A 56,156-nucleotide genomic window follows, 5' to 3' on the forward strand; every position below is an offset into this window, starting at 1 on the left:
GCGTCGAGCGGGCCGAACGGCTCGTCCATCAGCAGGATCTTCGGATCGCGGATCAAGACCTGCGCCAGCGCGACGCGCTTGCGCTGGCCGCCCGACAGCATATGCGGATAGCGGCCCGCGAAGGCGCCGAGCCCGACCGAGGTCAGCCATTGCTGCGCGCGCGCGAGCGCATCTGCGCGCGGCGTACCCCGGATCTCGAGCCCGATCGCGACATTGTCGATCGCGGTCTTCCACGGGAATAGCGCATCGGCCTGGAACAGGTAACCCGCGTCGCGGTTGAGGCCGGCGAGCGGCTTGTCGAAAATCCGCGCCGATCCGGCCGCCGGTTTCAACAGCCCCGCGGTGACGTTGAGCAGCGTCGACTTTCCGCATCCGGTCGGGCCGACAATGGCGACGAACTCGCCATGATCAACCGAAAGATTGGCCTGCTCGACCGCGGTATAGACGCGTCCATCCGCCAACCGAAACGCCACCGTCGCACCGTCAAGCGCGACCGCCGTCGGCTCCGTCATCCCCACGCATTCCTCCCGAACATCAGGCAAATGGCTTAGCGGTTCGCTCGGGCAAGTTCAACGTAGGAAGATGGCGCATGCTGCGGTCACGCCGTTTTCAGACAGGCCGGGTTGCGCATTGCGCAACCGGGGTTGCGCATTGCGCCGACATCGTCGAGGCTGCGGGCCAACGCGCTGGAAGGAGACAATCATGCGGATCGCAGTGGTGGGCGCCGGAGGCGTCGGCGGCGGTTTTGGAGCGGCGCTGGCGCATGCCGGCGCGGACGTCACCTTTATCGCGCGCGGCACGCACCTCGCCGCCATGCGCCGCGAAGGTTTGAAGGTTCAGGGCGGCCGCGGCGAAACCCACCTCGTCCCGACCCAGGCGACCGACGACCCCGCAAGCGTCGGTCCGGTCGATATCGTGCTGTTCTGCGTCAAGCTGTGGGACGTCGAGAGTGCCGGCGAGCACATCAAGCCGATGGTCGGTCCCGACACCGCGGTGATCCCGCTGCAGAACGGCATCGATGCACCCGACCGGCTGATCCCGATCCTGGGCCGCAACGCCGTGATGGGCGGCGTGGCGCAGATCTCTGCCTCGATCATCAAGCCCGGCGTGATCAACCAGGTCGGCACCTTCATGCGCATGATCTTCGGCGAACTCGACGGCCGCATCACGCCGCGCGGCAGGGCGCTGCTCGAGCTCTGCCTGAAAGCCGGCTTCGACGCCACGCTGAGCGATCAGATCAACACCGAGCTCTGGATGAAATTCGTCGGCCTCGCCACCAATGCCGGCATGACCGCCGTCACGCGCCAGCCGATCGGCAGGCTGCGCGACGATCCCGACCTGCGCCCGTACTTCGTGTCAGCCTGCGAGGAGATCATCGCCATCGCGCACGCCAGCAGCATCAAGCTGCCACCGGACCCGCTGACGAAGGTGCTCGACTTCATCGGCCATGCGCCGCCGGCGATGAAAGCGTCGATGGCGCTCGATCTCGAGCGCGGCAACCGGCTCGAACTGCCCTGGCTGAACGGCAAGGTGGTCGAGCTCGGCCGCAAGCTCGGCGTGCCGACCCCGACGCACGACTTCCTCTATGCAGTGCTGAAACCCTATGCGATGGGCGCCCCGATATAAGTCACCTGGATTTCATCTTTGGCCAGCGAAACAGCCGTATGTCCTGATCCGACAACGGTGTAGGCTCCCCGCGCGGTCAAGCGTTTGGCTTGCCGAGAGCTGCAGATAAAGCGGAGGCATGCCGAACTCTCCGCTTGCGACAGTTGGCAGCCTATTCCATCGGCAACCATTGTTTTCGACTCCGAAATGACAGCGGCATTGAACGCGCGCACAGCTGCGACGCTATTCACGTAAACATTGATCATTGGGAGAATTATCGTGAAAACAGGATACACAGTTGCCTTGTCCATGCTGGCCGGCATCGCGGTCGGCGCCATCGCGATCCAAGGACTTCACGCGCAATCCACACCAAAGGCCTACGTCGTCACGGAGGTGGAGGTGCTCGATCAAGACGCACAGAATGCCTATCTCCCGAAAGTCACGGAGGTCATCAAGTCGTCCGGCGGAACGTTCTTGGCGCGAGGCGGAACCACTGTCGCGTTCGAGGGCGAGGCGCCCAAGCGTGTGACGATCGCCGTCTATGACAGCCTCGCCAAGGCGCAAGCTTCGCGCAGCTCGCCGGCTTGGTCAGCACTGCGCGCAGAGCGAAACAAAGCGATCAAAGCCCGATCCTACGTCACCGAGGGCCTGCCCAACTGACTTCCAACGGCGAAACGCCTCTCGGGAGGCTGCTCACCTCGGCAGCCTCCCTGGCCGGCCCGGCCTAGCGGCGCCGGCGTCAACCGGAACGCGCGTGCATCGTTGCGGGCGGCGCGCCGTCCTGAAAGCCCGGCAAGACCGATATCTGCCGGTCGACCTCGCGCGCCACCCCGGAGTATTCCAGGAGCTTCTGTTCGTGAGTTAGGTGCATCTGGACCGTAGAGGCAGCCCAAGTCCCATCAGGACAACGGCCCAGCTCAGGCATGTTGCGGCGGGGCAAGCGTGGCGACCTGATCGGGATGCACCGTGATGGCCGTGCCGCCATGTCCATCGCTCGCGGCGACGAAGGTGGAAGCCATGTAGTTTCCGAGCAAGGCGATGCTGGCGGCGTGGACGCCGTCCGAGACGGAGAGCGATCCGCCCGCGGCGTTGCCGGCAAAGCCCACGGTTTGCCCAGCCGCAAAATCGATATTGGCGAAATCGATCGCGTCGGCTCCCGTCATGCCGGCGACGGTGCCGGAGAAGCCGGCGGGGTCATCGAGCTTCAATGTCCCGGAGCTTGAGGCAAAGGAGATTTGCGCCGAGCTCGCCGACGCAAGCTCGAGGGTCTGTCCGGCTGGAATGATCGAGGGATCGCTGATCGTGAAGGCGCTGGACCAAGCGCCCCAGACGGTCCCGTCATTGGCTTTGATCCAGAGCGTGTCGGTCCCCGACCCAACGTGATACGCAAGCTGGGAGAGCTGCGAGGCCGCGACGACGTTGTCCTGATTTGCTCCGAGCGCAACACCGTTCAGCGTGAAGTAGCCGTTGCCGCCTCCGCTGTTCCAGACATCATACGATGTCGCGGAACTGCTGAACGGATCCGAATAGGTGAAGAGCGAAGACACCGAGAACGTCTGGCCTTGAACGGACAGCGTGCTTGAATTGGTCGGGGTCACCACCGGACCCGTGTCCACCGGCGCAGTCACGGTGAAAGCACTTGACCATGATCCCCAGACGGTGCCGTCGTTCGCGCGGACCCACAGCGTGTCCGCGCCCGAGCCGGATTGATAGCTCAGCGACGCCAGCTGGGCTGCCGTGACGTAGTTGTGCTGGTTCGGTGCAAGTGCCACCCCGCTCAAGACAAAGTGGCCGCCACCTGTGCCCGTGTCCCAAACGTCATATTGGGTCGCAGCACTGTTGAACGGATCACTGTAGGTGAACAGCGACGAAGCCGCATAGCTCTGGCCGTGGGGCGCAACGATGTTCGACACCGTCTCAACGGGTCCGCTGTCGAGGGGAGCATTGACGGTGAAGGCGTTCGACCAGGCCCCCCACACCGTGCCGTCATTGGCGCGGATCCAGAGCGTGTCGATACCGGAGCCCGATTGATAGCTCAGCGACGCCAGCTGGGCGGCCGTGATGTAATTGTCCTGATTGGCCGGCAGCGCCACGCCGTTCAGGAGGAAGCTCCCGCCAACAGTGCCGCTATCCCAGACATCGTACTCGGTCGCGGCGCTGTTGAACGGATCGCTATAGGTGAACAGCGACGAAGCCGTATAGCTCTGGCCGTGGGGCGCAACGATGTTCGACACCGTCTCAACGGGTCCGCTGTCGAGGGGAGCATTGACGGTGAAGGCGTTCGACCAGGCCCCCCACACCGTGCCGTCATTGGCGCGGATCCAGAGCGTGTCGATACCGGAGCCCGATTGATAGCTCAGCGACGCCAGCTGGGCGGCCGTGATGTAATTGTCCTGATTGGCCGGCAGCGCCACGCCGTTCAGGAGGAAGCTCCCGCCAACAGTGCCGCTATCCCAGACATCGTACTCGGTCGCGGCGCTGTTGAACGGATCGCTATAGGTGAACAGCGACGAGGCCGCATAGCTCTGGCCGTGGGGCGCGACGATGTTCGACACCGTCTCGACGGGTCCGCTGTCGAGGGGAGCATTGACGGTGAAGGGGCTCGACCACGCTCCCCACACGGTGCCGTCATTGGCGCGGATCCAGAGCGTGTCGATGCCGGAGCCCGATTGATAGCTCAACGAGGCCAGCTGGGCGGGCGTGATGTAGTTGTCCTGGTTGGCGGGAAGTGCCACCCCGTTCAGAACGAAGTGTCCGCCACCTGTTCCCTTGTCCCAGACGTCATACAGCGTTGCAGGACTGTTGAACGGGTCGCTGTAGGTGAACAGCGACGAGGCCGCATAACTCTGGCCATGAGCGGCGACAATGTTCGACACCGCCTCGACGGGACCGCTGTCGACCGGCGCGGTGACGGTGAAAGCGTTCGACCACTGGCCCCAAACCGTGCTGTCGTTGGCCCGGATCCAGAGTGTGTCCGCGCCGGAGCCGGATTGATAGGTCAATGACGACAGCTGCGCGGCCGTGATGTAGTTGTGCTGGTTGGCGGCAAGCACCACCCCGTTCAGAACGAAGTGGCCGCCACCGGTGCCGCTGTCCCAGACATCGTATTCGGTGGCTGCGAGGCCGAACGGGTCGTAATAGGTGAACAGCGACGACACAGCAAAGCTCTGGCCATGCGTTGCCGTCACGTTTGCGGCCGTCACCACGGGCCCTTCCGGGGTTGCCGTAAATTCGCTCCAGGCGCTCCAGAATACGCCGTTGAACGCTTCCACCCACAGCTGGTCGCTCGCGGGGCCGAACTGATAGGCAATGCTGGACCACTGTGAAGCAGCGACGTCGATCTCGACCCCGTTCGCCTGCGCCACCCCGCCCACGGTGAAGTGCCCGTTACCCGTGGAGTCCCAAAGCGCATATTCGATGATGGGCAGAGTACCGCCCGTCGTATAGAACATGGACGACGCTGCAACCGAGGTTTGCACGCGGCCGGTTACATTGGATGCGACGACCGTCGGCGCGACGTCGACGGCGCCGGAATTGTCGATGACGAAGTCGCCGCCCTCACTGGCGATCTGTGTCAGCGAGACTTCAAACTGCACATCCCAGTTTTGGCCGGGATAGCTGTTTCCCCATGGATTGCGAACGATGAAATTGCCCGTCGCGCTGTCATAGCCAACGACGCCGAACGCGTGATCCGGGACCAGCTGGATGTTTCCGGCACTGTCATACGTGTACGGAGACGTTGAAGGAATCTCGAGGATGACGTCGTCGTGGCTGGAGAGTGCCGCGATATAGACGGACTTGTTGCTGTACCAATTGGACGCGCTGCTCAGATAATAGTTGACGCTCGTCGCGTCGGTCAGATTCTCGAAGACATTCGTCGGGGGATCAGCGGAGATATTGTTGTAGCTGTTGACGGCCGGGTGCCCGATCTGCCCCGTTGCACTGAGCTGCGCGTAGGCCTTTTCCACCAAGGCAACCCACATCGCAGTGGGTTGCTCATTGTAGTTGTGGCCATAGTCAAGTTCGGTGCCACTGACGACCGGAAACTCGTCATTGACGGTTTCCCATGTCTCCTGACCATTGACATAGAAGCGCACGCCATAGGTGCCGTTTCCATTGTCCACGATCATGGAACTCATGACCTGAGGATGAAAGACGACGACGTCGATCAATCCCGACATCAACTCGCAATCGCCGTCTGCTCCCTGACAGATGTCGCTGACGGTGGCTGCGCCCGCCGAAGAATACAACGGCCCGACAACCGCGCTGTAGCCCTGCAATGTCCAGCCGCTCCCGCCTGCATCGGGCGGCAAAGTCGGATCCGGAAGATCGGTCCCCTGAAACCACTTTCCGATCAGTTCAGACATCTGCGTCGACGTCGTGCCAACCTGCAGATTGCCGAGCGTGATCTGAGCAGTGCCACCCCCTGTCCAGGTGGCGTTCGCCGGATTCCCATCAACGAGCTGGTTGAAAAGATGGGAGACATAGTCCGATGTGGAAAGACCGCTGTTCAGATTGGCCGCAATCAGCTGCAGCGAGTTCAGCTCATTCGCGGTGACGCTTCCGCGATTGGCGACATCCGCCAGCAACTGGATGGCTTCAGCGTCGGTGAAGACGCCGTCCGCAGCAAAGTTGAGCATGTCGGACTTGATGCCACTGTCGACCAGGGAATTGACCCAGCTTGCCGTCATGGAATTCCTTCGCAAATCTTGACACGATACGATTGCTGTCGGCCAGGCCTGTCCTGGCGAGGTTGCGCGCGTCCCGTCGCGACGAATCCAGCAATAGATTGCGTAACTATCGCCATAGTTGTGAACGAATTCGGGACGCGTGTCGATCTTGCCGACCGCGGCCAAAAGCCAAGCAGCTCGCATGATCGTGAAGATTCGTTAACGTCTGCCTGATGCGCCGCCCACCACCCGGGATCGCGGCAGGGTTTGGCCCCTGACCGCCGCGCCGGGTTCCCCAGGGAAACCGGACCTGGTCCGGGTTCCCCGTCGCTTCGATGCCCTGGCGCGCGCAGCATGAAGGCATGGCCGGGCGCCGCCGGCCCGATCGCATCACGAGCGTTCGGAAGCAGCCGGCTCGGCCCCCTGAAATCCCAGCAGAACTGAAATCTGCCGGCCGGCCTCGCGCACCAGCCTAGAATATTCCAGCAGCTTCTGTTCGTCGATGCGCGCGCCTGGTCCGTAGAGGCCGACCGAACCGACAACATCGCCGCGGTGATCGAAGCACGGCGCGGAGACCGCGACCGTACCGGCGAAGATCTCGCTGTGGCTGGTCGCGTAGCCGTTGCGCCGAGCAAATGCCAGGGCTTCCTCCAGCCGCGCACGGTCGGCGCTGTTCGGTATGGTGGCGAGGAGCTCGGCCTGCCGCGCCGGGTCCATGAAGGCCAGCATCGCCTTGCCGGTCGAGCCCCGGGTCAGGCTCAAACTGTCGCCAACGCCGCGGCTGATCGAGAGCACGTGACGGCTCTGGCATTCGAGGATGCAGATGCCGCGATCCTCCTGCACGCGGAACAGCGCGGCGGTCTCGCCGGTCGCCTCGCGCAGGCCTTCGACGACCGGGCGCGCGATCGCGACGACCTCGAGCCCCGTCAGCCAGACATGGGACAGCTTCATCACGCCGTGGGACAGCCGGAAGCGCTGCGGGTCGCCTTCGGCCTGGATCAGGTCGCGCTGCGCCAGCGTCTGCAGCAGACGATAGAGCGTCGGCCGGCTCAGCCCGACGCGCTTCTGGATCTCGATCACGCTCATCGCCGGCTGATCGGGTGTGAAACATTGCAGGATCGCGATCGCACGGTCGACCGCGCGCACGCCCGACCCCCCCTGCTCCGCGTCGTGAGCTTCCGCCTTCGGTTTCTTCGCCATCCGTCCACATCCGCAAATTCGGCAGGGCGCGCTGCATCCAGCGCGCTTGACCAATCGGCCCGCATGGATAGTATCACATATTATGAGAATGATGTCCACTAGATGGACATCGCAAAATGACAGGAGGATTGGAAATTGGTTCAGACTGACGCCACGCGCAGATGGTCCGCGATCGCCGCGCTGATGCTCCCGACGTCGCTGGCGTATGCCGCGCCGGATGGTTCGGGCATCTCCGACGGCGTGGTGCGGATTGCGGTCCTGGGCGATTACGGTAGCGGCCGCGATCTCGGCGGGCCGGGCTCGGTAACCGCCGCCAGGCTTGCCGCCGCGGATTTTCACAACAAGGTGCTGGACAAGCCGATCGAGATCATCTCGGCCGACCACCAGAACAAGCCCGACGTCGCGGTCGGGATCGCGCGGCAATGGTTCGACGTCGAGCATGTCGACGCAGTGACCGACCTTGCAGTGAGCTCGGTCGGCCTCGCCGTCGCCGGGCTCGCGACGCAGAGCAACCGGACCGCGCTGGTCTCGGGCGCCGCGACCTCCGATTTGACCGGCGACAAATGCTCGCCCGTCATCACGCATTGGGCCGATGACACCTACGCGCTGTCGGCCGGACTGGTCGGCGAGCTGAGCCGCCGCGTCGGCAAGGAGTGGTTCTTTGTCGCGGTCGATTATTCGTTCGGCACCGCCATGGTAAAGGATGCCTCGCGCGCGGTGACCGATGCCGGCGGCAAGGTCGTCGGCGCGGTGCGCTATCCCTTCAACACCACCGACTTCTCGTCCTTCCTGCTGGCGGCGCAGAATTCCGGCGCCAAGGTGGTGGCACTGGCCGGCACCGGCGCCGACACCGTCAACGCGGTCAAGCAGACCCATGAATTCGGCCTGCAACAGGGCGGGCAGACCATCGTCGGCATGTTGACCTTCATCTCCGACGTCCATTCGATCGGCTTGCGCGATGCGCAGGACATGTACATCGCGTCCCAATATTATTGGGATGACGACGACGGCACCCGCGCCTTCGCCAAGCGCTTCATCGAGATCGAGAAGCGCGAGCCGACCAAGCTGCAGGCCGCGACCTACGCCGCCGTGCGGCATTATCTGAAAGCGATCGAGGCCGGCGGCAGCGACGAGGCCAAGGCGGTGAATGCCGAGATGCGCAAGCTGCCGGTCGATTTCTTCGGCCGCCCCGCGCACATCCGCAAGGACGGCCGCGTCGTCTACGACCTCTCGCTCTACCGCGTGAAGAAGCCGGAGGAGAGCAAATATCCCTGGGACTACTACCAGAAGATCGCGGTCATTCCCGGCGACAAGGCATTCCGCCCCGAGGGAACGGGCGGCTGCAAGCTCGACAAATAGGACGCACCACCATTCGCCGCGACGCGCGGTCGCGCATGCATGAAACAAGGAGGAGCCGATGCCGCTTCGCAACGATTTCGATCAGCTTGTTGACATCAAGGGTGGCTTCATCAGCCGCGAGATCTTCGTAGACGCCGATATTTACCGGCAGGAACTCGACAAGGTCTTCACGCGCGCCTGGCTGCTGGTCGGCCACGAAAGCCTCGTGCCCAATCCCGGCGACTTCTACACCTCGCGGATGGGCGAGGAATCCGTCATCCTCTGCCGCGACAAGAAGGGCGAGATCCACGTCTTCCTGAATTCGTGCCGGCACCGCGGCATGAAAGTGTGCCGCTACGAGCAGGGCAACACCTCGCTGTTCACCTGCCCGTATCACAGCTGGACCTACACCACCGACGGCAAGCTGCAGGGCGTTCCGCTGCACCGGACGCTCTATGACGGCGTGCTCGACCGCGAGGCCAACTCGCTGGTCTCGGTGGCGAAGCTCTGCAACTACAAGGGCTCGATCTGGGCGACCTGGGACAAGGATGCGCCCGACTTCATCACCTATCTCGGCGATGCCAGGATCCATCTCGACCAGGCGCTCGACTGCCGCGACGGCCGCGAGGGCGGCTCCGAGGTGATCGGCGTCCACAAATGGGTATTCCCCGCCAATTGGAAATTCGCCGCCGAGAATTTCCTCGGCGACACCTATCACAATCCGAGCCACCGCTCGGTCGATCTGATCGGCATCGGGCCGAGCGCTGCGGCCGGCAAGAAGGGCCGCCGCGACGACGAACTGGAGAAGGCACAGCACGTCTGGATCAGCTTTCCGGGAGGCCACGGCGTGCACAGCGCGATCCAGCCGGAAGCCAACGAATACACCGAGTCCTTTCTCGACAATCCGATCCTCGAACAATACTTCCGGCACTGTTTCGAGGAGCGCAAGCGGCGGCTCGGCGAAGGGGCGCGGCTACTGCCCTTCGTCGGCACGATCTTCCCCAACACCTCCTATCACGGTCGCCAGCCGCGCGGACTTTGCGCCTGGCATCCGCACAGCCCCACCTCGACCGAGGGCTGGCGCTTCTTCCTGGTCGACAAGGACGCGCCACAAGAAGCCAAGGATTATCTGCGCCACTACTACATGCGCTACTCCGGCCCGGCCGGCATGACCGAGCAGGACGACATGGAGAACTGGCTCTATGCGACCGCGGCGAGCACCGGCATGGTCGCGCGGCGCTATCCCTTCAACTATCAGCAGTCGATGGGCGCCTACGTGACCGATCATCCGCTCGGCGGCGATGTCTCCACGCAAGTCACCGAGCAGATCGCGCGCGGGTTCTACCGCCGCTGGTCCACCTACATGCAGGGCGGCGGCTGGCACGAGCTGCTGGGATCCCCCGCAGGCAGCCGGGAGGCCGCAGAATGACCGCGCCCCGAAAAACCATCCTCGTCAGCGGAGGCACCTTCGGCATCGGCCGCGCGATCACACTCGGCCTCGCCCGCCGCGGCCATGCGGTGGTGGCGTTCGGCCTCGAGGCGCCACAGGTCTCGAGCATCGCGCAGAACGCCATTCCGGCGCTGCGCCAGGAGCTCGATCGCGAAGGCCTCTCCGCCGAATTGATGGAGGCCGATGTGTCGCAAGCGGGCGATGTCGGCAGAGTGATCGCGCAGGCCATGGCGCGGTTCGGCCGCATCGACGGCGTCGTCAACAACGCCGCGATCGGTCCGCTCGGCACCGTGCTCGACACCGACGAGGCGCTGTTCGATCGCATTATCGCCGTAAACCTGAAGGGACCGTATCTCACCAGTCGCGCGGCGATCCCGCACATGATCGCGCAGGGCGGCGGCTCGATCGTCAACATCGGATCCGGCGCCGGCTGGGGCAAGCCGAACATGGCGGTCTACAGCGCGAGCAAGGGCGGCGTTGTCGCGTTGAGCGCCGCGATGGCCTACGACTTTTTCCACCAGCGCATCCGCGTCAACACCGTAATCCCAGGTGGTGGCGGCATCGTCAGCGGCATGAGCCTCGGCCGGGTCGGCGGCGATGCGGCCCGCTTCGGCAAGGGCGCGCCGGGCACCGCCGCGGGCCGGGTCGCCGCTGGCGACGACATCGCCAACGTCGTGGCCTTCCTGCTGTCGCCGGAAGCGGAAACGCTGTCCGGCACCGTGATCGATGTCGGCTGCTTCGCCCAGCAGGGCGGACCAGTCCCACCGAAGCCGGCGACCTGACAACCCCGCGATCCCTGATGAGGAGATACCGATGACGACGACGGTTCAGGATCACGACAAGCAAGCCCACCTTGCCGGCGCCACGATCGAACGATCGGCGGCCTATTACCGGCTGAAGGCCGATGTCGAGGATTTCTATTACCACGAGGCCGATCTGCTCGATGACCGGCGCTTCCGCGACTGGCTCGCGCTGCTCGCCGAGGATGTCAGTTACTTCATGCCGATCCGGCGCAATGTGAAATTCGGCCAGCAGGCCGCACGCGAGAACACCAAACGCGGTGAAGGCATCAGCTGGTTCGACGAGGACAAGTGGACGTTGACCAAACGGGTCGACCAGATCCTGACCGGCGTGCATTACGCCGAGGAGCCGTTGTCGCGGATCACGCACATGGTCAGCAACGTGCAGGTCAAGGGCGCGCGGCCGGATATCGGCGCGGCGCGCGAGCTCGATGTCACCAGCCGATTTCTCGTCTATCAGAACCGCGTCGAGTACGAGACCTACATCTTCGTCGGCCGCCGCAACGACACGCTGCGCCTGACCGACAACGGCTGGAAGATCGGGAGGCGCGAGATATTGCTTGAACAGAATATCCTGCTGGCCAAGAATCTCACCACGTTCTTCTGAGCAAGGTGTGGTGCGATGATTGACGTGACGGCGATCAAGGTCGGGACGCGGCTGAAACTCGAGGCCGGCGTCGTCGCCGAGGTGGTGGAAAACATGGACGACGGCCAATGGCTGCAGGTGCGTTACCTGGAGTCCCCTGCCCGTCCGGGCGATGTCGGCATGGTGGAGCTTTGCCATGCCCAGGACGTCGTCAAGGTGCTCAGCGACTAGATCCAGCCAACGGACCATCGATCATGCTGCGATTTGAATACATGCCGAGCGATTTCCATCCGCTGTTCCTGTTCCTCGGCGAGGCCGCCGATCTTGCCGCGCTGGCAAGGCTGTTGCGGCGCTTTGCCGAAAACCCGCAGGCCGTTGCCGTGGCGGAGCGGATTCCCGGCGCCGTCTCGCGCAACGAGCTGGTGCTGGCGCCCGCCGATGGGGAATTCGGCATGCGCGATCTCGGCGGCCGGTTTGCCTGGAAGCTGACGGGTTGGCAGGCCGAACGGATCGCCGAGCGCATCGAGCTCCTGACGCCCGAGCATAACAAGTCCGGCTCGGAGCTCGTCGAGATCGGCAGCGAGGGCGAGATCCCGGTCAAGGTATCGCGCGGCGAGTTCACCGATGACTTCCTTGTCACGCGCAGATAGCGGCGGATGTCTCGCGTGAGCGCAAACCGCAAGCCAAAAGTCCTGATTGCCGGCGCCGGGATCGGCGGCCTCGTCGCGGGGCTGTCGCTGCTGCAGCGGGGGATCGAGGTTGAGATCTTCGAACAGGCATCGGAGCTGCGCGAGCTCGGCGCCGGCGTCCAGCTCAGCGCCAACGGCACAGGCGTCCTCATTGCGCTCGGCCTCGAGCAGCAAATGCAGGCGATCGCCTGCGAGCCCTCGGGCAAGGAGATTCGGCTGTTCAGCACCGGGCGGACCTGGAAGCTGTTCGACCTCGGCGCCTCCTCGCGGGCGATCTATGGCGCGCCCTACTGGATGGTACATCGTGGCGACTTTCACCGCGTGCTGGTCGACGCATTCAGCGCACGGGCACCGGGACGCCTGCATCTCAACAGCCGCTGCGCCGGTTTTGACGAGCACGGTGACGGCATCTGGCTGCGTCTCGCCAATGGCGAGCGGCGCCGCGGCGACGTCGTGATCGGCGCCGACGGCGTGCACTCCGAAATTCGCCGGCAGATCGGCGGCGACACACAACCATTCTTCTCGGGTGTGGCCGCCTGGCGCGGCCTGATCCCGATGCAACAGCTGCCGGCGAGCCTCAGGCGCGACGTCGGCACCAACTGGGTCGGCCCTGGCGGCCATGTCATCACCTATCCGGTTCGCCGCGGCGAGCTGTTGAACTTCGTCGGTATTTTCGAGGGCGCGAATTGGTCGATCGAGTCATGGACCGAACGCGGCACGCGCGAGGCCTGCGGCGCTGCCTTTGCCGGCTGGAATCCGGACATCCACACCATCATCGGCAACCTCGATATTCCCTACAAATGGGCATTGCTTGGCCGCGACCCGCTCGATCGCTTCGCCGTGGGGCGGGCCTGCGTACTCGGCGACGCCGCGCATCCGACGCTGCCGTTCCTGGCCCAGGGTGCCAACATGGCGATCGAGGACGGCATGGTGCTGGCACGCTGCCTCGAATGCTTCCCGCCCGAGGAGGCGCTGCAGCGCTATCAGGCCGCGCGGCTGACGCGGACGAATATGATCGTGATGAAGTCCGCCGAGAATGCCAGGCGCTTCCATAATCCGGCACTCGCCGACGCCGAAGGCGCCGACGCCTACGTCTCGCGCGAATGGCAACCGGACCGGGTGCGCGAGCGCTATGACTGGCTGTTCACCTACGATGCCTTGAGCGTGCCGGTCTGACGGCAGGCGTTCGAGCTGTCTGGTATTCCCGCATCAGTGGGTACGATGCCGTCCGCGGTGCACCCGGCGCTTCGAAGGCGACGGCGGCGCGAAGAAGGGATTCTCCGAGCACATCGCACCCCGGCCCGACGCCGACGCCTGGCACTGCGGGATCGAGGTGAAGCTGCAATCGATGTAGCTTCCGCCGAATTTGCCCTGAAAGACGTGCATGCACACCGGATAGTTCGGATCATAGGCCTGCCCGGCGGCAGGCCCGGCCAGGGCGACCGCAAATGCGGCGATCACGAACAGTTTCAGGCGCATCGGTCTCTCCTTGTCGCTCGGAAGGTTTCCCCACAACAGCCGGAGTTAGTCAACTGCGCCAGTAAGGCGACGACTATGCAGACCACCGCAGTCAGCCGACAATAAATGAGCGCGCTAGTCGGCGGGCCGACGCTGTCGTTGACCCCGCTCCCTGGTCGGCTTTTTAGGACCTTTGTAGAACGGATTGACCGAGCATGTCGCCGATCGTCCCGACGCCGTTGCCTGGCATTGCGGAAGCGACGTGAAGCTGCAATCGATGTACTCAGGCGTCAGCCTGCCGCCATAGACTTCCAGGCAAACCGGATAATTCGGATCGTACATTTGCGCGGCGGCGGGCCCCGCGATGCCAACGCCGATGGCGGCGATGATGGTGAATTTCACGCGCATCGAATTCTCCTTGAGCTTGCTCCGCAACGCCGGGCGCGCGGCTATCGCTGTTCACCGGCCGGCTTGCCGTCGTCCTCACCGAGACAACGGATCATGAAGGCCGTCGTGTCCCGCGGCAGGACCTGCGCGGCTCGCGCCTTGAGGCGGCATTCCAGCTGCGCGATCTGGCGTGCCCGTTGCCGTTCCGACGGTAGCGTCGATTGCCGCAGCCGTCGCAAGGTCATCGGCGAGCCGTCCGACTCGAAGCTCAGCTCGTACCTCTTGCCGCTCTGGTCGGTCGCAGCGCAGGTGATGGTCGAGACCTGCCGCGTGATGAAGCTTCCGACCTGACGGCAGGAGCCTGTCGACATCTCGACCAGCGGCACCGGCAGGCCATCGACACGCGGACGGTCGCTCGACTTCAGCAACATGCGGTCGACCGCGAGCTCGAACAGATTGTCCTGGGTGCGCTCGGTGCTCTCGCCGGAGAACGAGACGATGTGGCTCTTGTCGGCGGGATCGTCGAGCACCACGGTGAACTCGGAACGGCCGCGCAGGGTGTGGAAATAGGCCACCGCCTTGCAGGTATAGCTGCGGCCGGCGACCGTGACATTGCGGCAGGTACCCGACATCAACGCATACAGGTCCACGTCGTAGACCGGGCCGGCGGCAACGGCGAGTGCAGGCCAGCACACGATAGCAATCGCAATCAATTGAGCGAAACGGAAGATCATGCTGAAACGGTCGAGAACACGGTCGATGGAGAGGTCCATGGCGCAAGGTCGCCGATTTCCACGGACTGTGCAACGATGAAGCAGGCCGAAATGTGGACGTCCCGCAAACGACCGGAGAATGCAGGCGAGCCGGACTGACGGCCGCGCCTTGCGTCAGATTTGCGGGCCGGACAGGGTGACTTCGCGCTCGGCGCGGAAGACGTTGCTGTAGAGGTTCGCGATCCACTGACGGCCGCTTGCCGTCATGTTCAGGCAGTTGATGGCGCCCTGGATGTGCGGTGCGACCATATTCCAATAGAATTGCGGATAACGGTCGACGATATCCGCCGGCGATTCATAGCCGAGCTGGCGGTTGATGCCGACCTCTTCGAACTCGTGATAGAGCGCGTTGGCTTTCCTGATGTAGTTGGGATCGCCGAGCTGTCCGATGAAATCGGCGGCCCGGACGATCGCCGCCTCGTCGTCATATTGCTGGCCTTCGGGTGCCGGAAACCGCGTGCCTTCGATGTTGCGCGCGACGCGCTCGCGATCGAGCGGAAGGACGGCCTCGAGCCTGTCGAGCACATAGAGCTTCGAGCGATCGACATGATACGGCATCAGGCCGGCATCCGATGAGCCGCGCGGCAGCACGACCTTGTTGCCGGAGGCATCGATGACATAGCCATCCGGTCCATCGCCCTTCAGCAGGCCGCGCACATAGCCGATGTCGTGCGTCAGGCAGGCGATCATCGTGTGGGTGTAATCTTCCGCGGTGACATGGGTGTGCAGCGCGCGACCGCGGATGATGTCATGCCCGGCGAGCGTGACCAGCATCGTGTGCTCGACATTGTGGTAGAGCGCATCGCTGTTGCCGATGCATTCCAGCGCGATGCGCGCGGCGGCGGGCAGCAGTTCCCCAAATCGCGCCTGCGAAGCCCCAAAGGTGCGGCTGACCCATGTGGCGAGAAACTTCTCCAAAGCACCTGCCGCCAACTCAGGTAACGTCATCATCGATGCAGCCCCCGACCGCGCAACGTTCCTCGCTCGCCCCGATCTCACGTCGTAGTTGGGGAGCAACTATAGCGCATCTGCGGGCGTGCGGCTACGCGCCGGCGAGCGCGTGATTCGTTCCGCCGTACTTTTCCGGTCTTGCCGGCTGTGACACCAAGGCCGCTGATAATGGCATGAACCGTGCATGATTCGGTTCAGACCGGGTTAATCCTACGGATAAAGACCATCATGCTCGTCACGCTCGTCGCCATCCTTTGCAATGCTCAGCTCTGCATGGAAAAGGTCGTCACCAACAGCGACCAATCCGGCATCACCATGGGCGCCTGCGCTGTGAACGCCCAAATCGGCATCGCCGACTGGCTCGCCAAGGGGCCGTATCACGATTGGCGCTTGCAGAGCTATAAGTGCATCATGGGCAAATACGTACCCAAGAACGAAGTGTGATGTGTGCTCACAGCCCCCGAAGGGGCTGACCCGCTGCGCGCGCCCAACTGGAACAGCCTGCGAAGCCACGTGACGCAGGCGCGTGCGCCTCAAGTCAAAGTCCATTTTATGGGCTATCACTGTCGTTCACGATAGTGAGAGTCGCCCAGGAATGGCCAGAGAATGCCTGCAACGCCGCTGATCGCCTACGCGCATGTCGGCAAGAGCTTTGACAATGGTCGCGTGGTGGCGGTCGACGACGTCTCGCTTGACGTGGCCGAGGGTGAATTCCTGGCTGTTGTCGGCGGCTCGGGTTCCGGCAAGACGACGCTGCTCAGGCTGGCCAACCGCCTGATCGAGGCCGACCGCGGCCGGATCGCGGTCGAGGGCGAAGACGTCAGCCGCATCGACCCGATCCTGCTGCGGCGCCGCATCGGCTATGTCTTCCAGAGCGGCGGGCTGTTTCCGCATCTCACCGTCGCCGGCAATATCGGCATCACGCCAAGGCTGCTCGGCTGGCCGCAGGCCGAGATCTCGGCGCGGGTCGACGAGCTGCTCGACCTCGTGCGGCTCGACCGCGCCGAACATCGCGACCGTCTGCCGCACGAACTCTCCGGCGGCCAGCGCCAACGTGTCGGCGTCGCGCGTGCGCTGGCTGCGAAGCCGCGCATCGTGCTGATGGACGAGCCGTTCGGCGCACTCGATCCGCTGACCCGCGACGCGCTCGGCGACGACTATCGCACACTGCACCGCGAGCTCGCCTTGACCACGGTCATGATCACCCACGACATGACCGAGGCGCTGCTGCTGGCCGATCGTGTCGCGGTGATGCGCGGCGGCAAGCTGCTCGCTTTGGGCACGCCGGCGGAGCTCGCAGGCAACACCGACGCCTATGTCGGCGAACTCTTGCGTACGCCGCGGCGGCAGGCGGAACGGCTCGGCGCATTGCTGCCGCGGGACGGCACGGCATGAGCGATCCACGCTGGAGCGAGGCGCTTGCGCATCTGCCCGACTATCTCGGCAATCATGTCCGGGTCAGCGTCGCCGCGCTGGCGCTCGGACTTCTGATCAGCCTGCCGCTTGCGATCATCGCGCGCAACCGGCCAGTGTTGCGCGGCACGCTGCTCGGGCTTGCCAGCATCGTCCAGACGGTACCTGGCCTCGCGCTGCTCGCGCTGTTTTATCCGTTGTTGCTGGCGCTCACGGCTCTGACCGTGGCGTGGCTCGGCTTCAGCTTCTCCGCCTTCGGCTTCCTGCCGGCGGTGCTGGCGCTCGCGCTCTATTCGATGCTGCCGGTACTGCGCAACACCATCACCGGCCTGTCGGGCGTCGATCCGGCGGTGCTGGAGGCTGCACAGGGCGTCGGCATGACGCCGCGGCAATCACTCACCATGGTCGAGCTGCCGCTGGCGCTGCCGGTGATGATGGCGGGGATCCGCACCGCCGCGGTGTGGGTGATCGGCACCGCGACGCTGTCGACGCCGATCGGGCAGACCAGCCTCGGCAACTATATCTTCGCGGGGCTGCAGACCCAGAACTGGGTGTTCGTGCTGTTCGGCTGCTTCGCCGCCGCCGTGCTCGCGCTTGTCGTCGACCAATTGCTGGCGCTGATCGAGAATGGCCTGCGCAATCGCAGCCGCGTCCGGACCGCACTCGGCGGGCTCGGCATAGCCGCCCTGATCGCGGCAACGCTGGTGCCCGCGATCGCGCGGCCGCAGGCGCGCTACGTCGTCGGCGCCAAGACGTTCACCGAGCAATATGTGCTGTCCGCGCTGATGGCACAGCGGCTGCAGGCGGCCGGACTGCCGACGACGACCCGCGCTGGCCTCGGCTCCAACGTGATCTTCGATGCGCTCGCCGCCGGCGACATCGACGTCTATGTCGACTATTCCGGCACGCTGTGGGCGAACCAGTTCCACCACACCGATATCAGGCCGCGTGCCGAGCTGCTGGGCGAACTGGGGACGACGCTGGCGAAGCAGGCCATCACGCTGCTCGGCGAGCTCGGCTTCGAGAACGCCTATGCGCTGGTGATGCCGAAGAGCCGCGCCGACCAGCTCGGCATCCATTCGATCGCCGACCTGGCATCTCACGCCGCGACGATGTCGATCGCCGGCGACTATGAAATCTTCTCGCGGCCGGAATGGGCCGGCATCCAGAAGGCCTACGGGCTGACGTTCCGCGCCCAGCGCCAGATGCAGCCGGATTTCATGTATGCTGCGGTCGCCTCGGGCGAGGTCGACGTCATCGCGGGCTACACCAGCGACGGGCTGATCGCGAAATACGACCTGGTTACGCTCGCCGACGACAGGCACGCGATCCCGCCCTATGACGCGATCGTGCTGCTGTCGCCAAAGCGGCGCGACGACGAGGTTCTCAAGGCCGCGTTGCGGCCACTGCTCGGCAAGATCGGCATCGCCGAGATGCGCGAGGCGAACCTGCGCGCGTCGGGCAACGACGCATCATCATCGCCCGACGCCGTGGCGCGCTGGCTGTGGGGGAAGGTCGGACCAAGATAACCCCATCGTCATTGCGAGGAGCTCGCGACAAAATTGCAAAGCAATTTTGCGCTGAAGCGACGAAGCAATCCATCGTCCTGCGCATACGGATGGGCGGATTGCTTCGCTCCGCTCGCAATGACGGCGGGGGACGCATGTTGCGTCTCACAATCCCTTGATGATCCCCGCATCGATCAACAGGCGGTTGAAGCGGCGCGCTTCGGCGCCGTCCTTGCAGGAATAGAACGCGCCGTTGCAGCGGAGCATGATCGCCTTCTGCTCCTCGAACGACGGATCGAGCGGAATGCCCGCCGCTTCCTGGATCACCAGCGGCAGATAGGCGGCGTCGATCGTGTCCATCACCGTCGGGCTCTTCACCGGTTCGAAGTTGATGGCGTCGATCGCGTAGTAGGTCGCGTAGTAGCGCGGATCGTAGTCCATCAGCTTCTTGCCGATGCCGGCCTCGTCGAGCCCGGGATCGAGCAGCTGCGGCGAGAACTCCGGCTGATGATCGCCATAGCGCACGATCAGGAACGGCTGCGCTGGAAATTTCCTCTTCAGCGCGGCAACAAAGCCGGCATAGTCGCCAGCGCTCATCGCCTGCCGCCGCAGATATTCGTCGACCGACGGCACGTTGCCCGGCCGCTTCCATGCCGGCAGCAGCTCGGGACGGAATTTCGTCTCCCACGGGAAATGATTGGCGGCGAGATAGACGAAGGTGAACAGCGGCGTGCTGACCGTCTTCTGCTCGGCCATCAGCTTCAGCGCCTTGTCGTAGAAGAAGCTGTCGGGTTCGACGTCCTTCGCGTGCAGATCATGCGCGTCGTAGAATTGCTGGATGCCGGTTGTGGTCTGGAAGCTGCGCGCACTCATGAAGGCGCCGAATGCCGGATAGAGCGACAGCGTGTCGTAGCCGCAACGGCGCAGCGCCAGCGGAAGGCCGCGCTCGACGCGGCCCGATGCGATACGAGTGACGAAATAGGCGAACCGGCCGAACGAGCGCGAGGACAATCCCGCCAGCACGTTGTACTCGGTGAACCAGCTCGGCCCGCCATTGCTCTCGGCGAGGAATTTGCGCTCGACGCCGTCGTAGGACTTGAACTGGCTGCCATAGCCCGGCGGAACCTTGACGCCGGAAGCCGCGCGGATGTCGAAGCTCGATTCATCATGGATCATGATGATGTTCGGCCGCCGCCCGGCGGGGTGGCAGGCATCGACCAGCGGCATCTTGAGCTGGTCGCTCGCGCTCGGATCCGACTCCATGAAGCCATAGGCGACGAAGTCTGACACCGCAGTCACGCCGGAGCGCGCGAATTTCGACAGATAGCCGTCGTCGTAATAGCCGCGCCAGGCCTCGTCCGGCCAGGCGAAGGCATAGCCCGAGAGCGCGGCGGTGCAGGCTAGGCAGGCGGCCGCGGCCGGCAGGCGGCGGATGCGAAACGGATCGAGCCACCACAGCGCGTACATCAGGGGCAGCGTGACCAGGCCGGCGCCGATGATCGACCAGCGCAGGTTCGGAAAGATCGTGAGCAGGAACGACGCAGTGTCGCGATCGATCACCATCAGGTCGACGAAGTTCGCGGTCATCTGCACCACGTCGTGCTTGAACCGCGACAGCAGCACCAGCACCACGACCAGCGTCAGCGACAGCGCGCCCGACAGCGCCGGACGGCGCAGCAGCGCGATGAACAGGAAGTTCAGAATTCCCCAAGAGAGCAGGAAGCAGAGCCGCGAGCCGAAATCGGTCTCGGTCCGCAGCATCAGGATCAGCGCGCCGAGATGCGGTGCGGCGACCGCCATCAACCGCCAGATGCCGATCGCAGCGAGACCGCCGGCCAGCGCGGCAACGGAAGAGTTTTGCTGAGGCGCGGGCGCCATGGGCGGGACGCAATACAACCCGGCGCAATGGCACGGCCTTGACTGGCAAAGGCCAGGAGGCACACCGCACAGCCGGAGTCTGCGCCGTGTCATAAAAACGTAATTGAATCGTCATGAACGCGCAATGAATTTGCCTGCCCGGAGCACCGCCGGCCAGCGTGGCGCGCCTCAGACCTTCGCCGCAGGCCTTGCAATGCCGGCGATGAAGAGGTCGACGATGTCAGCGGCCATCTGCTCAATCTCGGCTTCGGCGACACCCCAGCGCGGCAAGTGGCCGTCGATATGCATCCGCGCAAAACCATAGACCAGCGCGCGGCCGGCGATCTGGACCTGCTTTAGGTCGCGCGCCGCAAGCCGACCGGCTGAAAAAGCCTCCGCCAGCGTGCGCTCGGTCAGGCCGATCAACTCCGCATTGTCGCTGGAGATCCCGGCCGAGCGGTCGTGGTCGAAGAAGCGGCGACTGGAGATGATCTCGAAATGGGTCGGGTTCTTCATCGCCCAGCGCAGATAGGCGATCCCAAGGCAGCGGAAGCGGCCCAGTGGATCGCCGGCTGGCGCATCGGCCAGCGCCGCCTCGATCTCGGCGCGGAAGCCGCGCTGCGCCTCCTCGGCCACCGCATTCATCAGGGCATCCCGGCTCGGGAAATGCCGGAACGGCGCGCCCGGCGAAACCCCGGCGCGGCGGGCGGCTTCGCGCACACTGACCGCCTCCGGCCCGCCCTCACCGACCAGTTGCATGGCGGCATCGATCAGGACCCGCCGGAGGTCACCGTGGTGATACGGCTTGGCCGCCGGTGCCCGCGCCGCGGGTGGACGCGGTTTGGCGGACCGGCGTCCGATCGGCGGGTTCTTGGCGGGGCGGCGCATGGCGCACCTCTAGCATCACCCGCTTGTGAATGTAAGCGGTGATTACACGGATTGACCGCACTCCATCGCGAAATGTAACTGGCGATTACATCAACACGGGAGGCAAGATATGACGGCGCGTCGAAACTGGTTCGAGGGCTGGCGGCTGTTCGGCCTGCTCACACTGACCCTGATCGGGCTTTCGATCTGGATCGCCGCGATGCGGCAGTTCGAGGTCGAAGGCGTGCGGATGGTGATCCGCTTCACGGCGCGGACCTCGCTGCTGTTGTTCTGCCTTGCCTTCTCCGCCGCCGCGCTGGCGCGGCTCTGGCCGAACGCCTGGACGCACTGGCAGCGCCGCAACCGCCGCTATCTCGGCGTCACCTTCGCGGCCTCGCACGCCATCCACGCGGTCGCAATCAACGCGTTCGCAATGCTCGATCCGGCCGGCTTCGCCGCCGCAACCTCTATCGTCTCCTACGTCTTCGGCGGCATCGGCTATCTCGTCATCATCGCGCTGACAGCGACCTCGTTCGATCGCACGGCTGCGCTGCTCGGCTCGCGCGCCTGGCGCAGGCTGCATCTGATCGGCGGCTATTATCTGCTGCTGCAGTTCACGGTCTCGTTCGGCAAGCGGATTCCCGAGATGCCGCTCTACGCCCTGTTCCTGGTGCCGCTCGCCGTTGTGTTCGCGCTCAGGATGATCAGCATGGCCGCGCGGCCTGCGTCACGTCAGGCACAGGCGAGCTGAAACCGGGGCGCCTCACATCAGGTGAAACTTGCGGCCGAGCCGGCGATGCACCGACAGCACCGCGCGATCGACGTCGCTGATCAGGCTGTCGCCGAGCACGACGTTCGGGATCTCCCAGTTGCGCCCGACCTGCCCATCGGGCAGCGCGGCGACCGCCGGCACGCGGGCGGTCTCGCAGCCGGGTTGGGCGCGCAGCGCCTCCTCGGCAAGCTGGGTCAATTCGTCCTGGCTCTTTCCGTCAGTCATGACCCCGGTCCTGACTCCGGAAGATGGCTCACTGATGGCCGAGGTTTTCCAGTTCCTTGGCACGGACTTCCGTCGTGCTGCGCATGCATTCGCCGGCATCGAGCCGGGCGATGGTGCCCTCGCCGAGGTCGTAATACAGGCAGTTGGCGTCACGGTACTGGATCCATAACCGTTGTGCGGTGCGCAGCTGTTCGCGCTGCTTGTCGCCGGCGGCATCCTTCAGCGCCTGCTGATAGGCGACGTTCATCCGTTTGTCCCATTGCGCGGTCTTGGCCTTGAGGCACTCGACCATCTGGTAGGTGCTGCCGTCGCAGGATTGCTCTCCATCGCCCTGGTCGCCCGCCCGGGCCGACGAGACGGCGATGATGAGAACGGCCGCAACCAGGGGCCCGAGCCTGCACGCGCCTGTCGCGAGAGCCGATTTCATGCCGTCTTCCCTTTCCGATGGATGCCTTAGCTGAGCCATACGTTAGTGCGGCCGTAGCACATCCCGTTCATATCAATCGCACCGCGGCTGGCCTTCCCGATCCGTGCAGGATATTTCATGGGCATGGAGGAACCATGCGGCGCGCCTTGACGCCTGTGATCGTTCTGGCCGTGTTCGGCCTGCTCGTCGGCGGGCTGTTTCGCTATGCCTTCGACGAATCCAACGAAGCCTCCGTCGCGAACTATGTGCGCAGCGCCCTCGACGGCGCCGCCCTCACCCTGATCGTCTGGGCCACGCATCTCTATCTGGCCGCGCGTGGCGGTTGGCTGCGGCGGCGACCGCTGATCGTCGAGCTGATTGCCCGCTCCGTGATCCTCGCCGTCATCGTTGCGGTCGCTGCGATTGTGCTCGAGATCCTGCTGTACGGGCATGGGCTCGAGGCGAAGTGGATTCGCGAGACCTTCTTCAAGATCATCGGGGTCGGCCTGCTGCTGTCGATCCCGATCACGACGATCTACGAACTGGTCCGGATGATCGGCGGTCATACGCTGCTCAACATCGTGCTTGGACGCTACCGCCAGCCGGTGCGCGAGCAACGCGTGCTGCTGTTCCTCGACCTGGTCGGCTCGACGACGCTGGCGGAGGCGATGGGCGAGCTGCGTGTGCAGGAGCTCCTGACACGCTTCTTTTTCGACATCGACGAGCCGATCGTGGCACATGGCGGCGAGGTTCATGCCTATGTCGGCGACGAGGTCATCGTGACCTGGCCGGCCGACACGGGCCAGCCGTCGCGGCGCTACCTCGACTGCGTGTTCGCGATCGAAGACCGCCTCGCCAAGCGGGCCGACCATTATCGCAAGGAGTTCGGCGTGGTACCGGCATTCCGTGCCGGGATGCATGCCGGCCCGGTCGTCATCGGCGAATGCGGCGACTCGCGGCGGCAGATCGCCTATTTCGGCGATACGGTGAACGTCACGGCGCGGCTGCAGACGCATTGCAAGGAGGCCGGCCGGCCGCTGCTGATCTCGGGCGAGCTGCGTCGCCTGTTGCCCCTGGACCCGGATTTTGTCATCGAGCCGCTCGGCTCGACGCAGCTGCGCGGGCGCGCCGCTTCGATCGACCTGTTCGCCGTCGCGCGGCGCGTATCGTCCTAAACAATCTCTTAAGGCTCACCGCCATCGTGGCGAAAGCACCAATTGCGTCCTGTCCGGTCGTGCCCCGTTAAGGATGCGATGCACCCGTATTTGCACCGGGTTCCACCTTAACGCAGGTGTAAGACGACGCCATGCATGGTGCACGGACAGGTGTCATTCAACAAAAACAGGGTTGCCCATCGATGGCGCAACAGGCGTCACAATCGATTATTGCCGAACTCGAGGATGCGGTCCGGGACGGGACGTCAGCCAAGCGCGTGCAGACGCTGCGGCAGGTCACCGATCTGTTCCTGAACGACGGCGACCGCCTCAACGATGAACAGGTCAAGGTGTTCGACGACGTGCTCTGCCTGCTTGTCGCGCGCGTCGAGACGCGTGCACGGGCCGAGCTCAGCAAGCGGCTCGCGCCGCTCGACTATGCGCCGTTTGAGGTGATTCAGCACCTCGCCTGGGACGACGATATCAGCGTCGCCGGCGACGTGCTGACCCACTCCAGCCGCCTCTCGAACGACGCACTGCGCGAGATCGCCGCCAGCAAGGGCCAGGACCATCTGTTCGCGATCTCGGCGCGGGAGAACCTGCCGGCTTCCGTCACCGACGTGATCATCGATCGCGGCGAGGACAAGGTGATCCGGCGCCTCGCCAAGAACGCCGGCGCGCAGTTCTCCGACAACGGCTATTCCACGATAGTCGCCCGCGCCGAAGGCGACGACGAGCTGGTCGAGATCCTCGGGCTGCGCATCGATATTCCGGCCAAGCTGCTGCGCGACCTGCTGCAGCGCGCCAAGGAAACGGTGCGGGCCCGCCTGCTCGCGCTCGCATCGCCCAGGGCACGCGAGGAGATCAGCCAGGTGCTGAACGACATCGCGCAGGAAGAGGCCGCCGCCCCGCGCCGCAACTACGGCATCGCCGAAGAGCTGGTCAAGCTGATGAAGCAGCTGAACGAGCTCGACGATGCGGCGGTCTACAAATTCGCCGAGGACGGCAAGTTCGACGAGGTCACGGTCGCTCTCGCCGTGCTCAACGACATGCCGATCGCGATGATCGAGCGCCTGATGCTTGGCCTGCGCTCCGACCTGCTGCTGATCCCGTGCCGCTCGGCGCGGCTCAACTGGCCGACGGTCGAAACCATCCTGCGCAAGCGGCCGCTGCCGCATCAGATCGACCATGCGACGCTCGAGATCGCGCACCGCGATTACCGGCGGCTGTCGCTGGAGACCGCACAGCGCACCGTGCGGTTCTGGCAGCTGCACAACAGGATCGAGAAGCAGCCGATGGCGGCCGGTTAGCTGCCGCTGCCTTGTCGTGACAAAGAATAAAGGGTGGGCAACGCGCCCACCCTTTTTGATTCCTATGCGTAGGGTGGGTTAGCGAAGCGTAACCCACCGCGTCTTCGCGGAACGAATTGGTGGGTTACGTCGGAGCCTGTCATCGGGCCGCGCTTTTGCGCGGACCCGTTGGGCTAACCCGCCCTACACACCCGAGCTTAGTTCTTGCTCTTGTCGACCAGCGCGCCCTTCTTGATCCAGGGCATCATGTCGCGCAGCTTGGCGCCGACTTCCTCGATCGGATGCTGGGCGAGCTTGGCACGGGTCGCCTTGAACGAGGTCTGGTTGACCTTGTTCTCCAGCATCCAGTCGCGGGCGAACTTGCCGCCCTGGATGTCGGCGAGCACGCGCTTCATCTCCGCCTTGGTCTCGGCCGTGACGATGCGCGGACCGGTGACATACTCGCCGTATTCGGCGGTGTTGGAGATCGAGTAGTTCATGTTGGCGATGCCGCCTTCATAGATCAGGTCGACGATCAGCTTCACTTCGTGCAGGCACTCGAAATAAGCCATCTCGGGCGCGTAGCCGGCCTCGACCAGCGTCTCGTAGCCGCCCTTGATCAGCTCGACCAGGCCGCCGCAGAGCACCACCTGCTCGCCGAACAGGTCGGTCTCGCACTCTTCCTTGAAGGTGGTCTCGATGATGCCGGCGCGGCCGCCGCCGATCGCCGAGGCGTAGCTGAGGCCGAGGTCATGGGCGTTGCCTGACGAATCCTTGGCGATCGCGATCAGGCAGGGCACGCCGCCGCCGCGCTGATATTCCGAACGCACGGTGTGGCCGGGGCCCTTCGGCGCGATCATCAGCACGTCGAGGTCGGCACGCGGATCGAGCAGGTTGAAGTGCACGTTGAGGCCGTGGGCGAACACGAGCGCCGCGCCCTTCTTCATGTTGTCGTGCAGGTGCTCGCGATAGATGTCGCCCTGCAGCTCGTCCGGGGTCAGCATCATGACGAGGTCGGCCCACTTGGCGGCCTCGGCGACTTCCATCACCTTGAAGCCGGCGTTCTCGGCCTTCTTGGCCGAGGCCGAACCCTTGCGCAGCGCGATCGCCACTTCCTTGACGCCGGAATCCTTCAGGTTCAGCGCGTGGGCGTGACCCTGGCTGCCGTAGCCGACGATGGCGACCTTTTTGCCCTTGATCAGGTTCAGGTCGGCATCGCGATCGTAGTAAACTCGCATCGTGTTTTCCTCGTTTTGAAGGGGGCCAAAATCGGCCGATGAGTCAGGCTTTCGGAAGGTCAGAACCGCCGGGCGCCCGCGAATTTCCGGCGTTGTCTAGAGCATTTTTCCCCTCAGGGGAAACCCCCATCTCGCATGGCGCGGTGCGGCATCATGCGTCCATGAAGACCGGGTAGAGCGAGGCCAGTAGCAGGATGGCCATCACCACATTGAAGACGCGGATCGCCCGGGGCGAGGTCAGGACCGGCCGCAGGGCGGTGCCGAACAGCGCCCAGACGATGCAGGACACCGTTCCCAGGATCAGGCTCAGGCCGACCTGGATCGCGATGTTCCAGGGGAAGGCGGCAATCGCCGCATAGGCCGTGATGGTGCCGATCACCATCACCCAGCCCTTGGCATTGATCCACTGGAACATGGCCGCGCCCCAGAAGGTCATCGGGCCGCGGCCGGGCCCGTCGTCCTTGTCCGCCGAGGGCGGCTCGGCCATGGCGATGACGGTCGCGAGATAGACCAGATAGGCGACGCCGCCGTATTTCAGGATCGTCTGCAGCACCGGATAGGCGATGAAGACCGCCCCCAGCCCGACGCCGACCGCACCGACCATGAAGGCGAAGCCGACCGTGATGCCGGCGATGTGGGGCACGGTGCGGCGGAAGCCGTAGGTCAACCCCGAGGACAGCAGCATGATGTTGTTGGGGCCCGGCGTAAAGAACATCACGACGGCAAACACGACAAAGGCGAACAGCAGCGAACTCGACATGGTGCCCTCACGCGACTTTCGGCAGAGCTTTTGGCCGCTTCGACAGCAGCATCACGGCGATGCCGGCGATGACCGTGAGCATGCCGGCGAGCCGCAGTGGCCCGAACCTCTCGCCGAATACGATGCTGGAGGCGGCGGAGCCGACGAACGGCACCAGCAGCGCGAACGGCACCACCTGTGCCGCCGGATAATCCCTGAGCAGCCGGCCCCACAGCCAATAGGCGATACTGGTGGAAACGGTGCCGACAAACAGCGTCGAGACAACGCCGGCCGGCGACAGATGCGACAGCGCCTGCCACATCGGCTTCGCGCCCAGCGTCAGCAGCGACAGGCCGAACAACGGGACCGCCGCACACAGGCACAGCCATGCGAACAGGTCGAACATGCGTGCGCCCTGTGCCGGCCGCAGCAGCAGGTTTCCGATTGCGAACGAGACCGGCGAGATCATCAGGATGGCAAAGGCGGTGACGCTGAAATCGTAGCCGACGGTGCCGCAGATCATCAACAGGCCGACCGCGGCGATCGCGATGCCGACGGTCTGCAACCTCGACGGCAATTCGCCGAACAGCAGCGCGGCAAAGCCGATGGTGAACAGCGCCTGGCTCTGCACGATCACGCTGGTGAGCCCGACCGGCATGCCATGGGCGATGGCGACGGACTGCGCCAGGAACTGGCCGAGAAACAAGGTCAGGCTGATTCCGATCAGCAGCAGCCACGACACCTGACGCGGCTTGCGCAGGAACAGGCACGGCACGGCCGCGATGCCGAAGCGCAGCGCCGTCATCAATTCGGGCGGCAACTCATTGAGCGCGAACCGGGTTGCGACGAACGCAAGTCCCCAGATCACCGCGACCATGACGGCGATGCCAACATCGGCCGGCTTCATTGTTCTTCTTCTTTGGTTCGGTTTGGCTTTGTCGATGCTAGATTTGTTCGTCCGGCTTCGGTTTGCGCAGCAGATAGGTGCCGTGCAGCGGCGCGTGGTAGTCGGCGGCGACCAGGGTGAAACCGGTCTCGGTCAGCATGCGCTCCATCACCCAGCCGAAGGTCGAGTACTCGTCGCGCATATGGGTCATCACGCTTTCGCGCTCGAAATCGTGGTTCTTGATCGAGAAATCGGCCCAGCCCTCGACATCGCGATCGACGCCGTCGGGCATGCTGACGAACACCATGTCACGCAGATAGAAATTCGCGCCGGGCTTCAGCGCGTTGAAGATCCGTGACAGCGCCACCGCCTTCCAGAAGTCGGGCAGATGATGCAGCGTGAACTCGCTGACGATGAGGTCGTAGGAATTCGGCTGATAGGCAAAGGACAATAGCCCGGCCGGCTGGGTCCGGATCCTCGCCTTGCGGTCGCGCGCATAGATTTCGGCAAGCCCGATCATCGCCGGCGAGATGTCGATGGCGTCGACCTCGGCACTCATCAGCGCCGCCTCGGTCGCCAGCACGCCGTTGCCGCAGCCGATGTCGGCGATCCGCCAGCCCGGCTTGACGCCGAGCTTGGTCAGCGCCTGACGGGCTCGGACATCGCTGTCCTCGCTGACGTCATAGATCGAGGCAACCGCGGTATCGAGACCGACCTGCCGCCGTTGCGTGTAGTACCAGTCGCGCGCCAACATGATTCACATCCCTTCCGGCCCACGCGTGATCGCGGCCACCCCGGTTCGTGACACCTCGACCAGGCCCAGCGGGCGCATCAGGTCGATGAACTGATTGATCTTGGACGAATTGCCCGTGATCTCGAACACGAAGCTCTCGGTCGTGGCATCGATCACCCGGGCGCGGAATGCATCCGCCAGCCGCAGCGCCTCGACGCGGTGATCGCCACCGCCCCTCACCTTGACCATCGCAAGCTCGCGCTCGATCGAGCTGCCGGTCAGCGTCATGTCGACGACGCGGTAGACCGGGATCATGCGGTCGAGCTGATGCTTGATCTGCTGGATCACCATCGGCGTGCCCGTGGTGACGATGGTGATCCGCGAGAGATGTTTCTGACTCTCGGTTTCCGAAACCGTGAGACTCTCGATGTTGTAGCCGCGGCCGGAGAACAGCCCGATCACGCGCGCGAGCACGCCGGGCTCGTTCTGCACGAGAACGGACAGCGTGTGCGTCTCGTTCGGATCGTGACGCTCTTCGAGGAAGTAGGCGGATGCGGGCTGGTTCATGGTCGTCCCCTTACATTCTTTTCACGCCACCGCCCGCTGGGCGGCAGGCGCAGCATCCGTCCCGATCCAGGTTCGGAACAGATCGAAATCGATATTGCCGCCGCTCAGGATCAGGCCGACCCGCTTGCCGGCGAGCTTGCTCTTTTCCTGCAGCGCGGCTGCGAGCGCCGCGGCGCCTGCGCCCTCGGCGAGATTGTGAGTGTCGGTCCAGTAGGCGCGGATCGCCTGCCCGACCTCGTCGTCGGTGACCTGCGCGATGCGCGAGGCGCCCTTGCGGATCAGGGCGAATGCATCCGCGTCCGGAATCCGCGTCGCCATGCCGTCGGCCAGCGTGTTGCTGGTCTCGGTGGTCACGATCTTGCCGGCCGCGAACGAGAGCGCATAGGACGGCGCCTCGGTCGACTGCACGCCGACGATCTCGGTCTTCAGGCCGAGCAGGTCGCGCGCCATGATGCAGCCGGAGATGCCGGAGCCCTGCCCGATCGGCACATAGAGAATGTCGAGGTCGGGCGCTGATCGAAACAATTCCAGCGCGTAGGTCGCGACACCCAGCACCAGGTCCGGGTGGAACGACGGCACCATGTGTAGGCCGGCGAACTGGGCGCGGCGCTCTGCCTCTTCGCGCGCGGCCTGAAAGTCCTCGCCGTGCTCGACGAGTTCGGCACCGAACGCGTGCATGGCGCGGTTCTTCTCGACCGAATTGCCGCGCGGCACGTAGATCACCGCCGGCACGCCGTGGCGGCTGGCGGCAAACGCCAGACTCTGGCCATGATTGCCGCGCGTCGCCGAGATGATGCCGGGCACATCGGGCCGCTCGCGCTTCAGCCGCTCGAGATAGACCAGACCGCCGCGCACCTTGAAGGCGCCGATCGGCGTGTGGTTCTCATGCTTGACCACGACCTCGGTGCCGAGCCGCTCGGCCAGCAACGGCCAGGCATACGCCGGCGTCGCCGGCACCGCGGTGCCGACGATCCTGTGCGCGCGCTCGAGCTCGCTGAGATCAAACATGGCCCCCCTCACCTCACACCAGCGCCTTGCCGCCGGCGAAGGCCTTCGCGGTGGCCTCGTCGGTCGCTTCTTCCGGCAGCAGCATCTCGTTGTGCGCCTTGCCCGACGGGATCATCGGGAAGCAGTTCTCGAGCGCCGCAACACGGCAGTCGAACAGCACCGGGCGCCTGATCGAGATCATCTCCTTGATCGCGCCGTCGAGGTCGGACGGCTTGGTCGCCTGCAGGCCGACGCAGCCATAGGCATCGGCGAGCTTGACGAAGTCCGGCAGCGCCTCGGAGTACGAATGCGACAGGCGGTTGCCGTGCAGCAGTTGCTGCCACTGCCGCACCATGCCCATGTACTGGTTGTTCAGGATGAAGATCTTGATCGGCAGCTCGAACTGGACCGCGGTCGACATCTCCTGGATCGTCATCTGCACCGAGGCGTCGCCGGCAATGTCGATCACCAGGCTGTCCGGATGCGCCACCTGCACGCCGACTGCGGCCGGCAGGCCGTAGCCCATGGTGCCGAGACCACCTGAGGTCATCCAGCGATGCGGCTCCTCGAAGCCGAAGAACTGCGCGGCCCACATCTGGTGCTGACCGACTTCGGTCGTGATGTAGGTATCCTTGCCGCGGGTCAGCTCGAACAGGCGCTGGATCGCGTATTGCGGCAGGATGATATCGTTGTTCTTGCGGTAGGACAGCGAGTTGCGCGCGCGCCATTGCGCGATCTGCTGCCACCATGCCTTGATGTCGGGCTTCTTGGCTTCCGCCTTGAACACCTGCAGCAGGTCGCCGAGCACATTGCCGGCGTCGCCGATGATCGGCACGTCGACGCGGATGTTCTTGTTGATCGAGGACGGGTCGATATCGATGTGGATCTTCTTCGAGCCCGGCGAGAAGGCATCGACGCGGCCGGTGATGCGGTCGTCGAAGCGCGCGCCGACGCACAGCATGACGTCGCAATCATGCATCGTCATGTTGGCTTCGTAGGTGCCGTGCATGCCGAGCATGCCGAGCCAGTTCGGCCCCGACGCCGGATAGGCGCCCAGTCCCATCAGGGTCGAGGTGATGGGGAAACCGGTCGTCTCCACCAGCTGACGCAGCAGCTTTGAGGCCTCCGGACCCGAATTGATCACGCCGCCGCCGGAATAGATGACGGGACGTTTGGCATTGGCGAGCAGCGCCACCGCCTTGCGGATCTGGGTCGCATCGCCCTTCACGCGCGGTGTGTAGGAGATGTGAACGTCCGACTTGCGCGGCGGATGATAGGTGCCGGTGGCGAACTGCACGTCCTTCGGCACGTCGACCAGCACCGGACCCGGGCGGCCGGTGGTGGCGACATAGAAGGCTTCGTGCAGCACCTTGGCGAGGTCGTTGATGTCGCGCACCAGCCAGTTGTGCTTGGTGGAGGGCCGGGTGATGCCGACGGTGTCGCACTCCTGGAAGGCGTCGTTGCCGATCAGGTGGGTCGGCACCTGGCCGGTGATGCAGACCAGCGGGATCGAATCCATCAGCGCATCGGTCAGCGGCGTCACCATGTTGGTGGCGCCGGGCCCCGACGTCACCAGCACCACGCCGGGCTTGCCGGTCGAGCGGGCATAGCCTTCGGCGGCATGGCCGGCGCCCTGCTCGTGGCGAACCAGGATGTGCTCGACCTCGCTCTGCTGGAAAATCTCGTCGTAGATCGGAAGCACCGCGCCGCCGGGATAGCCGAAGACATGCTGCACGCCGTGATCGATGAGCGCGCGCACGATCATCGCGGCGCCGGTCATCTGATTGGGATCGTGGCTCTTGTCGGTCATGGTTCGCTCCGGATGCGCTTGTTTTTGCGCGGCTTTTGTCAGTTCTCGTCAGTTCTGTTTCGGGCAATAAAAAGGGGCCCTCGAGGCCCCATGCACACCGCCCGAATTTGGATGGCCGCTAGCCATCCCCGGCGGTGTGCCTGGGTACGACGGCGATAAGGAGTTTGGTAATAATGTTGCGCACGAGACGACCCAGTCTTCCCAAAGGTTGCGCGAACATAGCGGCCAAAGCCCGAATGTCAAGGCAAGGCAAGCAGTTTCGCGATTTTTGAACTGTAACGGGGTTCCAGCCGTTCGGCGAGTGTTTTTGCGCGGCGCAACGCGCATGGCAGACGGGCGCGCGGTGGCGCCGGCCCGGTAGCCCGGATGGGGCGCAGCGAAATCCGGGACGGTCTACCCGCGGGGAATAGACCCCGGATTGCGCTGCGCTCCATCCGGGCTACGGGGGCTATGAGATCCGGCCTTCCAGCCACTCCCTCGCAGCCTCAGGCACCACCCATTCGAATTCCGGCAGCTGGTGGCGAAACCAGGTGAACTGGCGCTTGGCGTAGTGGCGGGTGTCGGCCCGGCCGATCTCGGCGGCGGCCTGCCGGCTGATCTCCCCCTTGAGGTGACGGATCAGCGCCGGTATGCCATGGGCCTTCATGGCCGGCAGCAACGGATCAAGCCCGCGCGCGGCCAGCGCCGCGATCTCGTCGAGCGCGCCTTCATCGAGCATCACACCGAACCGGGCGTCGATCCGCGCGTAGAGCCGCTCGCGCTCCGGCGCCAGAAACAGCGCGTGGAATTGGCCCGGTGGCAGCAGCGGCGGCAGGCCATCGCGATGCCAGTCCGGCAGCGGGCGGCCGGTGGCCTCGACGACCTCGAGCGCCCGCGCGATGCGGGTGCGGTCGCGCGGCTTCAGCCGTTCGGCCGATAACGGATCGCGCGCCGCAAGCTCGGCATGCAGCACCTCGACGCCGCGCTGCTCCAGCCTTGCGCGCACGCTGTCGCGCACATCAGGGGGGATCGGCGGCACCGCCGACAGCCCGCGTGTCAGCGCCTTGAAGTAGAGGCCCGAGCCGCCGATGAAGATCGGCAGGCGTTTGTCGGCACGCGCCTCGCCGAGCACCTTGGCCGCGTCGGTCACCCAGGCGCCCGCGGAGAAATTCACGCCGGCGTCGACATGGCCGTAGAGCCTGTGCGGAACCTGTGCCTCCTCGCCAGCGGTCGGCCGCGCGGTGATGATCCGGAGGTCGCGATAGACCTGCATGGAGTCTGTGTTGATCACGACCCCGCCGGTCCGCTGCGCAAGCTCGAGCGCCAGGGCCGACTTGCCGCTGGCGGTCGGCCCTGCGATAAGCACTGCCTTGTCCAACAATCCTGAATGCGCCTGCATGTCCCTCGTTGCCACGCTGATCTGCAATCCTGCAAGCCCCGCGCTCGACGCCACCATCGTCGACGGTGCGCGGGCCGTGCTGCCCTCACCGGGCCCGGCGCAGTGGCTGTTCAACGAAGTCGCCGTCGACATTCCGTTCGAGAGCCAAGATTCTAGCGGAGACGCCATCAAGACCATCGAAGAGCGCCTGCGCCAGGCCCGCGGCGACCTGCCGATCGACATTGTCGTGCAGCCTCGGATCGGCCGGCGCAAGAAGCTTTTTCTGGCCGACATGGATTCGACCATGATCGGCCAGGAGTGCATCGACGAGCTCGCCGATTTCGCCGGGCTGAAAGCCCATGTCGCTGATATCACCGAACGCGCGATGCGCGGCGAGATCGAGTTCGAGTCGGCGCTGCGCGAGCGCGTCGCCCTGCTCAAGGGCCTGCCGGTCAGCGTCGTCGACGAGGTGCTGGAGAAGCGCATCACGCCGACGCCGGGCGGCCGCGCGCTGGTCATGACCATGCGCGCGCACGGCGCCTATACCTGCCTGATCTCCGGCGGCTTCACGTTGTTCACCAAGGTGGTCGCGGAGAAGATCGGCTTCCAGGAGAACCGCGCCAACCAGTTGCAGGTCGCGGACGGCAAGCTGACCGGCGAAGTGGTCGAGCCGATCCTCGGCCGCGCCACCAAGCTCGCCACCCTGGTCGAGCTGACCGAATCCTTCGACCTCGACGACATCGACACGCTGGTCACCGGCGACGGCGCCAACGATCTCGGCATGATCCAGGCCGCAGGTCTCGGCGTCGCCTATCACGCCAAGCCCGCGGTCGCAGCCGCCGCGGCGGCGCGGATCGATCACGGCGACCTCACCGCGCTGTTGTACGCGCAGGGCTATCGCCGGGATGAGTTCGTCGAGGGGTAGGCTGCGGGTGTCGTCCCGGCGCAGGCCGGGACCCATAACCACCGACGCGCGCTGTCTGGCAAAAGCCGTCGACCGCTTCCTTAATCACTACGGCCACGGCGTATCGGTCCCGGCCTTCGCCGGGACGACGGGTCACTGCACGCCGAGCGCGACGAAGCGCAATTCGCCGTCGCCGTTGGAGACCAGCAGCAGCACGGACTTCTTGCCGTCCTTCTTCAGCTGGTCGACGCGCTTCTTGATGTCGGCGGCGCTGGACACCGCCTCCTGCGCCACCTCGACGATGACGTCGCCCGCCGATAGCCGCTTCTCGGCGGCATCGGAGGCATTGTCGACGCCGGTGACGACGACGCCCTTCACGCTGTCCTTGATCTTGTACTTGGTGCGCAGATCCTTGCTCAGCGCCGCCAGGTCGAGACCGAGCGCCTTCTGGGTCACCGGCTTCTCGGCGGCGTCGTCCTTAGGCTTGGCGTTGGCCTGCTGAGCCTTGTCGTTGTCCTCGAGCCGGCCGAGCGTGACCTTGCGGGTCTCCTCATTGCCCTTGCGGATGACGACGACGTCGACTTCCTTGCCGACCGCGGTGTCGGCGACGATGCGCGACAGGTCCTTGGGGTCCTTGACGTCCTTGCCGTCGAACTTGACGACGACGTCGCCCGGCTCGATGCCGGCCGGCTTGGCCGGGCCCTTGTCGTCGACGCCGGCAACCAGCGCGCCGCGTGCCGGCTTGATGTTGAGGCTGTCGGCGATCTCGTCGGTGACCTGCTGGATGCGAACGCCGAGCCAGCCGCGGCGCAGCTCGCCGAACTTCTGGAGCTGGTCGACGACGCCGGCCACGGTCTTCGACGGCACGGCGAAACCGAGACCGATCGAGCCGCCGGTCGGGGAGATGATCAGCGTGTTGACGCCGATCACCTCGCCATCGAGGTTGAACAGCGGACCGCCGGAATTGCCGCGGTTGATGGCGGCGTCGGTCTGGATGTAGCTGTCATACGGCCCCTGGCTGATGTCGCGGTTCTTGGCCGAGACGATGCCCGCGGTCACCGTGCCGCCGAGGCTGAACGGGTTGCCGATCGCGACCACCCAGTCGCCGAGGCGGATCTTGTCGCTGTCGCCGAACTTGACGGCGGTGAGCGGCTTCGGCGGCTTGAACTTCAGGACCGCGAGGTCGGTCTTCTTGTCGACGCCGACCACTTCGGCCTTGATCTTGGTTCCGTCGTTGAGGATGACGTTGATCTCGTCGGCGTCGGCGATGACGTGGTTGTTGGTGACGACGATGCCCGCGGTGTCGACGATGAAGCCGGAGCCGAGCGAGTTGGTCTTGCGCGGCTGGAACTCGCCGCTCTTGTCGCCGCCCTTGCCGGGCGGGCCGCGGCGGTTCTTGAAGAAGTCGTCGAAGAATTCCTCGAACGGCGAGCCGGGCGGCAGCTGCGGCATCGTCCGGTCCTTGGCCTCGATCGTCTGCGACGTCGAGATGTTGACGACGGCGTCGATCACCTTCTCGGCGATGTCGGCGATGCCCTCGGGGCCGCGTGCAAACGCCGGCACGGAGCTCAGCATGCTCGCAGCACCGATCGAGATCGCAGCTCCCATCATGCGGAGGCGACGGCTCAGGGCTGGTCTGGCAGCGATCATGTCGGAGTTTCTCCAGGCAAACGGGTTCAAATTAGCTGATTGTAGAGTGCGCCCGAACGGGCATATGGCGCAAGCATCTCAGCCGGGCATTTCGGCGAAAAACCGGCTGCAAGAGGCTCACGATTATGTTCAGTCTTGCTTGTCATTCCGGGACGGTCCGAAGGACCAGACCTCAGGGGCGCAATTGCGCCCAGGGGAATCTCGAGGTTCCCCGGTGCGTAATTGCGCACCTGAGGTTCATGCTTCGCATGCTCCGGAACGACAGCTAAATCTAGCGCCGCACCACCCAGATCAGGATCAGTCCCGCGACCGCCGAGCCGATGCCGACGATGCGCAGGATGTTGTCGGGTGTGGCCAGCGCGCTCTTCATCGCCCGGCGCATCCAGGCGGGGCTTGCCGCAAACAGGATGCCTTCGAGCACGAACAGGATTCCCAATCCGATGAGGAAGTCGCCGAACGCTATGGACTTCATCGGATGGCAGCCTCCCGCTCGATGCTTGTTGTTGTTGAGTGGCGGCGACGCGGTGTCCGCATCGCCGCCAAGTCTTGATGTTTAGTCGTGACGTTACTGTTTCGGCGCGGCGGCCGCCTCAGGCCCCTTGCCGTTCGCATTGCCGAAGTATCTGAAGAATTCCGAGTCCGGCCGCAACAGGAAACGTGTGTCGCCGGAACGCAGACTGTTCTCATAAGCCGTCATCGAGCGATAGAACGCGAAGAAGTCCTTGTCCTTGCCATAGGCCTCGGCGAACAGGCGGTTGCGCTCGGCATCGCCAGCACCGCGGGTTTGTTCCGCGGCCGAGTTCGCCTCGGCGACGATCACGGTTGCTTCGCGGTCGGCCTTCGAGCGGATCTCCTGCGCCTTCTGGTCGCCCTGGGCCCGGAACTCGGCCGCTTCGCGCTGACGCTCGGACTTCATCCGGTCGTACACCGCCTGGCTGTTCTGCTCCGGCAGATCGGCGCGGCGGATCCGGACGTCGACGACCTCGATGCCGTAGCCGTCGGCCTCCTTGTCGAGCTGCTCGCGAATCCGTGCCATCAGCTTCTCGCGCTCGTCACGCACCACCGTGATGAAATTGACCTCGCCGAGCACGCGGCGCAGCGCCGCGTTGAGCAGCGTGGTCAGCTGCAGATTGGCGGCCTGGATCGAGCCGACGCTGGTGTAGTAGCGCAGCGCATTCTTGATGCGATAGCGCGCGAAGGCGTCGACCACGAGCCGCTTCTGGTCGGAGGCGATCACTTCCTGCGACGGGTTTTCGAGATCGAGGATGCGCTTGTCGACGTTGATCACCGAATTCCACGGCGCCTTGAAGTGCAGGCCGGGATCGGTGACGACCTCAACCGGCTCGCCGAACCGCAGCACGATGGTCTGCTCGGTCTGCGCCACGGTGAACATCGAGCTGTAGCCGACGGCGAGCACGATGAAGAGGATGATGAGGGACACAATGCCGGTGACAGGGGACCTCATCGGGTGGCTCCCTGCTGCTGGCCGGTCGTGGCCGGCGCAGCTGCCGGACGCCGCGGCGTCAGTTCGCCGAGCGGAAGATAGGGCACGATGTTCTGGCCCTGGCCGCCGTCATAGACCAGCTTCTCGGAGCTACCGAGCACGCGTTCCATGGTCTCCAGATAGATGCGCTCGCGCGTCACTTCGGGTGCCTTCTTGTATTCATCATAGACTTTCAGGAAGCGTGCGCTCTGGCCCTTGGCCTCGGCGACCGCCTGCTCCTTGTAGCCCTCGGCGGCCTGCAGAATCTGCGCGGACCGACCACGCGCTTCCGGCACGATCCGGTTGGCGTAGGTCTGCGCCTCGTTCTGCTTGCGCTCGAGGTCGGACCGCGCCGCCTGCACGTCGCGGAACGCGTCGATCACCTGCGCCGGTGGATCGACCTTCTGCATCTGCACCTGGGTGATCTGGATGCCCGCGCTGTAGTTGTCGAGCGTCTTCTGCATCAACTCCTGGACGTTCTGCTCGGTCACGTTGCGCGCCCCGGTCAGGATCGGCTGGATCTGCGAGCGGCCGATCACCTCGCGCATCGCGCTTTCGGCAACCGCCTTCACGGTGCCTTCGGGATTCTGGATGTTGAACAAATAGGCACCGGCCCCGCCGGGCTTGATCCGCCACAACACGGTGAAGTCGACGTCGACGATGTTCTCGTCGCCGGTCAGCATCAGGCTTTCTTCCGGCACGTCGCGCATGGTGCGGCCGCGCCGTGCAGGATCGTCGATCAGGGTCATGCCGATCGAGATCGTGTTGACGCGCAGCGCCTTCGGCAGCAGCACCGTCTCGATCGGATACGGCAGGTGATAGCGCAGGCCCGGCTGCGCGTCGCGGACGTATTTGCCGAAGCGCAGCACGACGCCGAGCTCTTCGGACTGGACGCGGAAGATCCCGGTGGCGAACCAGATCGCCAGCGCGGCGACCAGCACCAGCGCGATGCCCATGCCGCTGAAATGACCGCCGGGCAACCACTGCTGCAGCCGGTCCTGGCCGCGCCGCAGCAGATCCTCAAGATCCGGCGGCCTTGGCCCGGCTGACTGCGGACCTGTGCCCCATGGCCCTTTCGGACCCGAGCCCCATGGCCCCCCGCCTTGATTTTTCCACGGCATCAAACATCTCCTCGGCAAGTCCGGACGGGACGCCCGGCCTCGAATGTCCGGCCCGGTTATAGGGGACGGCTCAGGCCCTTACAACGCAAGCTTCCTTGCCGGACGAGCTATGCGCCGGGGCATAATTGTCAATGCAAACATTGGTTAACCCCGGCAGCGCCGACGATATGTCACATAGGAGAAGTCGGCGCTGTCGTCCGGACCAGCCGGATTTCGCACGCGCGCGACCTCGTCCCACTCTTTCGCGTCGATTGTGTCGAACCGTGTATCGCCGTCGGGCCGGGCGTGAACCTCGGTGATCTCCAGCCGATCGGCCATGCGCATTGATTGCGCATAGATCTCCGCGCCACCGATGACGGCAATTTCAGTGGCGAAACGCCGCAGCGCGTCACCAAGCGCAATGGCACGGGCATTTTCGAACGACGTGGTGACGATGGCGCCGCGCGCGCGATAGTTCGCATCGCGCGTCACCACGATGTTGGTGCGCCCCGGCAGCGGCCGGCGCAGGGATTCGAACGTCTTGCGTCCCATCACGATGGGCTTATTCAAGGTGATCGCCTTGAAGCGCTGCTGGTCGGATTTCAGCCGCCACGGGATTGCGTTGGCATTTCCGATCACGCCGTTCTCGGCGACCGCGACGACGAGCACGATCTCCATCAGCGCGCTCCTTGCGCGAGCGCCGACAGCGCCTCGCCGGAGACGCGGCAAATCGTCCATTCGTCCATCATCTCGGCGCCGAGCGACTTGTAGAACGCGATCGACGGCGCGTTCCAGTCGAGCACCGCCCATTGCAGCCGCGACCAGCCATTGGCGAGGCATTGCTTGGCCAGATGCACCAGCAGCGCCTTGCCGATACCCTTGCCGCGCAGCGCCGGACGCACGAACAGGTCCTCGAGATAGATGCCGTGGCGGCCGGCGAAGGTCGAGAAGTTGACGAACCAGACCGCGAAGCCGGCCGGCTCGCCGTTCCATTCGGCGATGTCGCAATAGAGCCGCGGGTTCGCGCCGAACAGCGCCTCGGCGATATCGGCCTCGCTGGCCTGAACCTCGTGCAAAAGCTTCTCGTAGTCGGCGAGCTCGCGGACCAGCGAGAACACCAGTCCGGCCTCATCGGGCCGCGCGCGGCGGATGGTGAGCGACATCAGACCGCGACTTCAGCCTTGATGTGCGGATGCGGGTCGTAACCCTCGAGCTTGAAGTCCTCGTAGCGGAACGCGAAGATATCCTTCACGTCGGGATTGATCGCCATCGTCGGCAACGGCCGCGTCGGCCGCGTCAATTGCAGGCGCGCCTGCTCGAGATGGTTCGAGTAGAGATGCGCATCGCCCAGCGAGTGCACGAAATCGCCGGGCTTGAGGCCGGTCACCTGCGCGACCATCATGGTCAGCAGCGCGTAGGAGGCGATGTTGAAGGGCACGCCGAGGAAGACGTCGCCGGAGCGCTGATAGAGCTGGCAGGACAATTTGCCGTTCGCGACATAGAACTGGAACAGGCAGTGGCACGGCGGCAGCGCCATCTTGTCGACCTCGGCCGGATTCCAGGCGCTGACGATCAGCCGCCGCGAGTCCGGATTCCGCTTGATCATCTCGATCACGTTGGCGATCTGGTCGATGCTGCGGCCATCGGGCGCGGGCCAGGAACGCCATTGCGAGCCGTAGACCGGACCGAGATCGCCATTGGCGTCGGCCCATTCGTCCCAGATCGTGACGCCGTTGTCGTTGAGATATTTGATGTTGGTGTCGCCGGCGAGGAACCAGAGCAGCTCGTGCACGATCGCCTTCAGCGGCAACCGCTTGGTGGTCAGCATCGGGAAGCCGGCCGACAGGTTGAAGCGCATCTGGTGGCCGAAGATCGACAGCGTGCCGGTGCCGGTGCGGTCGTGTTTCTCCGCGCCATCGGCGAGGATGCGTTCAAGCAGGTCGTGATACTGGTTCATGGCGTTGGTTTCGGACCCTTCGGGGAAGCGACGAACTTAACGGTCGAGGCCGCCGGCCGACACGCTGATTCGGCTGAATGCACCGATTATACCCCGAAAAGTGAGCACTCCGCGCGAAACGACAAGGGGCGGAACTCACGTTCCGCCCCTGCCCTATCCAGTTGATCGCGCTGGCTTAAGTGGCCGGCTTGAGCACCGGGGTCCACTTCGCGATCTCGTTCTTAACGAGGGTCGCGAGCGCCTCGGGCGTGCGGTTGGCGGGCGCCGGGATCACGCTGCCGAGCTCGAGCAGGCGCTTGCGCACGTTCTCGTCGTCGAGCGCCTTGTTGGCCGCGGCATTCAGCGTGGCGATGATCGCCGGCGAAGTTCCCTTCGGCGCGAAGATCGCGTTCCAGGCCTGGGCCTGGAACGCCGGCAGGCCGGCCTCCGCCGTGGTCGGGACATTGGGCAGCGACGGATTGCGCTCGGGGGTGGCGACCGCATAGGCCTTGATGGTGCCGGCGTTGATCTGCGGCACCGCGTTGACGATCTGGTCGCACATGTAATCGACCTGGCCGGCGACCAGTGCGTTCATGGCGGGGCCGGTGCCGTTGAAGGGCACACCCACCGGCTTGACGTCGAGGATCGAGTTCAACAGCTCGCAGGAGGCGTGTGAGACCGAACCGATACCGGCATGCGCGGCGTTGACCTTGTCGGCATTGGCCTTCACGTAGGCGACGAATTCCTTCAGATCCTTCGGCGGGAAATCCTTGCGGGCAAGGATCAGGATCGGCGTGCCCGCGAGCAGCGCGACGGGTTCGAAATCTTTTTCCGGGTGATAGGCGAGCTTCGGATAGAGCGGCACGGAGGCCGCATGCGTGCCCATATGTCCGGTGACGAGCGTGTAGCCATCATTGGCGGCGCGTGCGGCGCGCGTCGTTGCCGTGGTGCCGCCGGCGCCGACCACGTTCTCGATGACGATGCTTTGTCCGAGCGTCTGCGCCATGTGCGCGGTGACGATGCGCGAGATGACATCGGTCGGACCGCCGGCTGCGAACGGCACGATCATGGTGATGGTGCGCGTCGGATAGTTTTGCGCGGAGGCCGGTACGGCGAATGCGCCGAGCGCGGCAAATGCCGAAAGGCATGCGCCCGCAAGCGAGCGAACGGACATCATCTCAATTCCTCCCGGGAACGTTTGACCAATGAAAATGCCGGCCAAATCGGCCGGCATTTTCATTTCATGAGACGACATCGAGTGTCGATTCGACTTCCGCCTGCGGCGCGCCGACGCAGGGCCGGCGCTCCCTACTTGAGCATGATCTCCGCGCAAACGCGTTCCGCGTTTGTCGCGAGGGAAAACCGCTTCACACTTTTCCGGATCATGCTCTAGCCCTCGGACTCCACGAACACCTCGTCGCGCTTGGCACGCAAGGTCGGCAGCACGGCGAGCACCAGGAGACCTGCCGCGATCGCCAGCAGCACTGCCGACAGCGGCCGCGAGAGGAACACGCTCCAGTCGCCGCGCGAGATCAGGAGTGCACGACGCAGGTTCTCTTCCATCAGCGGGCCGAGCACCATGCCGAGCAGCAGTGGTGCCGGCTCGAAATCGTGCTTGATCAGCCAGTAGCCGACCAAACCGAACGCGCCTGCGAGCACGACGTCGACCGGCGCGTTGTTCACCGAGTAGATGCCGATCGCGCAGAAGATCACGATCGAGGGGAACATCAGCCGGTACGGCACGCGCAGCAGACGGACCCAGATGCCGACCAGCGGCAGGTTGATGATGATCAGCATCAGGTTGCCGATCCACATCGAGGCGATCATGCCCCAGACCAGGTCTGGCTGCTTCACCATCACCTGCGGACCCGGCACGATGCCATGAATGGTCATCGCGCCGACCATCAGCGCCATCACCGCATTCGGCGGGATGCCGAGCGTGAGCAGCGGGATGAACGAGGTCTGCGCCGCGGCGTTGTTGGCGCTTTCCGGCGACGCTACGCCCTCGATCGCGCCGCGGCCGAACCGCGACGGATCCTTGGCAATCTTCTTCTCCAACGTATACGCGGCAAACGACGCGATCACGGCGCCGCCGCCCGGCAGGATGCCAAGGATCGAGCCCAGGATGGTGCCGCGCACGATTGCCGGCGCGGAATCCGTCAGGTCCTTCCTGGTCGGCATCAGGCCGGTGATCTTCTGCTGCACCAGATCGCGGCTCATCTCGGCACCGGCGTCGAGATTGCGGATGATCTCCGCGAAGCCGAACACACCCATCGCCACGGTGGCAAAGCCGAGACCGTCGGCAAGCTCGGGGATGTTGAAGGCCATGCGCGAGGCGCCGGTCTCGATGTCGGAGCCGACCATCGACAGCAGCAGGCCGAACACGATCATCGCGATCGCCTTCAGCACCGAGCCCTTGGCGAGCACCACCGCGAAGATCAGGCCGAGCACCATCAGCGAGAAATATTCGGCCGGGCCGAACGCCAGCGCGAGCTTGGTCAGCGGCGCGCCGAGCACGGCGATCAGGACGGTTGCGACGCAACCGGCGAAGAACGAGCCGATCGCGGCGATCGCGAGCGCCGGGCCAGCGCGGCCCTGTCGTGCCATCTGGTGGCCGTCGAGCGCGGTGACCACGGAGGTCGCCTCGCCCGGAATATTGACCAGGATCGAGGTGGTCGAGCCACCATACTGGGCGCCGTAATAGATGCCGGCGAGCATGATCAGCGCGCCGACCGGCGGCAGGCCGAAGGTGATCGGCAGCAGCATGGCGACGGTGGCGATGGTGCCGATGCCCGGCAGCACGCCAACCAGCGTACCGACCAGTGCGCCGATCAGGCACATCAGAAGATTAATCGGCGAAAGCGCCACGGCAAAACCGTGGGCTAGATTGGCGAACAGTTCCATTGCGCCCTCACTGAATCAGGAAACGAGGGAACATCGGCATCGGAAGTCCCAGCACGTAGGGGAAAAGCAGCGCGCAACCGAGCGTCAGGCAGCCGCCGACGATGATGGCCTCGATCCATTTCGTCTCATGCGAGCCCATCGCCGCGATCAGGAAGGCGGCAAAGGCGGAGACCACGAGCCCGAGCGGGCGGATCGCCACTGCGAAGAACACGATGGCCGCCGACACGAACAGCGGCCCGCGCCAGGAATAGGCCGCGATCTGCGGACCATCCCGCATAACTCCCACCAGCGCCACAGCGCCGCCGAGCAACAGCAGCAGCACGGCGAACATGCGCGGCGCGGTTCCGGCGCCGAACGAGAATCCGTGCATGCCCTGCAGATCGCTGGAGGCCCACAAGGCAAACACCGCAACCGCCATCATGGCGAGCCCGCCGACAAAGTCCTGCGGGCCGCGCACCCATGTCGGCAAGATCGATTTGACCGGCGCCTCGCTCGGCATATCGCTCATGAGTTCGCTCCCCCCGTCAGGGCTGTCCCGCCCGTTGTGATTGAATGGATTGGCTTGTGGTGCGTTGACCGAAGAACCTTGCTAGCGATTTTCGTCAGACAACGCCAGCAAAACCCAAGAGACCTCCGGCAAGCAACATCCATAAGGGATTGATCCGTGTCGCAAAAGCAAGCGCCGCTGCGACAATGGTGATCAGGATCGCGATCCAACTTTGGTCTGATGTCTGCGCCACGATCAGGCCGGAGGCAGCCATCAGTCCGATCGACAGCGGAACCAATGCGGCCTGAATGATCGCCGGCCAACGCGCGTCGCGCGAGCGATCGAGGAAGCGGCTCACATAATAGGCAAGCAACGCGGTCGGTCCGCACATCGCGACCGTTGCGGCCAACGCCCCGGCGACGCCTGCGACAGAATAGCCTATCAGCGTCACGATCAGCACGTTCGGTCCAGGCGAGAGCTGCGAGATCGCGAACACGTCGGCGAACTGCTTGTCGGTCAGCCAGTGATGCAGGTCGACGGCGGCGCGGTGCATTTCGGGGATCGCCGAATTGGCCCCGCCGACCGCAAACAGCGACATCAGGCCAAAGGTCCAGACCAGTGCTGCGATCGGGCTGGACTCCGAACTCATGCCGTCACCATGCGTCGCGCCAAAACTGTCGTCGCGATGCTGAGCGGGATCGCTACCAACAGCACGATCTGGAGCGGCCATCGGATCAGTCCGATCGCGACGAAAACCGTAGCCAGTATGACGAGGCCTGTGACATCGCGTCGCTTCAACAGCGGCATCACCATCTTGAAGACGACGGCGAACAGCAGCCCGACCGCGGCACAGGCGACGCCGGCGAGTGTCCGGCGCAGGACGTCGATATCGCCGTAGCGGGCATAGAGCGCGGCAAGGATTGTCGCGATCACCATCGGCGGCCCCACCAGTCCGGCAAAGGCCGCAAGGCCGCCGGCTATGCCGCGAAAGCGCGAGCCGAATACGACCGACAGGTTGACGATGTTCGGACCTGGCAGGAAATGGCACAGCGCGAAGGTCTCGTTGAACTCCTCGGCCGTCATCCACCGGTGCTGCTCGACGATCGACCGCCGCGCCCAGACCAGGACCCCGCCAAAGCCGGCCAGCGACATCTTGGCAAAGGCCAGGAACAGCTCGAGCAGGCCGGGCTGGAGGGGCGCAGGCAGTGCAGAGGCATCCGGCGCCGGGGCGGCAACCGGCGGGGATTCCGGGGGCATAGACAGAATCTAGAACGGCGTCGGGACGCGGGCCAACCCAAATCGGCGTGTTTTCACACCTGAACAAGCCTGAATCGGCTCTATTTTTCTTCGTTCGTGCCGCCTATATTGGGGGTGCCGGTTCGCCGGCTATGGAAATAAATGGCCGTCGCAATAAACCATTCGGACCCGGGGGCGGTACCCGGCGCCTCCACCAAAACCCATCCCGAGCCCCTTGCTTCGGTGGCTTTTGGCGGGGGCGAAATAGGATCGACGAGGGCGTAAAGGGCGTGTTTTTTCTCGGTATGGTTCCGCCGTTATCGGGCTAATGCAATAGTTGCCAACGACAACTTTGCTCCGGTTGCTCAGGCTGCGTAACGCAGTTTGAAAGACCATCTTAAAGTCCTAACGGGTTAAGCTCCGTTAGGCGGGGTTCGGAGGCACCTGGCAACAGAAGCCTCCACTTTATTTCCGATCGGGCGTCCGCCCGTATTTTCCGCTGCCAGCCCTGCTGATTTCCGGGTCCCGGCGGGGTAGCATATGGCCAAAAGGGCGAGTCGGCCGGTCCGGCGGCGCCACACCGGCCATTTTCGAAGCGACAGGATCACCATGGCGACCGATCACATCCGATATGACGTGCTGGCGCGCGACGCGCTGCGCGGGGTGCTGCGCCGGGTGTTGTCCGACGCCGCCGAACATGGCCTGCCCGGTGAGCACCATTTCTACATCACCTTCCTCTCGCACGGCGATGGCGTGAAGCTGTCGCCGCGGCTGCTCGCGCAGTATCCGGAGGAGATGACCATCATCCTGCAACACCAGTTCTGGGATCTGGTGGTGACCGAGGACCGGTTCGAGGTCGGCCTGTCGTTCGGCGGGATTCCCGAGCGGCTGAACGTGCCGTTCGCCGCGGTGACCCGCTTCCTCGATCCGTCCGCTCCGTTCGATCTGCGGTTCGACGTCTCGGACGCGCTGTCCGAGGAAGCCCCGCCCGCGACCGCACCGGCCTCTCCCCTTCCCGCACCGGCCGCCCGGGCGGTCGAGCCGGAGACGGCCGAGACCGAGCAGGAGCCGGCGAAGCCCAGCGAGGGCGCCGAGGTCGTGCGGCTGGACCGCTTCCGCAAGAAATAATCTAAACGCAGATCGATCCTCGACCTTGTAGGATGCTCTTGAGGGCCGGGATGACAGATCGTCATCCCGGACTATCTTCTGCATGAACGTGCCTTCGCGCGAACGCTGCCGCGTGGCTACGCCGGACCACGTTCTGACGACGCAACGGAGAGCATGCATGGCTCAATCGACGACACCATCCAACGCCGCCACCCGCAGCGAGACCGACAGCTTCGGTCCGATCGACGTCGCCGCCGATCGCTACTGGGGCGCGCAGACCGAGCGCTCGCGACAGAATTTCAAGATCGGCCACGACCGGATGCCGATCGCGATCATTCATGCACTCGCCATCGTCAAGCTCGCCGCAGCCGAGACCAATCGCGAACTCGGTCAGCTCGATGCGCGCCGCGCCGACGCCATCATCGGCGCCGCCAGGGAAGTGATCGAGGGCAAGCTCGACGATCATTTTCCGCTGGTCGTCTGGCAGACCGGCTCGGGCACGCAAACCAACATGAACGTGAACGAGGTGATCGCCAACCGCGCCAACCAGATGCTCGGCGGCGAGCTCGGCGCCAAGCAGCCGATCCATCCGAACGATCACGTCAACATGAGTCAGTCGTCGAACGACTCCTTCCCGACCGCGATGCATATCGCAGCGGCCGGCCGCATCATCGCCGACCTGATCCCTGCCCTCACCGAGCTGCATCAGGCGTTGCACCAGAAGCAGGACGCGTTTGCCAAGATCGTGAAGATCGGCCGCACGCATACCCAGGACGCGACACCGCTGACGCTCGGCCAGGAATTCTCCGGCTACGCCGCGCAGGTCGAGAGCGGCATCGCGCGGCTGCGCACCGCGGTGAAGGACCTGTTTCCGCTGGCGCAGGGCGGCACCGCTGTCGGCACCGGCCTCAATTCGAAGCCGGAATTCGCCAACGCCTTCGCCAGGCATGTCGCCGAGATCACCAAGCTGCCGTTCACCAGCGCGGCAAACAAGTTCGAGGCGCTGGCTTCCAACGACGCCTATGTGCTGGTGCACGGCGCGATCAATTCGGTGGCGACCGGCCTGTTCAAGATCGCCAACGATATCCGCTTCCTCGGCTCGGGTCCGCGCTCGGGCCTCGGCGAGTTGATCCTGCCCGAGAACGAGCCGGGCTCGTCGATCATGCCGGGCAAGGTCAACCCGACGCAGTGCGAGGCCATGACCATGGTCTGCTGCCAGGTGTTCGGCAATCAGACCACGATCACCGTCGCCGGCAGCCAGGGCCATTTCGAGCTCAACGTGTACAAGCCCGTGTTGGCATATTGTATGATAAATTCCATTCAGTTGCTGTCTGACGTTGTCCGCTCATTTACTGAGCATTGCGTTGTCGGAATACGCGCCGACGAAAAGCGCATCAACGAGCTGATGCAGCGCTCGCTGATGCTGGTGACGGCGCTCGCGCCGAAGATCGGTTACGACAACGCAGCCAAGGTCGCGAAGTCGGCGCACGCGCACGGAACGACGTTGAAGGAAGAGGCTTTGCGGCTCGGATTCGTAACTGCCGACGAATTTGATCGCCTCGTGCAGCCGGACAAAATGACACACCCCGGCTGAAGTGAAGCGCGCAATGTCCGGATAATTACGGTCAGCGCGCGTGATATAATTATGGATCATAACGCCTAAAGGCTAAGGCTGTTTGCCTATCAGCTCTGCGCTGGCGCATGGTACAGACGTCTAGTTTTCGCAGAGCGAAACGGATTCTTTGATGCTATCACAAGCATCAAATGGGGATTCGGGATGGATATCGAGCCGGGCGCTTAGCGCGATCGCTCTTGCTTTCATCACGATGCATCACCAATTCCGCTCTGGGGACGATAAGGACGACGAGCATGGGCGACGTGGTCAACCTGAAACGATTCAAGAAGCGCGGTGAGCGCGAACAAGCAGCAAAGCAGGCCGAAGCCAATCGTGCGCTATTCGGTCGCACCAAATCCGAACGAGCGCGTGACGAATTTCTCGGCGAGCGCAGTGAGCGTGTGCTCGATCAGCACCGCATCGAAAGTGGTGACGCATCATGAAGTCTCCTGTCGTCAAGCGTTCGATCGTCGTCGCCGGTCACAAGACCAGCGTCAGCCTCGAAGAAGCCTTCTGGAACGGCATGAAGGAGATTTCCGGTCTGCGGAACATGACGCTGTCGGAATTGGTCGGCGAGATCGACAGCAATCGTCAGCAGGGCAATCTGTCCTCGGCGATCCGGCTTTTCGTGCTCGACTATTTCCGCTCGCGCGCCACCCCGGCCGTGCCGACGGACGTCAGGCCGCAACAGGTCGACACGCGCCAGCAGGCCTGATGGTCTTGCCGACCGTCGCTTCGGCAGACGGTCGTTCCGCCGCGCGGACTTCAGCATGAAGGTCAATCGCATCGTCGCGAACGTTGCCGCATCAGATGTCGCGGCAGCGAAGTCGTTCTATCGCGACATCCTCGGCCTCGAAGTGCTGATGGATTTCGGTTGGGTTGCGACTTACGGTTCATCCGAAACGATGCAGGTCCAAATCAGCTTCGCTTCGGAAGGCGGCTCCGGCACGCCGGTGCCCGATCTCTCGATCGAGGTCGACGACCTCGACGAAGCGCTGCATCGGATGAGGACCGCCGGCATCGCGATCGAATACGGACCGGCGGAGGAGCCATGGGGCGTGCGGCGCTTCTACGTCCGCGATCCCTTCGGCCGGCTGATCAATATTCTCCAGCACCGCTCGTAAGCGTTTTCATCACGCGAACCTGACCCCACTTCGCCCGGAGGCGCTTGCTAGTTCTGCATCGCCGGCCGCGGCGGCGGATTGGCGACCTGCGGCGTCAGCGAGAGCGGCGGCCGCAGCGGCCTCGATCTGGCCGCGCCGGGCACCGGCTTGACCTCGATCGGCGGCGGCAGCGGCGCCAGCTGCGGCTGGCTCGCAACCGGCGCAGGCGGCACAGCGGCAGGCGCTGTGGCGGCCGGCGGGATGATCGGCGGCCGCGGCGCAACGATCTTCGGCTTCGCCGGCACGCGGCGCGGGTCAGGGCCCGGCACCGGCAAGTTGGCCGAAGGCACTGCCGCCGAATTCGCGCCGGGCGCATCGGGCGCTGGAGCTGCGGGCGGCGGAAGGGCCGCCGGGGTCGGCGGCGGCGCCGGTTCGCCACGCTCGATCGCATCGAGGCGCTTGGTCTCCCGGTCGATCGCGCGCACCGCCAGCCACGACGACAACCCCGCAATGTCGACGCTGCGCGACAATCCGTCGGGTGTGCCCACCGCAAGCAGCTGGATTTCCGGACGGCTGCTCGCGGTGCCGACCTGCGTCGATGCCAGCGCGGCGCGGATGTCGGCCTGGTCGGCCGGAATGTCGTAGCCGCCGGACACGATGACATTGGCACCGCTCGCCGCGAGCGTGGTGGTGCCGAACCGGACGCGGCCGTCACGGATGTTGAAGGGGATTTGCGCCGAAGCGACCGCCAGCCCGCCGGTTGCCAGCGCCGGTTCGACGATCTGCTTCAGCCGCGTGTCGTCGGTCGCCTGCCCGGAATCGCTGGCGCGGATCGCAACGTCGAACGCGCGCGGATCGAGCCCCGGAAGGTTCAGCCCCTCCAGCGTCACGGCGCCGCTGCCGGACAGCGCACCGATCAGCGCCGAGGCGCTACGGCCCTGCGTCAACAACGTCATCTGCATCGAAGCGCGTCCCTTGGGCATCGCGAGACTGCGGTAGCGCAAGGCCGAGCCGTCGACACCCGAAAGCTGCACATTTGCATTTAGGGCGAGGCCGTTGACGCCCTGTCGCGCATCGATGGAGGCGGTCGCCTCGCCCCCGCCGATCTTGCCCTTGACGCCGTCGAAGGTCAGCGACTGCCCATCCGACCTGATGATGCCGCTGACCGGCTGCAGCTCGGCACCGCCCGGCAGCAGACCGTGCAACGCTTCGAACGTGACCTTGCCGCGCCAGGCGCTCGTCAGCCCTTGGCCGAGCGGCTCCGTCGCATCGTGACCGACCGCACCGATCGCCGCCGCGAAAATCGGCGCCAGCGTGATCTGATCGAGGCCGACTTCGCCATCGAGGCTCTTCTGATCGGCGAGCGTCAGCGCCAGCCGACCGCGCAGCCGCGAACCGGCGACGATGCTGTCGAGATCGTCGAAGGTCAGCCTGTCACCCGCAAGCGTGACCCGCGACGATAGGCGGATGTTTGCCGCCGGATCGGATGATTTCAGATTGAGCAGCGGACTGATGTCGGCGCTGCGGACACGGAGGCTGACGCTCGATTTGCTCTCGCCGGCCCCGTTCTTGGACCACGGCTCCGCGGTCCCTTCCGCATCGACGTCGAGCCCGGCGCCCCAGAGCCGCGCCTTCAGCCGCAGCGGCGCATGCCACGCGCCGCTCGCGGTGCCCTCGAACTGCGTCGGGCCCGCACCGGCTGCGACCGCGCGGTCAAGCCCAAGCAGCGCCAGCAGCGTACTGCCCTCGCTCGCAGAGAATTTCGCCTCGGCGGTCACGTCGCTGTTGCGAAGTGCGTCGACATCCAGCGCACGGATCGCAGCCACCGGCGGCGTCGCCGAAATCACTGTATTGCCCTTGAGCTGCGGCGTGTCGAGGTCGACCGTCGCGCGCGCGCTGACGTGATCGGCGGCCTTGCCTTTGCCGAGGTCGAGCGCAAGCCTGGCGCGAACCGGACCAGCATCCGCGCGCAGCACGCCGAGCCGCGCGGCAAGCGCCGGCGCGAACGGCTGGACCACAGCCGTCAGCCGGCCAAGCGACGCGGCGGTCGCATCGACTGCGAGCTTGCCGGTCGAATTGGCGCGATCGAAATTGCCGCTGCCATCGAGCGTGACATTGTCGGGCTGACCGATTTTCAAGCGCTCGAGCACGATGTTCTTTGGGCTGTAGGCGATCTTCGCGAGCAGCGGCCGCAATTCCTGCCCCGAAGAGATCGCGCGACCGACGTCGAGCGACAATTGCGCCTCGTCCGGCCATTCCGCTTGCGGGCCCGCCAGCGAGCGGATGAAGGCCGCGGTCGCATCGAGATCGAGCCGCTCCGCCTTCAACTGCGCCTCGACCTTGGAGTCGCTCGTCGCCTCGCGATGCGAGACCGCGACGCGGCCCTCGACCGAGCCGCTCTCGATTTCCGCCTTCATCGCGTCGATCGAAAAGCCGGTCGGCGACACCGTGACGTCGCCGCGCAACCGCAGCGGCTTCTGGCTGCGGTAGGCGATATCGCTCCGCCCTTGCAGCCAGCTCATCAGCGTATCGGGATCGGACGATTCGATGTTGAGCGCGGTCTTGAAACTGTTCGAGGCGCCGGGCTGCGCGCTGGCGCCGCTCATCGAGACCCGCGTCGATCCCGGCGCGCGAAACTCCAGCCGGCGCACGGTCCATGATTTCGCATCCGATTGCAGCTCGGCCGAGATGTCCTGCAACGGACGGCCGCCGAGCATGATCTGCTCGGACGTCAGCTCCAGCTGCGCCGGGATCGGGCTTTGCGGAAGACCCGACAACACCGCGCGCATCGCCGGCAGCACGCGCACCGGCTCGACATTGCCGTTGTTGCCGTCCTTGGCGCTATCCTTGGCGGCGAACTTGTCGCCATCGAGCTGTCGTGCCGAAAGCGAGGCGCGCAGAAGCGGCGACGCGCCGAACCGGAGATCGCCATTTCCCGCGAGCTTCAGCGCACGGTCCTCGCCGCCATAGCTCACCTCGACCTGGTCGAGACGTGCCGCCGAATAATCCGATTTGATCTTGGCCGCGATCCGCCAGGGCGGCATGTCGCTGCCGGCGCGCTGGCCAGGTGTGCCCGCCAGAGTCACGCTCCCCTCGAACCGCGGCGCGCGGGCCTCGAAGGTCAGGATGCCGTCGAGATCGGCCGACACCGGGCGCTGCCCGGGATCGATGTTGAAGTGCAGGCGAGTGCCGCTGCCGTCGGCGCTTTGCCCCGAGGAGATCCGAAACGGGTAGCGGTTGCCGTCGAACATGAAATTGCCGTCGCCGCGGACCGCGCCGGCAAGCGAGCGGACATCGCCGCTGAAGGCAATGTCGTTCAGCTCGAGCGTGCTGCGGCTCGCGGCATCATGCAGTGCGATGCGGCCGGTCAGATTGAGGCGGTCGATTGCCAGTGAGGCCAGGCTGAAGCTCCCGCTCGACGGCGACCAGTCGATCCGCCCTTTCGGATCGAGCCCGAGATCGAGCGACATGCCGTTGATGGTGAGTTCGTTCGCGCGCCACTCGCCGCGCATCAGCGAGCTCAGGCTGAGCTCGACGTCGAGATTGGCGGCCCGGATCTTGCCGAGGTCGTGGGCGCCGCCGACGGTGACGGTTTTCAACCGCAGCGACGGCGCAGGCAGCAGACGCGCGTCGAGATTGCCGGCGACACGAACCGGCGTGCCGATGATCTTGGACGCCTCCGCCTCGAACTGCGGCCTGAACTGGTTCCAGTCAACGAAATACGGACCGACCAGCGCAGCGACCAGTGCAAGAATGAAGGCGATTGCCAGGCCGAGCAGCGTCGTCTGCACGGTGTCTCCCTTTGAGCCCGCTCCGCGGAGCTGAACCCTCGGCCGGAGCAACCCAAATATAGAGACAAGTATGGCGAAGTCACAGCGGCATTACCGCTGCGACGTCAGGCGGATGACGGTTTTCCGCTCAAGCGTGCGTGCACACCGGCCGCCGCGACAGGGTTAATGCCCTGCCGCACGTCCCGGATGTCACCACATCCGGGATGTCACCAGCTCGCAGGGAGCCGCTTCAGCCCGCGCAGCACGAAGGTCGGCCGCCACTCCGGATTTTCCGCGTCATCGAGCCGCAGGTCGGGGATCCGGCGCAGCAGCGTCGAGATCGCGATCTCGGCCTCGATCCGCGCCAACTGGGCACCGAGGCAGAAATGGATGCCGCCGCCGAACGACAGCGGCTTCACGTTCGGCCGCTGGATGTCGAGCTTCTCCGGATGGTCGGGATAGACCGCCTCGTCGTGGTTGGCCGAGCCCAGCAGGCACAGCACGCTCTCCCCCTTCGGGATGCGCTTGCCGCCGAGATCCTCGATGTCTTCCAGCGCGACGCGGCCGGTCAGCTGCACCGAGGAATCGTAGCGCAGGAACTCCTCGATCGCATTGGTGATCAGGCCGGGATTGGCCTTCAGCAGCGCGAGCTGGTCCGGGTTGCGGAACAGCGCGAGCAGGCCGTTGCCGATCAGGTTCACGGTCGTCTCGTGGCCGGCGCCGAACAGCAGGATGATGTTCGCGGTTAGCTCCTCGTTGGTCAGCTTCTGGCCGTCCTCCTCGGCCTGCACCAGCTGCGTGGTGAGGTCGTCGCCCGGCTGCCTGCGGCGCAGCTCGAACAGCTGGTGGAAATACATCGCGGCCATCACGTTGCCGGCGTTGCCCTTCTTGATCTCCTCCGCCGACAGCGGCACCGGATCGAGCAGACGGCCGCCATCACGGGAGCCGGTATAGAAGGCCTCGCGTTGCTCCTCGGGAATGCCGAGCATGTCGCAGATGATCGTCACCGGCAGGCGGAATGCGAAATCCTCGATCAGGTCCATCTTTCCTTGCGGAATGATGCGGTCGAGCGTCTCGTCGACGATCTGCTGGATGCGCGGCCGCATGTCCTCGACCCGGCGTGCGGTGAAGGCCTTGACGACAAGGCCGCGCAGACGGGTGTGGTCGGGCGGATCCTGCTGCAGCATCCAGTGGCTCATGCTGCGGAAGACCGGCTCCTCCATGATCTTGGGGCCGTAGCGGCGGATCGAGCGCTCGACGTAATCCTTGCCGAACCGCTTGTCGCGCAGCACGAGGCTTGCCTCGGCGTGTCGGCTGGCGACGAAGGCGCCGTGCGTGCTGACATGCATCGGATCGAGGCGGCGTAGCCGCTCATAGTACGGATAGGGATTACGAATGAATTCGGGCGCCAGTGGATTGAAAAGCGGCTCGCCGCTGGCCGGCTGAACTTGCTCGTTCATGGTGACCTCGTTCGTGCGCTACGCCGGTGCCTGCACTCTGGCGCGCCTTGGTGTCATCCTCAAGACCGCACCAACGCGGGTGTGGCCATTCTGGTTTTAGCAACTCTCGTTTTATCAAATGCAACTCGATACACTCTTGTATCGAGTTGCATTCTGCCCTAAACTGCGCCGATGTCAAGGGTTCGAACCAGACCGACACGGGACGACACCTGCGAGAAGCTGTTCGAGGCGGCGGCGCAGGTGTTCGAGGAACAGGGAATCGGCGGCGCCAGCATCGAGACGATTGCGGCCGCGGCGGGTTTCACCCGCGGCGCCTTCTATTCGAACTTCAAGAGCAAGGACGAGCTGATCTTCGCGATGCTCGAGGATCACGTCGAGCAATCGATCCGGCGCAATCTCGATTTGCTCGCCAAGCACAAGGACCTCGCCGACTTCCTGGAGGCGTTGCGCACCGTGGACCGCAGCCGGCAGGATCCGCTCGGCCGCTCGCCTCTCCTGCATATGGAGATGATCCTGTTCGTGGCACGCGCCGAGAAGCGCAGGCCCGAACTCGCCAAGCGCTTGCGCGCACGGCGCAAGCTGATCGCCGACATCGTCGAGACCGCGCAGAAGAACAGCGGCAGGAACGCCAGACTCAATCCGGACTGGACCGGCGCGATCGTGCTGGCGCTGGAAGATGGTTTCCGCCTGCACCGCCTGATCGATCCGGAGACCACACCCGCCGACAGTTGTCTGCGCGCGATCACCGACCTGCAGCGGGCGATCGGCGTTTCATCCGCCTGACGCGTCAGGCGGCGCTCGCGGCCTTGTGCATCTGTCCGGCGACGGCACGGACCTTGCGGGGCGAAGCCTGCCAGATCGCGAATGCCGACAGCAGGCTGACGGTAATGCCGAGCAGGAACGCGCTGGTATAACTGCCCGAGAGATCGTAGAGCTGACCCGTGATCCACGGGCCCGCGGCTCCGCCGGCGAGCGCGGCCAGCATCACGGTGCCGAAAATGCTGCCGTAGTGCCTGCCCTGGAAGATCTCGAGCACCACCGGTCCCATCACGGATGTCAGGCCATAGCCGAGCGCGCCCTGGGTGAACACCATGAGATAGATCAGCGTCATGCTCGGCCAGTATTTCAAGGCGGCGAGCGCGGCAAAGCAGATCACGAAGCCCAAGCACGAGATCGCCCACACCCATTCCCGTCCGATTCGGTCGGAGAGATGCCCGAGCCATATCTGGCCGGGAATGCCGAGCAGGCTGACGACGCCAAGCGCCCAAACACCGACATTGGAGCTGAAACCGATGTCGAGCAGGAATTTGGTCTGGTGTACCTGCACGGCGTACCAGATGTACAGGCCGCAGAAATAGCCGATCGCGATCCACCAGAACCGCGCGGTGCGCAGCGCACGCGACAGCGTCCAGTCGGTGCCGGCCCACACAGGATCGACGATGTTCGATGCCGGCCTGGCCGACGTCGCCGTCGGCGCCGCATCGCCGTCCGGCTGCAGGCCGATGTCCTCCGGCTTCTTGTGCAGCAACAGGTTGATCGGCGCGAGCACGACCAGCACCACGATCCCCATCGCGGTACAAGCGGTGCGCCAGCCGGTGTGCTCGATCATGTGCTGCACCCATGGCAGCAACGTCACCGAGCCGATGCCGACGCCGGCGAAGGCGAGCCCGATCGCCAGCCCGCGGC

At 64.8% G+C, this 56,156-nt stretch carries 56 protein-coding genes and 1 other RNA gene (1 of these 57 running past the window's edge); 23 read left to right on the forward strand and 34 right to left on the reverse strand.

What is annotated here, in order from left to right; translation table 11 throughout:
• A partial coding sequence (locus Q0030_RS22260; protein WP_298371716.1) for an ATP-binding cassette domain-containing protein occupies positions 1-512 on the reverse strand: 512 nt, incomplete at its 3' end.
• Positions 513-702: 190 nt separating this feature from the next.
• Between Q0030_RS22260 and Q0030_RS22265 the strand changes: the two genes are divergently transcribed.
• Positions 703-1,626 (forward strand): 2-dehydropantoate 2-reductase, encoded by a 924-nt coding sequence (locus Q0030_RS22265; RefSeq protein WP_298371717.1) that lies wholly within the window; start codon positions 703-705, stop codon positions 1,624-1,626.
• 258 nt (positions 1,627-1,884) lie between these two features.
• The gene (locus tag Q0030_RS22270) at positions 1,885-2,265 is read left to right on the forward strand and encodes a DUF1330 domain-containing protein (protein ID WP_298371719.1); all 381 of its coding nucleotides are present in this window, start codon (positions 1,885-1,887) and stop codon (positions 2,263-2,265) included.
• A gap of 257 nt (positions 2,266-2,522) precedes the next feature.
• Here the strand turns inward: Q0030_RS22270 and Q0030_RS22275 are convergent, their stop codons facing one another.
• Both Q0030_RS22275 and Q0030_RS22280 read right to left on the reverse strand, forming a co-directional pair.
• Positions 2,523-6,461 (reverse strand): C2 family cysteine protease, encoded by a 3,939-nt coding sequence (locus Q0030_RS22275; protein WP_298371720.1) that lies wholly within the window; start codon positions 6,459-6,461, stop codon positions 2,523-2,525.
• A 204-nt stretch (positions 6,462-6,665) separates the two neighbouring features.
• Positions 6,666-7,475 (reverse strand): IclR family transcriptional regulator, encoded by an 810-nt coding sequence (locus Q0030_RS22280; RefSeq protein WP_298371722.1) that lies wholly within the window; start codon positions 7,473-7,475, stop codon positions 6,666-6,668.
• A gap of 135 nt (positions 7,476-7,610) precedes the next feature.
• Between Q0030_RS22280 and Q0030_RS22285 the strand changes: the two genes are divergently transcribed.
• The 7 genes from Q0030_RS22285 to Q0030_RS22315 are packed head-to-tail and all read left to right on the forward strand — an operon-like array spanning position 7,611 to position 13,514.
• Complete coding sequence (locus Q0030_RS22285; protein WP_298371724.1) at positions 7,611-8,834, forward strand: ABC transporter substrate-binding protein; 1,224 nt, start codon at positions 7,611-7,613, stop codon at positions 8,832-8,834.
• Between the two features lie 58 nt (positions 8,835-8,892).
• The gene (locus Q0030_RS22290) at positions 8,893-10,242 is read left to right on the forward strand and encodes an aromatic ring-hydroxylating dioxygenase subunit alpha (protein WP_298371726.1); all 1,350 of its coding nucleotides are present in this window, start codon (positions 8,893-8,895) and stop codon (positions 10,240-10,242) included.
• A complete protein-coding gene (locus tag Q0030_RS22295; RefSeq protein WP_298371727.1) occupies positions 10,239-11,045 on the forward strand; it encodes an SDR family oxidoreductase in 807 nt (268 codons plus the stop codon). The genes Q0030_RS22290 and Q0030_RS22295 overlap by 4 nt, the downstream gene beginning before the upstream one ends.
• A gap of 31 nt (positions 11,046-11,076) precedes the next feature.
• Positions 11,077-11,670: a 3-phenylpropionate/cinnamic acid dioxygenase subunit beta gene (locus Q0030_RS22300; protein WP_298371729.1), complete on the forward strand. Its 594-nt coding sequence runs from the start codon at positions 11,077-11,079 to the stop codon at positions 11,668-11,670.
• Positions 11,671-11,685: 15 nt separating this feature from the next.
• A complete protein-coding gene (locus Q0030_RS22305; protein WP_298371730.1) occupies positions 11,686-11,880 on the forward strand; it encodes a hypothetical protein in 195 nt (64 codons plus the stop codon).
• A 23-nt stretch (positions 11,881-11,903) separates the two neighbouring features.
• Complete coding sequence (locus Q0030_RS22310) at positions 11,904-12,299, forward strand: hypothetical protein (protein WP_298371732.1); 396 nt, start codon at positions 11,904-11,906, stop codon at positions 12,297-12,299.
• A 6-nt stretch (positions 12,300-12,305) separates the two neighbouring features.
• Positions 12,306-13,514, forward strand: coding sequence for an FAD-dependent monooxygenase (locus tag Q0030_RS22315; RefSeq protein WP_298371734.1), 1,209 nt, complete (start codon positions 12,306-12,308; stop codon positions 13,512-13,514).
• 33 nt (positions 13,515-13,547) lie between these two features.
• Here Q0030_RS22315 and Q0030_RS22320 read toward each other — a convergent pair whose 3' ends face one another.
• The 4 genes from Q0030_RS22320 to Q0030_RS22335 form a co-directional block, all read right to left on the reverse strand.
• Positions 13,548-13,817: a DUF3551 domain-containing protein gene (locus Q0030_RS22320; RefSeq protein ID WP_298371736.1), complete on the reverse strand. Its 270-nt coding sequence runs from the start codon at positions 13,815-13,817 to the stop codon at positions 13,548-13,550.
• 114 nt (positions 13,818-13,931) lie between these two features.
• The gene (locus Q0030_RS22325) at positions 13,932-14,204 is read right to left on the reverse strand and encodes a DUF3551 domain-containing protein (RefSeq protein WP_298371737.1); all 273 of its coding nucleotides are present in this window, start codon (positions 14,202-14,204) and stop codon (positions 13,932-13,934) included.
• A gap of 41 nt (positions 14,205-14,245) precedes the next feature.
• Entirely contained in the window at positions 14,246-14,956 is a 711-nt protein-coding gene (locus Q0030_RS22330; RefSeq protein WP_298371739.1) for a hypothetical protein, read from the reverse strand.
• Between the two features lie 114 nt (positions 14,957-15,070).
• Positions 15,071-15,907 (reverse strand): metal-dependent phosphohydrolase, encoded by an 837-nt coding sequence (locus Q0030_RS22335; RefSeq protein ID WP_097674498.1) that lies wholly within the window; start codon positions 15,905-15,907, stop codon positions 15,071-15,073.
• Positions 15,908-16,135: 228 nt separating this feature from the next.
• On the opposite strand from Q0030_RS22335, the gene Q0030_RS22340 reads away from it, so the two are divergent.
• The 3 genes from Q0030_RS22340 to Q0030_RS22350 all read left to right on the forward strand — a co-directional run bounded on the left by Q0030_RS22340 (position 16,136) and on the right by Q0030_RS22350 (position 18,849).
• Positions 16,136-16,351, forward strand: coding sequence for a hypothetical protein (locus tag Q0030_RS22340; RefSeq protein WP_021077148.1), 216 nt, complete (start codon positions 16,136-16,138; stop codon positions 16,349-16,351).
• Between the two features lie 162 nt (positions 16,352-16,513).
• Entirely contained in the window at positions 16,514-17,302 is a 789-nt protein-coding gene (locus Q0030_RS22345; protein ID WP_298371744.1) for an ATP-binding cassette domain-containing protein, read from the forward strand.
• Positions 17,299-18,849, forward strand: coding sequence for an ABC transporter permease/substrate-binding protein (locus tag Q0030_RS22350; protein ID WP_298371746.1), 1,551 nt, complete (start codon positions 17,299-17,301; stop codon positions 18,847-18,849). Before Q0030_RS22345 ends, Q0030_RS22350 begins: the two co-directional genes overlap by 4 nt.
• Positions 18,850-18,993: 144 nt before the next feature.
• On the opposite strand, the gene Q0030_RS22355 is transcribed toward Q0030_RS22350, so the two are convergent.
• A complete protein-coding gene (locus tag Q0030_RS22355; protein ID WP_298371748.1) occupies positions 18,994-20,706 on the reverse strand; it encodes a sulfatase-like hydrolase/transferase in 1,713 nt (570 codons plus the stop codon).
• Positions 20,707-20,874: 168 nt separating this feature from the next.
• Positions 20,875-21,573 carry a TetR/AcrR family transcriptional regulator gene (locus Q0030_RS22360; RefSeq protein WP_298371750.1) on the reverse strand — a complete coding sequence of 233 codons (699 nt, stop codon included), beginning with the start codon at positions 21,571-21,573 and terminating at the stop codon, positions 20,875-20,877.
• 109 nt (positions 21,574-21,682) lie between these two features.
• On the opposite strand from Q0030_RS22360, the gene Q0030_RS22365 reads away from it, so the two are divergent.
• A complete protein-coding gene (locus Q0030_RS22365; protein WP_298371752.1) occupies positions 21,683-22,303 on the forward strand; it encodes a hypothetical protein in 621 nt (206 codons plus the stop codon).
• Positions 22,304-22,315: 12 nt separating this feature from the next.
• On the opposite strand, the gene Q0030_RS22370 is transcribed toward Q0030_RS22365, so the two are convergent.
• Together Q0030_RS22370 and Q0030_RS22375 are read right to left on the reverse strand one after the other, a co-directional pair.
• Entirely contained in the window at positions 22,316-22,549 is a 234-nt protein-coding gene (locus Q0030_RS22370; protein WP_298371754.1) for a hypothetical protein, read from the reverse strand.
• Between the two features lie 28 nt (positions 22,550-22,577).
• Positions 22,578-22,976: a lysozyme inhibitor LprI family protein gene (locus Q0030_RS22375; protein WP_298371755.1), complete on the reverse strand. Its 399-nt coding sequence runs from the start codon at positions 22,974-22,976 to the stop codon at positions 22,578-22,580.
• A 134-nt stretch (positions 22,977-23,110) separates the two neighbouring features.
• On the opposite strand from Q0030_RS22375, the gene Q0030_RS22380 reads away from it, so the two are divergent.
• Both Q0030_RS22380 and Q0030_RS22385 read left to right on the forward strand, forming a co-directional pair.
• Positions 23,111-24,130 carry an adenylate/guanylate cyclase domain-containing protein gene (locus Q0030_RS22380; protein WP_298371757.1) on the forward strand — a complete coding sequence of 340 codons (1,020 nt, stop codon included), beginning with the start codon at positions 23,111-23,113 and terminating at the stop codon, positions 24,128-24,130.
• Between the two features lie 182 nt (positions 24,131-24,312).
• The gene (locus Q0030_RS22385; protein WP_298371759.1) at positions 24,313-25,419 is read left to right on the forward strand and encodes a DUF2336 domain-containing protein; all 1,107 of its coding nucleotides are present in this window, start codon (positions 24,313-24,315) and stop codon (positions 25,417-25,419) included.
• A gap of 197 nt (positions 25,420-25,616) precedes the next feature.
• On the opposite strand, the gene ilvC is transcribed toward Q0030_RS22385, so the two are convergent.
• The 8 genes from ilvC to miaA all read right to left on the reverse strand — a co-directional run bounded on the left by ilvC (position 25,617) and on the right by miaA (position 33,736).
• Complete coding sequence (gene ilvC, locus Q0030_RS22390; RefSeq protein ID WP_028342350.1) at positions 25,617-26,636, reverse strand: ketol-acid reductoisomerase; 1,020 nt, start codon at positions 26,634-26,636, stop codon at positions 25,617-25,619.
• A gap of 151 nt (positions 26,637-26,787) precedes the next feature.
• On the reverse strand, positions 26,788-27,396 hold the full coding sequence (locus tag Q0030_RS22395) for a LysE family translocator (protein ID WP_298371764.1): 609 nt from the start codon (positions 27,394-27,396) through the stop codon (positions 26,788-26,790).
• Positions 27,397-27,403: 7 nt separating this feature from the next.
• On the reverse strand, positions 27,404-28,282 hold the full coding sequence (locus tag Q0030_RS22400; protein WP_298371766.1) for an EamA family transporter: 879 nt from the start codon (positions 28,280-28,282) through the stop codon (positions 27,404-27,406).
• Positions 28,283-28,319: 37 nt separating this feature from the next.
• Entirely contained in the window at positions 28,320-29,015 is a 696-nt protein-coding gene (locus Q0030_RS22405) for a class I SAM-dependent methyltransferase (protein ID WP_298371768.1), read from the reverse strand.
• A 3-nt stretch (positions 29,016-29,018) separates the two neighbouring features.
• Positions 29,019-29,561, reverse strand: a complete 543-nt coding sequence (gene ilvN, locus Q0030_RS22410) for an acetolactate synthase small subunit (RefSeq protein WP_229168675.1) — start codon at positions 29,559-29,561, stop codon at positions 29,019-29,021.
• A 21-nt stretch (positions 29,562-29,582) separates the two neighbouring features.
• Entirely contained in the window at positions 29,583-30,569 is a 987-nt protein-coding gene (locus tag Q0030_RS22415) for a threonine dehydratase (RefSeq protein ID WP_298371771.1), read from the reverse strand.
• Between the two features lie 13 nt (positions 30,570-30,582).
• On the reverse strand, positions 30,583-32,358 hold the full coding sequence (locus Q0030_RS22420; RefSeq protein ID WP_298371773.1) for an acetolactate synthase 3 large subunit: 1,776 nt from the start codon (positions 32,356-32,358) through the stop codon (positions 30,583-30,585).
• Positions 32,359-32,806: 448 nt separating this feature from the next.
• Positions 32,807-33,736: a tRNA (adenosine(37)-N6)-dimethylallyltransferase MiaA gene (gene miaA / locus Q0030_RS22425; RefSeq protein WP_298371775.1), complete on the reverse strand. Its 930-nt coding sequence runs from the start codon at positions 33,734-33,736 to the stop codon at positions 32,807-32,809.
• Between miaA and serB the strand changes: the two genes are divergently transcribed.
• Positions 33,735-34,640 carry a phosphoserine phosphatase SerB gene (gene serB / locus Q0030_RS22430; RefSeq protein WP_298371777.1) on the forward strand — a complete coding sequence of 302 codons (906 nt, stop codon included), beginning with the start codon at positions 33,735-33,737 and terminating at the stop codon, positions 34,638-34,640. The genes miaA and serB overlap by 2 nt on opposite strands.
• A 132-nt stretch (positions 34,641-34,772) precedes the next feature.
• Here the strand turns inward: serB and Q0030_RS22435 are convergent, their stop codons facing one another.
• From Q0030_RS22435 to Q0030_RS22490, 12 genes are all read right to left on the reverse strand, one after another.
• Positions 34,773-36,269 (reverse strand): Do family serine endopeptidase, encoded by a 1,497-nt coding sequence (locus Q0030_RS22435; protein WP_298371779.1) that lies wholly within the window; start codon positions 36,267-36,269, stop codon positions 34,773-34,775.
• Positions 36,270-36,540: 271 nt separating this feature from the next.
• The gene (locus tag Q0030_RS22440) at positions 36,541-36,741 is read right to left on the reverse strand and encodes a DUF2065 domain-containing protein (RefSeq protein ID WP_298371781.1); all 201 of its coding nucleotides are present in this window, start codon (positions 36,739-36,741) and stop codon (positions 36,541-36,543) included.
• A gap of 93 nt (positions 36,742-36,834) precedes the next feature.
• A complete protein-coding gene (locus Q0030_RS22445) occupies positions 36,835-37,734 on the reverse strand; it encodes a protease modulator HflC (RefSeq protein ID WP_298371783.1) in 900 nt (299 codons plus the stop codon).
• On the reverse strand, positions 37,731-38,873 hold the full coding sequence (hflK, locus tag Q0030_RS22450; RefSeq protein ID WP_212310485.1) for an FtsH protease activity modulator HflK: 1,143 nt from the start codon (positions 38,871-38,873) through the stop codon (positions 37,731-37,733). The genes Q0030_RS22445 and hflK overlap by 4 nt, the downstream gene beginning before the upstream one ends.
• A gap of 144 nt (positions 38,874-39,017) precedes the next feature.
• The gene (locus Q0030_RS22455; protein WP_298371787.1) at positions 39,018-39,530 is read right to left on the reverse strand and encodes a dihydrofolate reductase; all 513 of its coding nucleotides are present in this window, start codon (positions 39,528-39,530) and stop codon (positions 39,018-39,020) included.
• Positions 39,530-40,015, reverse strand: a complete 486-nt coding sequence (locus tag Q0030_RS22460; protein ID WP_298371789.1) for a GNAT family N-acetyltransferase — start codon at positions 40,013-40,015, stop codon at positions 39,530-39,532. Before Q0030_RS22460 ends, Q0030_RS22455 begins: the two co-directional genes overlap by 1 nt.
• Positions 40,015-40,809, reverse strand: a complete 795-nt coding sequence (locus tag Q0030_RS22465) for a thymidylate synthase (protein WP_298371791.1) — start codon at positions 40,807-40,809, stop codon at positions 40,015-40,017. Before Q0030_RS22465 ends, Q0030_RS22460 begins: the two co-directional genes overlap by 1 nt.
• A gap of 175 nt (positions 40,810-40,984) precedes the next feature.
• A complete protein-coding gene (locus Q0030_RS22470; RefSeq protein WP_298371793.1) occupies positions 40,985-41,965 on the reverse strand; it encodes a tripartite tricarboxylate transporter substrate binding protein BugD in 981 nt (326 codons plus the stop codon).
• Positions 41,966-42,177: 212 nt separating this feature from the next.
• Positions 42,178-43,692, reverse strand: a complete 1,515-nt coding sequence (locus Q0030_RS22475; protein ID WP_298371795.1) for a tripartite tricarboxylate transporter permease — start codon at positions 43,690-43,692, stop codon at positions 42,178-42,180.
• 7 nt (positions 43,693-43,699) lie between these two features.
• Positions 43,700-44,200: a tripartite tricarboxylate transporter TctB family protein gene (locus Q0030_RS22480; protein WP_298371797.1), complete on the reverse strand. Its 501-nt coding sequence runs from the start codon at positions 44,198-44,200 to the stop codon at positions 43,700-43,702.
• A 94-nt stretch (positions 44,201-44,294) separates the two neighbouring features.
• Positions 44,295-44,828, reverse strand: coding sequence for a chromate transporter (locus Q0030_RS22485; RefSeq protein ID WP_298371799.1), 534 nt, complete (start codon positions 44,826-44,828; stop codon positions 44,295-44,297).
• Positions 44,825-45,436: a chromate transporter gene (locus Q0030_RS22490; protein WP_298371801.1), complete on the reverse strand. Its 612-nt coding sequence runs from the start codon at positions 45,434-45,436 to the stop codon at positions 44,825-44,827. Before Q0030_RS22490 ends, Q0030_RS22485 begins: the two co-directional genes overlap by 4 nt.
• 77 nt (positions 45,437-45,513) lie before the next feature.
• Here Q0030_RS22490 and ssrA point away from each other — a divergent pair.
• From ssrA to Q0030_RS22520, 6 genes are all read left to right on the forward strand, one after another.
• Positions 45,514-45,880, forward strand: a transfer-messenger RNA (tmRNA) gene (ssrA, locus tag Q0030_RS22495).
• A gap of 144 nt (positions 45,881-46,024) precedes the next feature.
• The gene (locus Q0030_RS22500) at positions 46,025-46,543 is read left to right on the forward strand and encodes a ClpXP protease specificity-enhancing factor SspB (protein WP_298371803.1); all 519 of its coding nucleotides are present in this window, start codon (positions 46,025-46,027) and stop codon (positions 46,541-46,543) included.
• A 157-nt stretch (positions 46,544-46,700) separates the two neighbouring features.
• Complete coding sequence (gene fumC, locus Q0030_RS22505) at positions 46,701-48,116, forward strand: class II fumarate hydratase (RefSeq protein WP_298371806.1); 1,416 nt, start codon at positions 46,701-46,703, stop codon at positions 48,114-48,116.
• A 275-nt stretch (positions 48,117-48,391) separates the two neighbouring features.
• Positions 48,392-48,580, forward strand: coding sequence for a DUF4169 family protein (locus Q0030_RS22510; protein WP_097674527.1), 189 nt, complete (start codon positions 48,392-48,394; stop codon positions 48,578-48,580).
• Positions 48,577-48,852 (forward strand): ribbon-helix-helix domain-containing protein, encoded by a 276-nt coding sequence (locus Q0030_RS22515; RefSeq protein ID WP_021077181.1) that lies wholly within the window; start codon positions 48,577-48,579, stop codon positions 48,850-48,852. Before Q0030_RS22510 ends, Q0030_RS22515 begins: the two co-directional genes overlap by 4 nt.
• A 55-nt stretch (positions 48,853-48,907) precedes the next feature.
• Positions 48,908-49,261 (forward strand): VOC family protein, encoded by a 354-nt coding sequence (locus Q0030_RS22520; RefSeq protein ID WP_298371809.1) that lies wholly within the window; start codon positions 48,908-48,910, stop codon positions 49,259-49,261.
• Between the two features lie 47 nt (positions 49,262-49,308).
• On the opposite strand, the gene Q0030_RS22525 is transcribed toward Q0030_RS22520, so the two are convergent.
• Both Q0030_RS22525 and Q0030_RS22530 read right to left on the reverse strand, forming a co-directional pair.
• Complete coding sequence (locus Q0030_RS22525; protein ID WP_298371811.1) at positions 49,309-53,031, reverse strand: AsmA family protein; 3,723 nt, start codon at positions 53,029-53,031, stop codon at positions 49,309-49,311.
• Positions 53,032-53,237: 206 nt separating this feature from the next.
• Entirely contained in the window at positions 53,238-54,470 is a 1,233-nt protein-coding gene (locus Q0030_RS22530) for a cytochrome P450 (protein ID WP_298371813.1), read from the reverse strand.
• A 171-nt stretch (positions 54,471-54,641) separates the two neighbouring features.
• On the opposite strand from Q0030_RS22530, the gene Q0030_RS22535 reads away from it, so the two are divergent.
• Positions 54,642-55,253: a TetR/AcrR family transcriptional regulator gene (locus Q0030_RS22535; RefSeq protein ID WP_223975511.1), complete on the forward strand. Its 612-nt coding sequence runs from the start codon at positions 54,642-54,644 to the stop codon at positions 55,251-55,253.
• A 4-nt stretch (positions 55,254-55,257) separates the two neighbouring features.
• Here Q0030_RS22535 and Q0030_RS22540 read toward each other — a convergent pair whose 3' ends face one another.
• Positions 55,258-56,156: the 3' portion of an MFS transporter gene (locus tag Q0030_RS22540; RefSeq protein WP_298371816.1), read on the reverse strand. 394 nt of this gene lie beyond the right edge of the window; 899 of the gene's 1,293 nt are visible here — the last part of the coding sequence; the start codon falls outside the window, past its right edge; it ends in the stop codon at positions 55,258-55,260.

Origin of the sequence: uncultured Bradyrhizobium sp. (assembly GCF_947648125.1) — a bacterium.
Lineage (GTDB): Bacteria > Pseudomonadota > Alphaproteobacteria > Rhizobiales > Xanthobacteraceae > Bradyrhizobium.

Coding starts and splice junctions, on each gene's coding strand:
- Q0030_RS22265 (WP_298371717.1), top strand. CDS start 703: ATGCGGATCGCAGTGGTGGGCGCCGGAGGCGTCGGCGGCGGTTTTGGA.
- Q0030_RS22280 (WP_298371722.1), bottom strand. CDS start 7,475: ATGGCGAAGAAACCGAAGGCGGAAGCTCACGACGCGGAGCAGGGGGGG.
- Q0030_RS22290 (WP_298371726.1), top strand. CDS start 8,893: ATGCCGCTTCGCAACGATTTCGATCAGCTTGTTGACATCAAGGGTGGC.
- Q0030_RS22295 (WP_298371727.1), top strand. CDS start 10,239: ATGACCGCGCCCCGAAAAACCATCCTCGTCAGCGGAGGCACCTTCGGC.
- Q0030_RS22300 (WP_298371729.1), top strand. CDS start 11,077: ATGACGACGACGGTTCAGGATCACGACAAGCAAGCCCACCTTGCCGGC.
- Q0030_RS22305 (WP_298371730.1), top strand. CDS start 11,686: ATGATTGACGTGACGGCGATCAAGGTCGGGACGCGGCTGAAACTCGAG.
- Q0030_RS22310 (WP_298371732.1), top strand. CDS start 11,904: ATGCTGCGATTTGAATACATGCCGAGCGATTTCCATCCGCTGTTCCTG.
- Q0030_RS22315 (WP_298371734.1), top strand. CDS start 12,306: ATGTCTCGCGTGAGCGCAAACCGCAAGCCAAAAGTCCTGATTGCCGGC.
- Q0030_RS22320 (WP_298371736.1), bottom strand. CDS start 13,817: ATGCGCCTGAAACTGTTCGTGATCGCCGCATTTGCGGTCGCCCTGGCC.
- Q0030_RS22325 (WP_298371737.1), bottom strand. CDS start 14,204: ATGCGCGTGAAATTCACCATCATCGCCGCCATCGGCGTTGGCATCGCG.
- Q0030_RS22330 (WP_298371739.1), bottom strand. CDS start 14,956: ATGGACCTCTCCATCGACCGTGTTCTCGACCGTTTCAGCATGATCTTC.
- Q0030_RS22335 (WP_097674498.1), bottom strand. CDS start 15,907: ATGATGACGTTACCTGAGTTGGCGGCAGGTGCTTTGGAGAAGTTTCTC.
- Q0030_RS22340 (WP_021077148.1), top strand. CDS start 16,136: ATGCTCGTCACGCTCGTCGCCATCCTTTGCAATGCTCAGCTCTGCATG.
- Q0030_RS22345 (WP_298371744.1), top strand. CDS start 16,514: ATGCCTGCAACGCCGCTGATCGCCTACGCGCATGTCGGCAAGAGCTTT.
- Q0030_RS22350 (WP_298371746.1), top strand. CDS start 17,299: ATGAGCGATCCACGCTGGAGCGAGGCGCTTGCGCATCTGCCCGACTAT.
- Q0030_RS22355 (WP_298371748.1), bottom strand. CDS start 20,706: ATGGCGCCCGCGCCTCAGCAAAACTCTTCCGTTGCCGCGCTGGCCGGC.
- Q0030_RS22360 (WP_298371750.1), bottom strand. CDS start 21,573: ATGCGCCGCCCCGCCAAGAACCCGCCGATCGGACGCCGGTCCGCCAAA.
- Q0030_RS22365 (WP_298371752.1), top strand. CDS start 21,683: ATGACGGCGCGTCGAAACTGGTTCGAGGGCTGGCGGCTGTTCGGCCTG.
- Q0030_RS22370 (WP_298371754.1), bottom strand. CDS start 22,549: ATGACTGACGGAAAGAGCCAGGACGAATTGACCCAGCTTGCCGAGGAG.
- Q0030_RS22375 (WP_298371755.1), bottom strand. CDS start 22,976: ATGAAATCGGCTCTCGCGACAGGCGCGTGCAGGCTCGGGCCCCTGGTT.
- Q0030_RS22380 (WP_298371757.1), top strand. CDS start 23,111: ATGCGGCGCGCCTTGACGCCTGTGATCGTTCTGGCCGTGTTCGGCCTG.
- Q0030_RS22385 (WP_298371759.1), top strand. CDS start 24,313: ATGGCGCAACAGGCGTCACAATCGATTATTGCCGAACTCGAGGATGCG.
- ilvC (WP_028342350.1), bottom strand. CDS start 26,636: ATGCGAGTTTACTACGATCGCGATGCCGACCTGAACCTGATCAAGGGC.
- Q0030_RS22395 (WP_298371764.1), bottom strand. CDS start 27,396: ATGTCGAGTTCGCTGCTGTTCGCCTTTGTCGTGTTTGCCGTCGTGATG.
- Q0030_RS22400 (WP_298371766.1), bottom strand. CDS start 28,282: ATGAAGCCGGCCGATGTTGGCATCGCCGTCATGGTCGCGGTGATCTGG.
- Q0030_RS22405 (WP_298371768.1), bottom strand. CDS start 29,015: ATGTTGGCGCGCGACTGGTACTACACGCAACGGCGGCAGGTCGGTCTC.
- ilvN (WP_229168675.1), bottom strand. CDS start 29,561: ATGAACCAGCCCGCATCCGCCTACTTCCTCGAAGAGCGTCACGATCCG.
- Q0030_RS22415 (WP_298371771.1), bottom strand. CDS start 30,569: ATGTTTGATCTCAGCGAGCTCGAGCGCGCGCACAGGATCGTCGGCACC.
- Q0030_RS22420 (WP_298371773.1), bottom strand. CDS start 32,358: ATGACCGACAAGAGCCACGATCCCAATCAGATGACCGGCGCCGCGATG.
- serB (WP_298371777.1), top strand. CDS start 33,735: ATGTCCCTCGTTGCCACGCTGATCTGCAATCCTGCAAGCCCCGCGCTC.
- miaA (WP_298371775.1), bottom strand. CDS start 33,736: ATGCAGGCGCATTCAGGATTGTTGGACAAGGCAGTGCTTATCGCAGGG.
- Q0030_RS22435 (WP_298371779.1), bottom strand. CDS start 36,269: ATGATCGCTGCCAGACCAGCCCTGAGCCGTCGCCTCCGCATGATGGGA.
- Q0030_RS22440 (WP_298371781.1), bottom strand. CDS start 36,741: ATGAAGTCCATAGCGTTCGGCGACTTCCTCATCGGATTGGGAATCCTG.
- Q0030_RS22445 (WP_298371783.1), bottom strand. CDS start 37,734: ATGAGGTCCCCTGTCACCGGCATTGTGTCCCTCATCATCCTCTTCATC.
- hflK (WP_212310485.1), bottom strand. CDS start 38,873: ATGCCGTGGAAAAATCAAGGCGGGGGGCCATGGGGCTCGGGTCCGAAA.
- Q0030_RS22455 (WP_298371787.1), bottom strand. CDS start 39,530: ATGGAGATCGTGCTCGTCGTCGCGGTCGCCGAGAACGGCGTGATCGGA.
- Q0030_RS22460 (WP_298371789.1), bottom strand. CDS start 40,015: ATGTCGCTCACCATCCGCCGCGCGCGGCCCGATGAGGCCGGACTGGTG.
- Q0030_RS22465 (WP_298371791.1), bottom strand. CDS start 40,809: ATGAACCAGTATCACGACCTGCTTGAACGCATCCTCGCCGATGGCGCG.
- Q0030_RS22470 (WP_298371793.1), bottom strand. CDS start 41,965: ATGATGTCCGTTCGCTCGCTTGCGGGCGCATGCCTTTCGGCATTTGCC.
- Q0030_RS22475 (WP_298371795.1), bottom strand. CDS start 43,692: ATGGAACTGTTCGCCAATCTAGCCCACGGTTTTGCCGTGGCGCTTTCG.
- Q0030_RS22480 (WP_298371797.1), bottom strand. CDS start 44,200: ATGAGCGATATGCCGAGCGAGGCGCCGGTCAAATCGATCTTGCCGACA.
- Q0030_RS22485 (WP_298371799.1), bottom strand. CDS start 44,828: ATGAGTTCGGAGTCCAGCCCGATCGCAGCACTGGTCTGGACCTTTGGC.
- Q0030_RS22490 (WP_298371801.1), bottom strand. CDS start 45,436: ATGCCCCCGGAATCCCCGCCGGTTGCCGCCCCGGCGCCGGATGCCTCT.
- Q0030_RS22500 (WP_298371803.1), top strand. CDS start 46,025: ATGGCGACCGATCACATCCGATATGACGTGCTGGCGCGCGACGCGCTG.
- fumC (WP_298371806.1), top strand. CDS start 46,701: ATGGCTCAATCGACGACACCATCCAACGCCGCCACCCGCAGCGAGACC.
- Q0030_RS22510 (WP_097674527.1), top strand. CDS start 48,392: ATGGGCGACGTGGTCAACCTGAAACGATTCAAGAAGCGCGGTGAGCGC.
- Q0030_RS22515 (WP_021077181.1), top strand. CDS start 48,577: ATGAAGTCTCCTGTCGTCAAGCGTTCGATCGTCGTCGCCGGTCACAAG.
- Q0030_RS22520 (WP_298371809.1), top strand. CDS start 48,908: ATGAAGGTCAATCGCATCGTCGCGAACGTTGCCGCATCAGATGTCGCG.
- Q0030_RS22530 (WP_298371813.1), bottom strand. CDS start 54,470: ATGAACGAGCAAGTTCAGCCGGCCAGCGGCGAGCCGCTTTTCAATCCA.
- Q0030_RS22535 (WP_223975511.1), top strand. CDS start 54,642: ATGTCAAGGGTTCGAACCAGACCGACACGGGACGACACCTGCGAGAAG.